Here is a 57,671-nt window from a genome sequence, read left to right on the forward strand (position 1 = left end):
GCTGCTTTCGCTGTTGCGGGTGTTGCCGGGGCAGCGTTACGTCGGTGCGGGCGTCTGGCGCGGCCGGCCGGTGCTGGCCAAGTTGTTGGTGGGCAGCAAGGCCGCCCGGCATTTTCAACGGGAACTGCAAGGCGTGCGCCTGCTGGCGGAGCAAGGGCTGACGACGCCGCTGTTGCTCGCCGATGGCCTGAAAGAGGGTGAAGGCGGCTGGTTGTTGTTCGAACTGCTCGAAGGCGCCGAGAGCCTGGGGGATGCCTGGAAACAGGTCGAGCACTTGCCATTGCTGGCTGACGAGCAAACGGCGGTATTGGCCGAAGCCCTGGGCGCCATTGCGCAACTGCACGGCAAAGGCTTGTGGCAAGAAGATTTGCACCTGGACAATTTGCTACGTCACGACGGCAAGCTCTATTTGATCGACGGTGCGGGCATTCGCGTCGAAACCCCAGGCCAACCGTTGTCGCGGCAGAAGGTGCTGGAGAATCTGGGGGTGTTTTTCGCCCAATTGCCCAAGTCCCTCGAACCGTTCAATGAAGAATTGTTGGTGCACTACTTGCTGGGCAACGCCGAGCACGCGCTGCCGATGGAAGCCCTGCAAAAACAGATCGACAAGGTCCATGCCTGGCGGCTGAAGGACTTTCTGGAAAAGGTTGGGCGCGAGTGCAGCCTGTTCAGCGTGCAGCGCGGGCCGTTCGGCCTGCGGGCGATCCGGCGCGATGAAGAAGCGGCCATGATACCGGTGCTGGAGCAGGCTGATGCCTTGCTCAGCCAGGGCCATCTGTACAAGACCGGTGGCGCGGCGAGCGTCGGCAAAGTCGATGTCAACGGTCGTCCCCTGGTGATCAAGCGCTACAACATCAAGAACTTCGCCCACTGGCTCAAGCGCTTCTGGCGCCCGAGCCGCGCCTGGCATGCCTGGCGCGAAGGCCATCGCCTGGCTTTCCTCGGCATCGCCACGCCCAAGCCGCTGGCCTTGCTGGAAAAGCGTTTCCTGTGGATGCGCCGTGGCGCTTACCTGGTGACTGAGCACCTGTCGGGCCCCGACATCATCGAGCGTTTCGCTCCCTACGTGGAAAGCGGCGAAGCCCCGGAATCCGAATTGCTGGCACTGGACCGGCTGTTTGCCGACCTGATACGCGAGCGCATCAGCCACGGTGACTTCAAGGGCCACAACCTGTTCTGGCAGGGGGATCGATGGGCATTGATCGACCTGGATTCCATGTGCCAACACCGCACCCACGCCAGCTTCGCCTCGGCCTACACCCGGGATCGCGCGCGGTTCATGCGCAATTGGCCGCAGGACAGTGCGTTGTATCGGGTGATTGATCAGCGGCTGCCTAAAACAGTCGATGGCGTCTTATCTACCTGATGCTGCTGTTCACTTAAGGTAGTCGCTGAACCGGTGACGAGGGAGCAAGCTCCCTCGCCATAGCTGCGGTTGCACCAGTCCCTCGATAACCCTTCACCACTAGCTTGCCGCTTGCCCCTAGAGGCTTAATGCCGCTTTTAAGCTATAATCCCGCCCTTTATGCCCCGCGCCCCGGCGAGCGGCACATCAATTTTTCGCGGCGCTTGTCGCCCGTATGCAGACATTAAGAGGCTAGACCCCTGTGGCATTGACGATTCTTGGCCTGTCCGGCGCCCTTAGCCATGATCCTTCCGCGGCGCTGTACATAGATGGCAAGCTGATCGCGGCGGCCGAGGAAGAGCGCTTCGTACGCGATAAACATGCAAAGAACCGCATGCCCTACGAATCGGCGAAGTTCTGCCTGGAACAGGCCGGCATCAAGCCGTCCGACGTCGACGTGGTGGCGATCCCGTTCGCCCCGATCAGCCTGTTCGGTGAAGCTCGCTGGCACTACGCCAAGCGTTACTGGTACGCCCCGGACCGCGCGCTCGATGCGATCCTGATGGGCAACCGCCGCTACAAGCGCTATCGCCGCAAGATTGTCTGGTGCCTGGAGCAATTGGGCTTCGATCCGAAAAAAATCAAGATCGAGCCGGTCGAGCATCACCTGGCCCACGCCTCCAGTGCCTACCACTGTTCGGGCTTCCAGGAGAAAACCGCGATCCTGGGCATCGACGGCAAGGGCGAATACGCCACGACCTTCTTTGGCTATGGCGAAAACGGCAAGATCCACAAGATCAAGGAGTTCTTCGACCCGGACTCCCTCGGCGGCCTGTACGGCGCGATCACCGAGTTCCTGGGCTTTGAAATGCTCGACGGTGAGTTCAAGGTCATGGGCATGGCGCCCTACGGCGATGCCAGCAAGTACGACTTCTCGCGCCTGGCTTCGTTCGAAAACGGCGAGTTGGTGATCAACACCGACTACGCCAACGTGATCGGCCTGCGACGCTATAAAGAGAAGGGCAAAGGCTTCTACTTCTCGCCGAAGCTGATCGAATGGCTCGGTCCGAAACGCGAAGGCGACATCGCCGACGAGCCGTACATTCACTACGCGGCCAGCATGCAGGCGCTGTTCGAGAAGCTTGCGCTGCAAATGATCGATCATTACCTGGGCGACGTGCTCAAGGAAACCGGCAAGCTGGCTTTCGCCGGTGGCTGTGCGTTGAACGTCAAGCTGAACCAGAAAATCATCGCCCGTGATGACGTCAAGGAGCTGTTCGTGCAACCGGCCTCCGGTGACGCCGGTACCGCGGTGGGGGCGGCAGCTTATGTGTCCCACGCCCGTGGCGTGCCGGTGGAGAAGATGGAGCATGTCTATCTCGGCCCGGCCTACAGCAACGAAGACGTGATCGCCGCCTGTGCCCGCCATCCGAGCAAGCCCGCGTGGCGCAAGATCGACAACACCCCTGAGCGCATCGCCAAGATCATGGTCGACGGCAACCCGGTGGCCTGGTTCCAGGGGCGCATGGAGTTTGGCCCGCGTGCCTTGGGCGGTCGCTCGATCATCGGTTGCCCAAGCGCCAGCGGCGTGGCCGATCGCATCAACGAGCAGATCAAGTTCCGCGAGCGCTGGAGGCCTTTCTGCCCGTCGATGCTCGACACCGTGGCGCCACAGATGATCAAGGTCGATCACCCGGCGCCGTTCATGACCTTCACCTTCGAAGTGGCTGAGGAGTGGAAGACCCGCGTACCGGAAGTCGTCCATGAAGACGGCACGTCCCGGGCCCAGGTGCTCAAGCGCGAGTACAACCCACGCTACTACGACATGATGAAGGCGCTGGAAGTCCTGACCGGCAACGGCGTCTCCCTGAACACCTCGCTCAACCGTCGTGGCGAACCGATGATCTGCTCGCCGACCGATGCGTTGAACATGTTTTTTGGTTCCGACCTGCAGTACTTGATCATGGAAGATATCCTGGTGGTCAAAGACGGCGTGGATGCTTATGACTGAAGTGTTGATCAGCGTCGTCATTCCTGCCTACAACTATGCCAAGACGTTGCCCCGCGCGGTGAACTCGGTGGTGGCGCAGTTGAGAGATGCCCAGGCTGAACTGCTGGTGATAGACGACGGTTCCACTGATGCGACGCCACAGGTTTTGGAGCAGTTGCTGGTTGAACATGCCGGTTGCTTTCGAGTCCTGCGCAAGCCCAATGGTGGTCTGTCTTCGGTACGAAATCGCGGGATCGAGGAGGCTCGGGGGCAATACTTGATCTTCCTGGATGCCGATGATGAGATGGCTCCAGGCGCGCTGGCTGCGGTGGCCCAACATATCGCCAGTCATCCCGAGAGCCGTTTTATCATTGGTGGGCACTGGTCGGTGTTTTCCGATGGGCGTCGGGTCCAGCACCGCGTAAAACCCTTGCCTGCCACACCGCGTGAACGTGTGCGTGGCTACTTGCTGGACAAGACGGTGACGCTGTCCAACGGTGCCTGTGTGATGCATCGCGATGTGTTTGCGCCGGGCAATTACCCCGAGCACTTGCGTAACGTCGAAGATATCCCGGTGTTTGCCCAGGTGTTGGCGCGTTTCCCGTGCAGCGTTCTCGATCAGCCGCTGGCGCTGATCTATAAGCATGACGACAGCATGCGGCACGACCTCAAGCAAAGCCTGGCGGCGGGCGTGGGGGTGGTTGACGAGGTGTTTTCCCCTGCGCGCTTGCCTGAGCTGCAGGACTTGCGCCAGGCTTTCATGGCTCAGCGCTGCCTGTCGTTGTTCCGGGATTGCTACACCGCTGGCGACTATGTCAACGCCAGGGCTTTTTATGCACAAGCTGTGCGCACCGATATTCGTTCGCTCACGCGTTGGACCTACACTCGCAAGGCCATTCGGTTATTGTTCAAATGAGTGCGCTATCGCCTGACGACAGTGGGGTCCAGGCGGTTGGATGCTGGGCGCAAAAAGCGCGTGAGTTGGATCGCTATCGCTGGAAACTGCTGCGCGAGCGTCATGGTCGCTGTGGCAGTTTATTGCGCCTGGTTCGCGATGTGCTGGTGGACGTCGTGGTCGGAATACGCACCAAGGCGTGCTTGAGTGGCTCGGTAGTCACCACGCCCTGTGAAGTGCTGTTGCTTCACTCGGCACCCAAGTCCATGGCGCTGCAGCGTAAAAATATTCTGATCGACTCCCTGCGCAAGCGCGGACACCATCTGGCTGAAGCGGCGTTACGCTCCCCCTCGGACGCCTGTGCCCTGCGTATGCTTTTGGCGCCGCCGCAGTCTGTACCGCTGCGATATCTGGTATATGCCGCCCATGCACAGTGGCTGGTGATGACGTACCAGCCCAAGGTGCTGATCAACGAGCGCAACGGTAGTCTCCATGCGCCGTTTCTGCGTCTGGCATTGGCTGCGCGTGGCGCTCGGCTGCTGCATCTGGCCCATGCCGCGACGCTGGAGTCTTCTCGACGACTGGCGATGAACGACTTTGATTACTACGGCGTCTTTGGGCGCAGTTCACTGGTGGCCTTGCAGGAACGAACGTTGCGGTTCGGAGAGTCGACGGTGGTGCTGGTCGGTTCCTACCTTGCCGATGAAACCTATGATTTACCCCCCGCCGATCCGGCTCTCCAGACGTTGTTGATTCTGGGGGTTGGCCCTGACCGGGAGAAAGAGCCGGGTTACCAGCGCACTTATCAGTTGCTGTGCAACTGGGCCGGGCAACATCCGCACTATCGCGTTCTGTTTAAGCGTCATCCGCGCAGCAAGGCGCAGTTCTGGAGCGATGCGGCCCTTCAGTTCACCAACATTGAGTTGCTGGACATCAAGTGCTCATTGGCTCAGGCGCTCGCGCAGTCCAGTGTTGTCGTCAACATCATGTCCAATGCCGGTATCGAGGCGGGGCTGGCGGGGCGGCCGGTGATTCATGTGAACGCGGGCAGCGACGTGGATGTTTTCTCTCATTCGTTGTTTTTCGGGCCTCAAGTTCGCAATGAGCAGGCGCTTTCCCGTCAGCTGCAAATGCTTGAGCAAGATTATCAAGGGCAGGTGGCTCAGGCCCGACGGTTTGCTGACTATCACCTGGTGCACGGTTCCCAGGGGTTGGCGAAGACCACTCAACTGGTCGAAAACCTGCTTCGCGGTGAGGACCCAAGGCGCGACTTCGAGACCATCAGGTTGCCTGCCGTCGGTTGAAGGAGGCTCAGGCGCCTAGGGCCTGGCTCAGTTCACGTTCGTTGCACACGCTTTGCTGGTTGAGGTAATACTCAAGAAACTGATTGTCCTCAAGCAGCCACTGGCGATCCTGTCGATAACGCAGGATATGTTTGAAGTTGCGCAGGCGCAGGCTCTTGCGCAGCGGCTTGCGATAGGTGCGCAGATCGGCGATATCGATCAGTCCCAGCTTGTTTTCAGGCGTCAGTACGACGTTGCCCAGGTGCGCAGAGCGAAAGTAGATACCCTTCTGATGCAGTTGCGCAATGAACTCACCCAAACGTGCCCGAAGCTCTCCATTGCCGTCCACGTTCAGCAGTTGACGCAGGGTTTGGCCGGGGAGTGGGTCGTAATGGACGGCATCGCGTTCAATGCTGGGGATGCGATAAATCTGACGAATTTGCGGGCACTCGATGCCACGTTCACAGAGCATTCGGCAGTTGTCGGCGAAGCGCTTTGCGTAAGGTGCCCAGAGTGCGGAGGTCAGCAGGCGTTTACGACGAAACAGCTTGAGTATCGAGCCATCAGTCAGGAGCAGGACTTTATCCCCTTTACCATCGGCTTCGAGAACGTCGGCACCTTCGCGCAGGCTGAGATAAAAAGCATGGTCGAGCGTTTGCATCTGTGCTCCAGGATTTGGCCCGATGGATGGGCCGCCGGCTATGTTACCGCAGTGTGCATGCTGCAAAAAACAGCTGTGATATAGTCGCGCCAATTTTCAAGGGACCCCGGCCCTGTCCATGGGGTCGCCTGGACTCTGTCACAGAGTGTTGTTTCTGATCTATGTTGCTATTCGCCATGCGTCGGCTGGCGTGTAGATGCCGCTTATCTTTTGGACACTCCATGACGACAATGCTGTTCATTTCTTTGGCCGCTCATCAGGGCCTTTACTTCAATCGGTTGCTCAACGAGACGGAACTGCAAGGCAAGGTCGTTACCCCTTCACAGATGCCTTGGCTTGGGTCACTGCAGATATCCAGAATTCTTTCTCGCGTCGACTGGTCAAGCCTGATCGAAGAGAAATGCGAGGAACGTCGCGTCAAGAACAAGAACAATGGCTGGCTGTACCGCCTGTTGTTGCGTCTTGAACTCTTTGGGATGGCACTGCGGGCCCAGGCTTTGCTTAACCGTGAGCGTCCTGATGCATTGGTATTCTGGAATGGTTCCCATCGCTATTGCCGATTGCTGACGGCGCTGGCCCCGTCGAGTTGCAAGACGTTCTTTTTCGAGAATGGCCTGTTGCCCGATACTACGACTGTGGACCCCAAGGGCGTGAACTACCTGAATGCGGTTCCGCGTGAGGCCGATTTTTACCTCAACTATCCTTACTTCGTGCCTGAAAACCAGGCGGCGCCAGTGCTGATCCCCCGTCCGCCTCGTACCACGGGCCCGGCACCCATTACGCTGCCGCAGCAGTTTGTCTTCGTTCCGTTTCAGGATGACCGAGATAGCCAGGTTCGGCTGTTTTCTCCCTGGATCAGCAACATGCGCGAGATGTTTGCCTTAGGCGAACGCCTGGCTAAAGAAACGGGGCTGACTGTGGTGTTCAAGGAGCACCCGTCCAGTCGCGAGACGTACCCGGAGCTGCATGAACGTACTCATGAGCGCGTGCTGTTCGCCAACGGTAATTCTACCCAGCAATTGATCGAGTCCAGTCTGTTTGTGGTCACGATCAATTCGACGGTTGGCCTGGAAAGCCTGCTCCTGGGCAAGCCCGTGCTCACCTTGGGCCAGGCCTTCTTCAACATCGAGGGGTTGGTGATGCATGCCGACACTGCTGGGCAGGTGGTGGAATTGGCGCGTGCATTCCCGCGATGGCCGCTCAACGAGCAATTAAGGCGTAACTTCCTGCACTACCTTTGCGAGCACTACTGCATTAAGGGTAGCTGGAAGACGGCCGATAAAGCTCAGTTACAACGAGTTGCTGATCGAATGCTGGGGAAAGTTGAGTGCTGACAGAAATGAAAAAAATGATCAACAAGGATGTCCTGGCGGTGTGGGCATCCATCGGTTTCCTCGTTTTATTGTGTGGGGCGTGGGTACTACCGAACAACAAACTGTATCACCAGATGTTGATTTTCCTGCTATGGCTCCCCGCCTTGCTGGCACTGTTTCATCGGGATTTTCGCCTGTTACTCAAGCAGCCTGAGTGCATTCTTCTCGTCTTGTTCGTGGCCTGGACGTTTCTGGTATTGGCGGTTGAGGGGGGGGATAACGTCTTCGGCAAGGTCAAGGTGACATTCTATGTAGCCCTGACCTTGGCAGGCGTGTTGCTGGCGGCACAGAACCGCCAGTGGCGGGTAGAGTCCATGTTGTTGTACGCATCGATTATTGGCGGTGTTTTTGCGGCCGCTTCCTGGGCATATTTTTATGGTCTGTCCGCTCGGCCTTTGCAAAGTCGGTTGATTGCCATCGGCTTGTGGGACACCCCGATCATGGCCGCGCACGCGGTGGGCGCCTTGGCGGTTATTGGCGTGTTCACGCTGCGAACCAGGCGCTTCACTCCTGCTGTGATGGCGTTGCTGCTGATCCCTGCGATCGGATACGCGCTGTTTCTGGGCTTCAGCCAAACGCGCGGTGTTTGGATCGGCTTGGTAGTCTGTCTATTCGTAATGGGGATAGCGCGACCGTCACGCCTGGGAAGTGGACTGATTCTTCTGGGGGTTCTGGGAGTGGCGTCCATTGCTGTGTTCAAATCGGAAGTTTTATTGCAGCGTGGCGTTTCTTTCCGGCCCGAGCTATGGCGAGGTGGTGTTCAGTTGATTCTGGACCACTGGGCGACGGGGTTGGGATTCAAAGAGTACCTGATTCCGGTCCCTGAGCTAGGACAGTCATTCAAACATCCCCATAACCTCTTTCTGGATACCGGTGTGCGTCTCGGGGTGCCCGGCCTGCTGTTGTTCGGCTGGCTGTGGCTGGCGGCTGGCTGGCGCGGCTGGATTTCGCGAGCTCAGCCGCTGGGTCAAGTGTTGCTGGCACTCTGGGTTTTTTCCGGGACGTCGTTGCTCACCGATGGCATCGGTCTCTGGCTCAAACCGAACGCCGACTGGTTGATCACCTGGCTGCCGATTGCTTTGAGTATTGTGTTGGCCGCTCGGGGGGACGCTGAAACCAGAAACTCCACCCAGAGCGTTTCTGCTGCTTGATGTCGGTGACGCGAAGGCGAATGGCTGCCTCTGCGCTGTCCGGTCGTTCAGTCCTGGCTGAGCCGGTGCTGTAATTCGTTCGCTGTTACAATCTACATCTTGTCTCTTTTTTCAAACGTCCGAGGCGCACCGAATGGCCAATTCCGACCAGCAATCGAGCATGACGATTTACCTGCGGTTGCTGAAATACGTGCTCCCGTACTGGGGCGCCTTCGCCATCAGTATTATCGGTTTCGTACTGTTCGCATCCAGCCAGCCGATGCTGGCAGACATGCTCAAGCATTTTCTCGACGCTTTGCAGAAGCCCAATGACACTCAGTTCATGGGCGTTTCGCTGGTGCTCGGCGTGCCGTTGCTGATCGTGCTCATTGCGGTCTACCAAGGTATAGGCTCATTCCTGGGTAACTACTACCTCGCCAAAGTTGCTCGTGGTGTTGTCCACGACCTGCGCTGCGCCCTGTTCGATAACCTGCTGACCCTGCCTAACCGCTACTTTGACAACCATAACTCCGGCCACCTGATTTCCCGTATTACCTATAACGTGACCATGGTCACCGGTGCCGCCACTGATGCGATCAAAGTGGTCATTCGTGAAGGGCTGACGGTGGTGTTCCTGTTCGGATATTTGCTGTACAGCAACTGGAAAATGACGCTGGTATTGCTGGCGATCCTGCCGGTTATTGCCGTTCTGGTGAGTAGCGCCAGCAAGAAATTTCGCAAGCAGAGCAAGAAAATCCAGGTGGCGATGGGGGATGTGACCCATGTGGCTTCGGAGACGATCCAGGGCTACCGTGTGGTTCGCAGTTTTGGCGGTGAAAACTACGAAATCGAACGGTTTCACAAGGCCAGTGCCGACAACATGAACCGCAGCCTGGGCATGACCCGGACCCAGTCGATCTATACGCCTATGCTGCAGTTGGTGATCTACATCGGCATGGCCGTGTTGATGTACCTGGTGCTTTACCTTCGCGGTGATGCTTCCGCCGGCGAGCTGGTTGCCTATATCACTGCCGCCGGTTTGTTGCCCAAGCCCATCCGTCAATTGTCGGAGGTCAGCGCCACGATCCAGAAGGGTCTGGCCGCTGCGGACAGCATCTTCGAGCAACTGGACGAAGAACCGGAAGTGGACAAGGGAACCAAGGAGATGGCGCGTGTCGGTGGTCGCCTGGAAGTGCGCAACCTGAGTTTCCAGTATCCAGATACCGAGAAAGTCGTGCTCGACGATATTTCCTTTACCGCCGAAGAGGGGCAGATGATCGCCCTGGTAGGACGCTCGGGCAGCGGCAAGTCGACCTTGGCCAACCTGATTCCGCGTTTCTATCATCATGACAAGGGACAGATTCTGCTCGACGGCGTGGACGTCGAGGAATACAAGCTCACCAACCTGCGGCGCCACATTGCCTTGGTGACCCAGCAGGTCACGTTGTTCAACGACAGCGTTACCAACAACATCGCCTACGGCGACCTCGCTGACGCGCCCTTCGAGGACGTGCGCAGGGCTGCCGAAGATGCGTACGCCGCCGAGTTCATTGAGCAGATGCCTCAGGGGTACGACACCCTGGTGGGCGAAAACGGTGTCCTGCTTTCCGGCGGTCAGCGCCAGCGCCTGGCGATCGCCCGAGCCCTGCTCAAGAATGCACCACTGTTGATTCTGGATGAGGCGACCTCGGCTCTCGACACTGAGTCCGAGCGTCACATCCAGGCGGCCCTGGACCAAGTGATGAAAGGCCGCACCACGCTGGTGATTGCTCATCGACTGTCGACCATCGAGAAGGCTGACCTGATCTTGTTGATGGACAAAGGGCGTATTGTCGAGCGCGGCACTCATGCCGAGTTGCTGGCACTCAATGGTTTCTACGCTCGGTTGCACGAGAAAGACTTCGTCGAAGGTGCCGAAGAGGCAGCGAAGGAGTCCTTCGTTTGATTTTGAGTTACTGGCGGGCCTGGCGAGAAAGCGGTTGGACCCCTATTGATGCTGCGGCTTACGCTCTTGCCTGGCAACAGTTTGGCGGCAGTGTGGCGACTCACCCTGATGTGGTCGAGCGGCTGGCCGGATTTGTAGGCATTCCTGTACGTTATCTGGGCTGGTTCGTCGACGGTCAATTGTGTGCTGCGATCCCGACCTGGGGCCGTCATGTGGCCTTATCCAAGGATGTGCTCAAGCGTGAAGGCAAGCGCGGCATGCTCGATCTCGGCAATGCCGAGGTCATCCTGCCGGTTGCCGAAGACACTCGGATTCGCGTACGGCATCGCATGCGCTATGTGTCTGCACTCAATGCCCAAAGCATAACGGGCCTTGCTGAGCAGCCTGAAGGCTTGGCGCTGGCCCGTGAGCCCGAGGATTACAGTAAGAAATTTCGGTACAACCAGCGTCGCGAGCAGCGTTTGCTGGAGGATGCGGGCGGCAGCATCCGGCCTATGCTGGAGCTCAGCGCCGGCGAGCAGGCGGTCATCTATGCCGACCTGTTCCAACGCCGCTGGAACTTCGAAGCTCCAGGCAAAAAGCATCTGGCTGAGGTGTTCGGCCTGATGCGTGAGTTCATGACCGGGTCCTTGATCTACTTGAACGATGAGCCGGTGGCGATTCAGATCCTGTACCGGGTCGAGGCCCCCAAGTGGACCAGCCTTGAATACATCAACGGCGGCGTCGACCCGCAGAGTCGCGAGTTCAGTCCTGGCAGCGTGCTCAGTTTCGTCAATACCCAAACCGCTTGGGAGCAGGCTCGCGCCCTGGGCAAGCCGCTGCGTTATTCGTTCGGCCGTGCCGACCGCGAATACAAGGATCGCTGGTGTCACCGGGTTCCGGTCTATCAGGTTTGAGCGAGGGTAAACAGCCATGAGCGGACGCAAGCAGCAATTGCTTAAACGCCATCGTCAACGCAAACGTCTGATCCTGATTGGCATGTTGCTGGTGGCGTCCGCACTGGGCTTTTTTGTGTCGTGGTGGTCGTTGCCGCTTTTCCTGTTGCTGGGCTGGATCGCCCACGAGGCCTGGTTTTGCGATCATCTGTTCTATGCTCCGAACGACGATTATCGTTATGACTTCCCGCCAGGCACGCCGCAGTTTCCCGCCATTTTGAACGATGGCCTGTTGCAGGTGGCGGGCGCGTTCAGTGCGGGGCAGACGCTGATTCTGCAGGTGCGGGTCAAAAGCCACTGGTTGGGACGTTTTTTCGATCCTCAGGTATGGATCGGTGACGACCGCCAGGATCTGGAGCGCGGTGTCGCGGGTGAGCGTTTCCTCAATCTGTCCGGGCAGGATTCGGCGCTGACGAGCGGGCTCCTGAGAGTGCACGGCCGTTTTTGCAGCCTGGCGTCACAGGCGACTCTTCATGTGCTGAGCACTCCGGATTTTGGCCAGCAACGTTTGCTCGTCATCGCTCCTCATGCCGACGATGCCGAGCTTGCGGCTTTTGGTCTCTATAGCCGGGCCAGCGATGTGGCTATCGTCACGCTGACCCAAGGGGAAATCGAAGCCGAGCACTATCGCGATATGGGCCTGGACGCCGCTCAGGCTGCTCGCCTCAAGGGTCGCCTGCGTAGCTGGGACAGTCTGGCGGTGCCGTTGTGGGGTGGGGTGGCGCAGCAGCAATGTGTGCAATTGGGCTACTACTGCCTGCAGTTGGGGGCTATGGCGCAACAACCGGAGCGAAGCTTTGGCTCTCTGGAATCGGGCGATAGTGATATTCGGGACGTGCGCCGGTTCAACGCCCTGAGTCTGCCGGGTGACGTCGACGGCCAGCCGAATTGGCGCAACCTGGTGGCTGATCTGGTACGGATGCTTGAGCATCACCGGCCCGACGCGGTAGTGACACCTCATCCCGAACTGGATCCTCACAGCGACCATGTTGCCAGTACTCGCGCCTTGATGGAGGCCATTGAACTCAGTACCTGGCGCCCGCGTACCCTGCTGCTGTATGCCAACCACCTGCACGACAACGACCGTTGGCCAATGGGCCCGGCAGGCTATGGTATCGCCTTGCCTCCAGCCATCGAGCCGTTGCCGGTCGATGGCCTATGGAGTCCGCTGCTGGATGCGCCGACCCGCATGGACAAGGCCATGGCGTTGGGCATGCAGCACGACTTACAAGGCCGCCCCCCCTTCAAAAGGCAATTGCGCCGAATGATTCAACGGTTGTTGGCCGGACGTCGCTGGCCTCGCACCGGGGAGGATGAGTTTTTCCGCAAGGCGGTGCGTCGACATGAGCTTTTCTGGGTGCGTCCGCTGGCTGCCCCGCAGCAGGATGATCACTGAAGTATTTGTTGGCGAGCCGGCACAATGTGGTGTTCGGCCTATGCTTTGCTTTGGGCAATAAGTCGGGAATACGCGCCCATGCCGCGCACAGGCCGGTAAACCCTAATGCAATTCGATATCCGGGAGAGGCTCGGTTATGGACAGGACGACAAAGGTATCGACACAACGGCCGGCGATTCGGCCCCAGGCGCTGACGGTATCCCCGCAGGCGCGGGCGGCGATCAAATCCCAGCGCCCGCGATGTATCTGGCTGACCGGGCTGTCCGGGGCGGGAAAATCAACCTTGGCCAATGCGTTGGAAGTTCGCCTGCACGAACAAGGTTTCCACACCTGTCTGCTTGACGGGGACAACCTGCGTCAGGGGCTATGCGGTGATCTGGGCATGAGTCCGGAGGCGCGCAAGGAGAATATCCGACGAATCGGCGAGGTGGCGCGGTTGATGGTCGATGCTGGGCTGATTGTCATTGTCGCGGCTATTTCCCCGTTTCGAGCTGACCGTGAGGCCGCACGGCAATTGTTTCCCCAGAATACTTTTCTCGAAGTCTATATGAGCACGCCTTTCGACGTTTGCGTCCAGCGGGACCCCAAGGGGCTTTATCGGGAAGCGCTCGCTGGAAGGATCAAGAACTTCACCGGGCTCGACAGCCCGTACGAGGCGCCGCTGGCAGCCGATTGCGAGATCGACACGGGTGAACTGGAGTTGAGCCAGGCCTGCGACCGGCTGTGGGCGCTGTTGCACCGCTGAGCAAAAGACGTGAGCGCATCCGGTCAAAGCCATGAACAAGCCTTGCGCCAACCCTGTGCTAATATCCCGCCCTTGTTCATTTTGTATGTGGGATGCTCCATGAAGTTGTCCATGCCGCGATTCGATCAAGCCCCTGTATTGGTGGTCGGCGATGTCATGCTCGACCGCTATTGGCATGGCGGAACCTCACGGATTTCCCCTGAGGCGCCGGTACCGGTGGTCAAGGTCGAGCACATCGAGGATCGCCCCGGTGGTGCCGCCAACGTTGCCCTGAACATCGCTGCTCTCGGCGCGCCGGCCTCCCTGGTGGGTGTGACCGGTGACGACGAAGCCGCCGACAGCCTGACCAACAGCCTCAAGGGCGCCGGGGTTCGGGCAATATTCCAGCGCATCGCGCACCAGCCGACCATCGTCAAGCTACGGGTCATGAGCCGTCACCAGCAACTGCTGCGGATCGATTTCGAAGAACCGTTCGCCACCGACCCCCTGGCCCTCGGTGCCGAAGTCGATCGCCTGCTCGAAGGCATCAAGGTGCTGGTATTGTCGGACTATGGCAAAGGTGCGTTGAAAAACCATCAGGTGCTGATCCAGGCCGCTCGTGCCCGGGGTATCCCGGTAGTGGCCGACCCCAAGGGCAAGGATTTTTCCATCTACCGTGGCGCGAGCCTGATCACGCCGAACCTCAGCGAGTTCGAAACCATCGTCGGTGGTTGTGTCGATGAGCACGACTTGGTGAGCAAAGGCGCGCAGTTGATGCAGGACCTCGACCTCGGCGCCTTGCTGGTGACCCGTGGCGAGCATGGCATGACCCTGCTGCGTCCCGATCACCCCGCGTTGCACTTGCCGGCTCGTGCCCGTGAAGTGTTCGACGTGACGGGGGCTGGCGACACCGTGATTTCCACCCTGGCCGCCGCGCTCGCCGCTGGCGAGGAATTGCCCCATGCGGTGGCCCTGGCGAACCTGGCGGCAGGCATCGTCGTCGGCAAGCTCGGTACGGCCGCTATCAGCGCCCCGGAACTGCGGCGCGCCATCCAGCGTGAAGAGGGTTCCGAGCGCGGTGTCCTGGGCCTGGAGCAATTGCTGCTGGCTGTTGACGATGCCCGTGCGCACAACGAGAGAATCGTCTTTACCAACGGTTGCTTCGACATTCTGCATGCCGGTCATGTGACGTACCTCGAGCAGGCCAGGGCCCAGGGCGATCGTCTGATCGTTGCGGTCAATGACGATGCGTCCGTGAGCCGTCTTAAAGGGCCTGGGCGCCCGATCAACAGTGTCGACCGGCGCATGGCGGTCCTCGCCGGTCTTGGCGCGGTGGACTGGGTGATCAGTTTCAGCGAAGGCACGCCGGAAAACCTGCTGCGCCAGGTCAAGCCGGATGTGCTGGTCAAGGGCGGCGACTATGGGATCGATCAGGTCGTGGGGGCAGACATCGTCGCGGCCTACGGCGGCACCGTGAAGGTGTTGGGACTGGTGGAAAATAGCTCGACGACGGCTATTGTGGAAAAGATCCGCAATAACTGACGTGTCAGGCAAAGCGCAGAACTTGTGGGAGCGAGCAAGCTCGCTCCCACAAGGGCTCATCGTCCAGCTAGATGATGAGCATCAGGCTCAACGAGCCGCCTTGCGCGGCACGATCTTCTTGAGCAATTGCCGGGCCTTGCCCTTCAGTCGGGCCAGGCCCGACTCCTTGCCCGGTGGCGTCAGCCCCTGCTGGCGCAGCCAGTCCTTCCAGCGAATCCGCTCGTCTCGCACCAGCCAACCGTCCTGCCGGGCGAAGCTCTCCGCCAGGTACAGCCCGCGGGTGCTGGCCGGGTACAGCTGATCCTTTTTCAAGGTATACAGCTCGGGCATGGGTTGGCCGTCCTGCAGCGGCATCAGGTACAAATCCGGTCGTTTGCGATCCAGGCGCGCCACCAGTTGATCGCCCTCAAGTCGCTCATCGACGTGAAACAGGCTCAGGGACTTGGCTTCCTTGGGCACATCCAGGCGCAAATCGTAAATCAGTTGCAAAGACGCCGTCGGCAGATGCACGTAAGCCCGCGGCCGCTCGATCAACTGCAGGTTGGCGCTGCGCACCGGGCGGGCCGAGCCCGACAGCGGGGTCAGGCGAAACGGCAGGGCTTCGCGGTAGTGCAGGGCGGTGGCATAGGGGGCGGGTAGCCAGGTGTCGTTGAACCGTCCGCCGAGCCAGCCCTCAGGGGTTTCCAGCAGGCACTCTTCGGCAATTTCACTGATGGCGGTGAGCAGTGGCAGATTCAGCTCATGGGCCGGGACGTAGCCGGAAATCAGCTTGAGCACCACATCGCCACGATCCTGCCGCCGCTGGCGTACCAGCACCCAGTAGTCGCGGTTCTGCCAATGCAGGGTCAGGCGTACCGAGACGCCGAGGTTTGCCAGCTCCAGGGAAAAGCGTTCGGCGTCGGCCACGGTGACGGGACGGCGGCGCTGCAGGGTCTGGGAGAAGTTCAACGGCATCCCGACACTCTGGTAAGTCAGGCCTTCGGGTGTCGCTTCGACGAACAGGGGCAGGGTCTTGAAGTTGCTTGGGTTCTTTCTGATAAGCGTACGCGGCATGTCGGCTCCTGCTTAATGCCGCGCAGGGCGGCGTCAATTTTTACGTAGGACCTTGGCTACGGTCGCGACGTTATGGGCGAGGTGCAGCGGATTGATGGTGCCGACAATAGCACTGGCGACTCCGGGATGCTCAAACAACAGTTCGAAGCTGGCACGGACAGGGTCTGTTCCGGGGCTCAGGCAGACGTGACCGCTGGCCAGGGCTTTCTTCACCAGGATCGCTTTGCCGTGCTCGGCCGCGTAGTCAATGACAGCCTTCTCGTTTCGTTCGTTCAAATTGTAGGTGACCATTGCGCAATCGCCTTGCTCCAGAGCTTTCAAACCGCCGTCGACGGTTTTGCCGGAAAAACCGAAGCCACCGATCTTGCCCTCGCGCTTGAGCGCCGCCAGGGTCGGGTAGACCTCGCTGTCGTTGAGGATCGCCAGGTCATTGCCGTCGGAGTGCACCAGCACCAGGTCGATATAGTCCGTTTCCAGGCGCTGGAGGCTGCGCTCCACCGAGAAGCGGGTATGGGCGGCACTGAAGTCGTGGCGCGACTGGCCGTCGCTAAACTCTTCACCGACCTTGCTGACAATCACCCAGTCGTGGCGCTGGCCGCGCAACAGCGGGCCGAGGCGCTCTTCGCTGCGGCCATAGGCCGGCGCGGTGTCGATCAGGTTGATGCCCAGTTCGCGGGCCAGTTTGAGCAGCATGCGTGCTTCGTCATCATCGGGGATGCGAAAGCCGTTGGGGTACTTGACGCCCTGGTCGCGGCCGAGCTTGACGGTGCCCAGACCCAGGGGGGAGACCCTGGGGCCGTTATGGCCCAGCGGACGATAGAAGTCGTGCAGGGTCGGTTGGCTCATGGCAGCAGTTGCTCCCAGGCTGGTACGCCCATGGGCGGTTTCGGCAGGTCCGGCAGTGGCGCCGGGTGACTGGGTTGAATGCCGTCACGTTGCAGGGCACTGATCACCCGATCAGCGAAATCCGGCGCCAGGGCCAGTTTGGTCGGCCAGCCCACCAGCAAACGATTCTGCTCGGCGAGGAAGGCGTTGTCCGGGCGGGTCAGGCCCGATTGCAGAGGTTCGGCGCGGTCCACTCGCAGCGTGGCCCATTGCGCGTTGCTGAGATCGACCCAGGGCAGCAACTGACCGAGCTCTTTCTGGGCGGCTGTAATCTGCGCGGCGGGCTCGCGGGCCACGCCCTCGCCTTCGGCGAGGTCGCCGCCCAGGTACCAGACCCATTGGCCGTCGGCGGCCGGATGGGTGGTCACGGTGACGCGTGGCTTTGGTCCGCCGCCCAGGCAATGGGCGTAGAGCGGCTTGAGGCTCGGGCCCTTGACCAGGACCATGTGCAGCGGCCGGCGTTGCATGGCCGGTTGGTCCAGACCCAGGGCACTGAGCAGGTCGGCGGTGCCGGCCCCGGCGCTGAGGACAATGCGCTGGGCGCGGATCTCGCGGCCATCCACCTTCAGTCCCACCAGTGCGTCACCTTCGCGCAGCGGTTCGATGTGTTGCCCGGCCAGCAAGCCGTCGCCGGCCAGTTCCGCCAGGCGAGCGATCAGGCTGGGCACATCCACCACCAGCTCGGCCAGGCGATAGACCTTGCCCTTGAAGCGCTTGTCTTGCAGGGCTGGCGGCAGTTGCTCGCCCTTGACCTGATCGACCCGCCCGCGCACGGCCTTGCTGGCGAAGAAACTGGTGAGGTTGCCGGCCAGGGTGCCGGGTGACCAGAGGTAATGGGCGTCGGACAGCAGGCGCACGCCGGACAGGTCCAACTCGCCCTCACCCTTCAAGGCTTCACGCCAGCGCCGCGGCATGTCGGCGATGGCTTCCGAGGCGCCGGTCAAGGCGCCGTGCAAGGCGTACTTGGCGCCACCATGAATAATGCCCTGGGATTTGACGCTCTGCCCGCCGCCGAGGCTGGCGCTTTCCACCAGCACGGTCGAAAAGCCCTGGCGGCGCAGGCGCGCATTCAGCCAGAGGCCGGCGACTCCGGCGCCGACAATCAGAACGTCGGTGGAAATAACGGATGGCATGCAGCGACCTCAGTGTTCAAGACGAGGGCGCAGTATACAGACTCGGTGCAGAGGGAATTTGTTGACGATCAACATCGGCAACTTGCAAGGAAAGCTTTTGTGGCGAGGGCGCTTCGCACCCAAGCGGGAGCAAGCTCCCTCGCCACAGAGGTGTTCCAGCTCAAATGATCAGTGTGTTTTCAGTGCCCGGCAGTCTTGGAAAACAGCTGGATCACCACCACCCCCAACACAATCAACGCCATCCCCAGCATCGCCGGCACGTCCAGCTTCTGCCCGTAGATGAACAGGGCCGCCACGCTGACCATGACGATCCCCAACCCGGCCCAGACTGCATACGCCACGCCCACCGGGACAGTGCGCACCACCAGGGTGAGCATCCAGAACGCAGTGGCGTAACCGACGATGACCAGCAACAGGGGCAAAGGTGTGCTCAAGCCTTTGATCGCTTTCATCGAAACGGTGGCGATCACTTCGGCGCAGATGGCGATAGCCAGGTAGTAGTAAGCGTTCATGGGTGATTCCTCTTTGAATGTCGCGTCTTTCGATGGCGCCATTTTAGAGATGGCTCAGATGCGGTAAAGTCATTACCTATCTGTATATGAGATAGGTTGAACCATGAACGTGCAGTGGAATCTGGAACAGTTGCGGCTGTTTGTGGGCGTCGCCGAGAAGCGTTCGTTTTCCGCCGTGGCCCGGGACCAGCGCAAGGCCCAATCGGCTATTAGCAGTGCGATAGCGTTGCTGGAGGCTGACCTGGGGGTGAACCTGTTTGAACGCAGCAGTGGCCGTCAGCCCAAGCTCACCGAAGCCGGCAAGGCGCTGCTGGAAGAAGCGCGGGAAGTGCTGCGCCAGTGTGAGCGCCTCAATGGTCGGGCCCTGGCCTTGATGCGAGGGCAGGAAGCACTGTTGCGCCTGGCCCAGGATGAGGCGATGCCGTATCAGCCGGTCATCGACAGCCTGGTGGCCCTGGCCGAGCAATTCCCGACCCTCGAAGTGCAACTGGCCTGTGCCGCCCAGGGTGATGTGGCGCGCAAACTGGTGGAGCGCCGCGCCGACCTGGGGCTGTTGTTCTATCACGACCAGATCCCCGAGGCGTTGGAGCGCCGGGTCTTGGGCAGTGTCGAGATGGTCACGGTCTGCGGCAAGGGGCATCCAATGGCGAGCCATGAATATGTGACCTGCCTGGAGATGGCCCGACACCGGCAGTTGTTGATGGCGACCCAGTCCAGCGTCTACCCCGGCAGTGAGCAGGCCAGCCCGCAAGTCTGGCGCGCCGACAGCTTCTACGTTTTGGCTGAATGGCTCAGGAGCGGCCTGGGCTGGGCCTGGTTGCCACGGCATGTGGTGCAATACCCGGCGTACCTGGGGGACATGGTCGAACTCAACAGCGAATGGACCCCGCCGGCCCTGGTGGTGGAACTGGTCTGGCGTCGCGACGAACCCCTGGGCCCGGCCGCGCGTTGGCTGGCGGAACGTTTTGCCGTGCAGTTGCAGGCGATTGGCTGAAAAACCGATAAACTCCGCCGCCATGAACAGAACTCTCTATAGCGCGTTGTTTTATCTGGGGCTGCCACTGGTAGCGATTCGGCTGTGGCTGCGGGCGCGCAAGGCGCCGGCGTATGCCCGGCGCATCGGTGAGCGGTTTTCCCGGAGCCTGCCGGTGATGGTGCCGGGAGGCATCTGGGTCCATGCGGTGTCGGTGGGCGAGAGCATTGCCGCCGCGCCGATGATCCGCGCCTTGCTGCAACGTTATCCACAGCTGCCGATCACCGTCACCTGCATGACGCCCACCGGTTCGGAGCGGATCCAGGCCTTGTTCGCCAACGAACCGCGGATCCAGCATTGCTATTTGCCTTACGACTTACCCTGCGCCGCGAAACGCTTCCTTGATCAGGTTCGGCCCTCTCTGGCGGTGATCATGGAGACCGAGCTGTGGCCCAACCATATTCACCAATGCGCCAAGCGCGGCATTCCTGTCGCCCTGGCCAATGCTCGGTTATCGGAACGCTCGGCACGCGGCTACGCGCGCTTCCCAAAACTCACCCGGCCTATGCTTGCCCAGATGAGTCTGTTCGCTGTCCAGACCGAAGCTGAGGCCGAGCGTTTTCGCCAGCTAGGTGCCCGGGCTGAAACCGTCGAGGTCACCGGCTCAATCAAGTACGACCTGACCATTGACCCGCAACTGCTCGAGAATGCCAGCGCCTTGCGCCGCCAGTGGCAGGCGACGGAGCGTCCGGTGTGGATCGCCGCCAGCACCCATGAAGGTGAAGACGAAGTGGTGCTGGCCGCTCACCGTCGGCTGCTCGACAGTTATCCCGATGCGTTGCTGATCCTGGTCCCGCGTCATCCCGAGCGTTTCGACTCGGTGTACCAGTTGTGCCAAAGCGAGGGTTTCGCCACGGTCCGGCGCTCCAGCGCACAACCCGTCACCGCCCAGGCGTCGGTGTTGCTGGGTGACACCATGGGCGAACTGCTGTTTCTCTACGCCTTGGCCGACAGTGCTTTTGTCGGTGGCAGCCTGGTGCCCAATGGCGGGCACAACCTGCTGGAGCCGGCGGCGCTGGCGAAACCGGTGCTCAGCGGGCCGCACCTGTTCAACTTCCTCGAAATCGCCACGCAACTGCGTGCCGCCGGGGCGTTGGTGGAAGTGGACGATGCCCAGAGTCTGGCCCTGGCGGTACAGCGCCTGTTCGAACTGCCCCGCGATGCCCAGCGCATGGCCGAGGCCGGTTTGAAGGTGATGCGCACCAATCAGGGCGCGTTGCAGCGGTTGCTGGAGGGGTTGGGGCGGTTGATTGATTGAGCGACTGAATATCTGTGGGAGCAAAGCTTGCTCGCGATGCAAACGCCCCGGCTCCAGAGAGACTGAGTTGTATTCATCGCGGGCAAGCCTTGCTCCCACAGGATGTTGCTGGCAGGGCTTCCCTCCGAGGGGTTACTGCGCCGGCCGCGAGCGCAACTGCTCCGCTGCCGCCTGGGCCAAGTCCGGCGGCAGGAAGTCCCTGTCCGGGTTGTAGTCGGGCTTGAGATAGCGTGACAGATCCTGCAGGTCCGCCGGGCTCAAGGTGCCGGCGGCCTGCTTGAGACGCAGGTTGTCGAGGATGTAGTCGTACCGGGCATTGTTGTAGTTGCGCACCGAGGTGTACAGCTGACGCTGGGCATCGAGCACATCGACGATATTGCGGGTGCCGACCTGATAGCCGATTTCCGTGGCTTCCACCGCGCTCTGGTTGGAGATGATCGACTGGCGCCGGGCCTGGACCTGTTCCACGTCGGTGTTCACCGCGCGGTGCAGGTTGCGGGTGTTTTCCACCACCTGCCGACGCAGGCCTTCGCGTTGCTGTTCGGTCTGGGTGAGCTGCGAGTAGGACTCGCGCACCTGAGAACTGGTTAGCCCGCCGCTGTAGAGCGGGATACTCAGTTGCAGGCCAATGGTGCGTTGCTCGGCATCACCGCCGTAGCGTTGGCCGGTAGGGTTCGGGTTGGTGAAGCCGAGGCCATCGTTATCACCTTTTTTGTATTGGGCGATTGCATCGAGGGTCGGCGCATGGCCGGCCTTGCGCTGGCGCAGCGTATCCTCGGCGGCGGTCACGGCGTAGTTGCTGGCCAGTAAATTCAGGTTCTGCTTGGCTGCCGTATCCACCCAGGCCTTGGCATCGTTTGGTGCCGGCGGCAGGATCGGCAAGGTATGGACGATACCCTGGAGCGAGTTGTACTGGCGGTTGGTCAACGTGATCAAGGCTTCAAAGGCGTCGTCGACCTGGCGCTGGGCGAGGATTCGATTGGCCCGGGCGGTGTCGTAGCTGGCCTGGGATTGCAGCACGTCGGTCTTGTCCGACAGGCCCACGTCGAAGCGCTCGTTGGACTGGTCGAGTTGGCGCTTGAACGCCGCTTCCTCGGCCTTGGTCGAGGCCAGGTTGTCCTGGCTGCGCAGCACGTTGAAATAGCTCTCGGCGCTCTGCAGGATCATGTTCTGTTCAGTGGCCGACAGTTGCAGCGACGCTTGCTCGTCGACTGACTTGGCAGCCTGTAACTGGAACCAGCGATCGGCACGGAAAATTGGCTGGGACAGCGTGGCCTGGTAAACCGTGGAACTGCGGGTGGCGGTCATCGCCGGCTGGTCGAGCTCGGTACGGGTGTTGTTCAGGTCGGCACCGGCCGAGAGGTTCGGCAGCAACCCGGCACGCGCCTGGGGCACCACTTCCTTCTGGACGCCGTACTGGGCACGGGCCGCGGCCAGATCGGCGTTGTTGTCCACCGCTTCCTGATACACGCTCACCAGATCGGTTTTGGTGGTCAAGGGCGCTTCGGCAGCCCAGGCCATTCCATTGGACGCACAAGACACGGCAAGGGCCAGTGAGAGTTTGCGCAGCATGAGGCGTTCCCTACTTCTCAAATGATTGCGCACAAGAGGCGCGGCGTAGCGAGTGTAGTTGCGCGGGCGCACGGCAACAATCCTGTATTTGCGCCATTCATCACGCCTTTTGCCCTGGCGATGGCGTTCTCTGATAGTTGTGTCTAGACTGGCCGGGTTCTTGTCGGGGTGCCTTGCTATGAGGCTGAGATCGAATAATTTCGGATCCCGTTGAACCTGATCAGGTTAGCGCCTGCGTAGGGAACAAGATTTCTCGTCACCCGGCGAGTCCTCTTGTGCTTCGTCCGGGATGTTGTTCGACCATCGACTTTCGATTTTCGAACATGCTCGAGCAGCAAGCACAGCATCCGCACTGTCGTGCTGGGGTGCGTCCATTCGTTACAGGTTCGCTCCGACAAAAATCCACTGCCTGGATGTGTGTCTGGAGAGCCCGTGATGACGACAAAATCAAAAAACGCGATCAACCTCAGTGATTCGGCCCAGGTCGATGAGCAATCGGTTCAACCCTTTACCCGCTCGCAAAAAATCTATGTCCAGGGCAGCCGCCCGGATATCCGCGTGCCCATGCGCGAAGTCAGCCTCGACGTGACCCCCACCGACTTCGGCGGCGAAATCAACGCGCCGGTGGTGGTATATGACACTTCGGGCCCCTACACCGACCCGAACGTGATCATCGACGTGCGCAAAGGCCTGGCCGACGTGCGCTCTTCGTGGATCGAAGCCCGTGGCGACACCGAGCGCCTGGCCGGCCTGAGTTCCAACTTCGGTCAGGAACGCCTGGCCGACCCAGAGCTGACCAAACTGCGCTTCGCCCACGTGAACAACCCACGTCGCGCCAAGTCGGGCGCCAACGTCAGCCAGATGCACTACGCGCGCAAAGGCATCATCACCGCCGAGATGGAATACGTCGCCATCCGCGAAAACATGAAGCTGGAAGTGGCCCGCGCCGCCGGCCTGCTGGAGCAGCAACACGCCGGCCACAGCTTCGGCGCCAGCGTGCCGAAAGTCATCACCCCGGAATTCGTACGCGACGAAATCGCCCGTGGTCGCGCGATCATCCCGGCCAACATCAACCACACCGAACTGGAACCGATGATCATCGGCCGTAACTTCCTGGTGAAGATCAACGGCAACATCGGCAACAGCGCGCTGGGTTCGTCCATCGAAGAAGAAGTGGCGAAACTGACCTGGGGCATTCGCTGGGGTTCGGACACGGTCATGGATCTGTCCACCGGCAAGCACATCCATGAAACCCGCGAGTGGATCATCCGCAACTCGCCGGTGCCGATCGGCACCGTGCCGATCTACCAGGCCCTGGAAAAAGTCGGTGGCGTGGCCGAAGACCTGACCTGGGAGCTGTTCCGCGACACGTTGATCGAACAGGCCGAGCAGGGCGTCGACTACTTCACCATCCACGCCGGTGTGTTGTTGCGCTACGTACCGATGACCGCCAAGCGCGTCACCGGCATCGTCAGCCGTGGCGGTTCGATCATGGCCAAGTGGTGCCTGGCGCACCACAAAGAGAACTTCCTCTACACCCACTTCGAAGACATCTGCGAAATCATGAAGGCCTACGACGTCAGCTTCTCGCTGGGCGATGGTCTGCGTCCGGGCTCGATTGCCGACGCCAACGACGAAGCGCAGTTCGGTGAGCTGGAAACCTTGGGCGAGCTGACCAAGATCGCCTGGAAGCATGATGTGCAGTGCATGATCGAAGGCCCGGGCCATGTGCCGATGCAGTTGATCAAGGAAAACATGGACAAGCAGCTCGAGTGCTGCGACGAGGCGCCGTTCTACACCCTCGGCCCGCTGACCACCGACATCGCCCCGGGCTACGACCACATCACCTCCGGTATCGGTGCGGCGATGATCGGCTGGTTCGGTTGCGCGATGCTCTGCTACGTGACTCCGAAAGAACACTTGGGGCTGCCGAACAAGGATGACGTGAAGACCGGGATCATCACCTACAAGATCGCCGCTCACGCTGCCGACCTTGCCAAGGGCCACCCGGGCGCGCAGATCCGCGACAACGCCTTGAGCAAGGCGCGTTTCGAGTTCCGCTGGGAAGACCAGTTCAACCTCGGCCTGGATCCGGACACCGCCCGCTCGTACCACGACGAAACCCTGCCGAAGGATTCGGCCAAGGTCGCGCATTTCTGCTCGATGTGCGGGCCGAAGTTCTGCTCGATGAAAATCACCCAGGAAGTGCGCGAGTACGCGGCCAACCAGCGCATTGAAGCGGTGGATGTCGATGTCGCCCAGGGCTTGGCGGAACAGGCTGAGCGGTTCAAGAAGGAAGGTAGTCAGCTTTACAAGAAAGTGTGATGTGAGCCGAAGGCGGCGGTGATCTCACTGCCGCCATCGCGAGCAAGCCCGCTCCCACAGTAGATCGTTGGTGTACGCAGCTGTTGTGTTCACAGCAGGTCCATTGTGGGAGCGGGCTTGCTCGCGAAGGCGATCATCGGAACAACAAGTATCCCTCTGAGATAACAACCCTTGAACATCCAACCCAGCACCTATTCCCCCGACACCGCTGTCCCCCTGGACAAACGCGTCTTCGGCGCCCGCGACCTGTTTTCCCTGTGGTTCTCCCTCGGCATCGGCCTGATGGTCTTGCAGGTCGGCGCCTTGCTGGCGCCGGGCCTGGGCCTGAGTGGTTCGCTGCTGGCGATTTTCCTCGGCACGTTGGTGGGCGTCCTGCTGTTGGCGGCCGTCGGGGTGATCGGCAGCGACACCGGCCTGTCGGCCATGGCCGCCCTCAAGCTCAGCCTCGGCGGCAAGGGCGCGAGCGTGCCGGCGGTATTGAACCTGCTGCAACTGATCGGTTGGGGCTCGTTCGAAATCATCGTCATGCGTGATGCCGCCAGCCTGCTCGGCGCCCGAGCCTTCAGTGAAGGCAGCCTGGGCTCCAACCCGCTGCTGTGGACGCTGTTCTTCGGCGCCTTGGCGACCCTGCTCGCAGTGAGCGGGCCGCTGACGTTCGTGCGCAAGGTCCTGCGTAAGTGGGGCATCTGGCTGTTGCTGGCGGCGTGCATCTGGCTGACCTGGAACCTGTTCGCCAAGGCCGACCTGGCCGCGCTGTGGGACCAGCCGGGGGACGGCTCGATGCCGCTGGCAGTGGGTTTCGATATCGCCATTGCCATGCCGCTGTCCTGGCTGCCGCTGATCGCCGACTATTCACGCTTCGGCAAGCGCGCCAAAAATGTGTTTGGCGGTACTGCGCTGGGCTTCTTTATCGGTAACTTCTGGTTGATGAGCCTGGGCGTTGCCTACACCCTGGCGTTTGCGCCAAGCGGTGAAGTCAACGCGCTGCTGCTGGCCCTGGCTGGCGCCGGCTTGGGAATTCCGCTGCTGCTGATTCTGCTGGACGAGTCGGAAAACGCCTTCGCTGACATTCACTCTGCGGCGGTCTCCAGTGGCCTGTTGTCGGGGCTGAAAGTCGAGCACCTGGCCTTGGCAATTGGCGTCATCTGTACGTTGATCGCCTGCTTCGCGCCGTTGGCGCAATACCAGAACTTCCTGTTGCTGATCGGCTCGGTGTTCGCGCCGCTGTTCGGCGTGGTGCTGGTGGACCACTTCATCCTGCGCAAACGCAGCCGCCAGGTGTTGTCAGCCGCGTTCCGCTGGCCGGCACTGCTGGCCTGGCTGGGTGGGGTGAGCACTTATCATCTGCTGGCCAATTTCTACCCGGACATCGGCGCAACCCTGCCGTCGTTGATCCTGGCAGGGTTGCTGCAACTGTTGCTGGGCCGGGCCTTCAGCTACGGCCGGGAAACAGCTCGGGCCTGAGAATGCCATTGAGGCGCGGGTAAGCGATCTTCAGTTCGATGTGGCCCAGGGCGTACGGCGCGATGGTGCTCACTTCGTACTTGAGGATCACCCCGCCGTAGGTCAGCGCCACGTTCGGGGTTTTCTGGAACGCCCACTGCTTCATGAAGTCAGGTTCCTGATCCAGCTTGGTGCTGATCAGCCAGCTGTTGTGGGCGACCTGGGCGGCTTTCCAGAACGCTTCTTCCTGGCCCGGCAGCAGCATGTCCGACAAGCTCAACACCTTGTGTTGTGGGCGCGAATAGTTGATGAAACCGCGCCCCGGCGTACCGTGGGCGCCGCCGGTGTCCAGGTAGCTGGACAATTCGATGATCACCAAGCCGTCATGCTGCTCACGTACCTTGGCTTGCAAGTAACTGCTGTTACGCGGGGCGGCGCTGCGCAGAAACTGCTCGCGGTAGGCGGCCAGCGTCGGTGCCACCGGGGCACCCGGGGTGGAGCGGGTCAGCTCCAGCAGGCGTTTTTCAACAATGCCGTCCAGGCTCGGTTCGGCGGGGAAGCGCAGGGTGTCAATGTTCACCAATGGGCAGTCGGCGCTGGCGCAGCCGGGCTGCAGTTGCTCCGAGGCGTCGCGGGTGGTTTCCAGCGGCGCGCGGTAGTTGGGTTGGAAAAGGCTTTGGCAAGCGCCCAGGGTCAGGGCAATGGCGGCCACGGAGGCAGTTTTGAAAAGCGACATGGGCGTCCTTCATGAAACAGGGAAAGGCAAAAAGTTACCCGCTTCGACTGTCAGCAGGGCAATCAGTTCGCCACTAAGCTCATTAGAGTTCTTTACACCTTCTGCCGTCTATCCCGATGAGTGGAAAGGGGCTGCATCAAAGGGTACGGGCGCGTTAGGATGGCGCGAAGCCGAGGTTGGAACCTCGTATTGATCTACTGCACACGAGGATTGTCATGACCGACTTCACCAACGCCACGCCGAACACCGTGGACATCGTCAAGCGCGAGAGCTGCTTCCAGGGGTTCTACAAACTCGACCGCCTCGTCCTGCGCCACGAATTATTTGCCGGTGGCATGAGCCGTGAGATCAGTCGTGAACTGTTCGTACGTCATGACGCGGTGTGCGTGCTGCCCTACGACCCGCAGCGTGATGAGGTGGTGTTGATCGAGCAGTTTCGCGTGGGCGCCATAGGCAAGACGACCAACCCTTGGCTGGTGGAATTGGTGGCCGGCCTGATCGACAAGGACGAGCAACCGGAAGAAGTTGCTCATCGCGAAGCGCAGGAGGAAGCTGGGCTTGTCTTCGCCGCGCTCTGGCCGATGACCAAGTATTTTCCATCGCCGGGCGGCAGTGATGAATTCGTCCATTTGTACCTGGGGCGTTGCGACAGCACGGGGGCGGGCGGGCTGCATGGCCTGGCGGAAGAAGCCGAGGATATCCGCGTCAAGGTCTGGTCCTTCGAGGATGCCCTGCAAGCTGTGCGCGACGGACAAATCTGCAATGCACCGAGCATCATCGCCCTGCAATGGCTGGCCTTGAACCGCGAGGAAGTGAGGGGGCTATGGTCCTGAACAAGCTGCGCGATCGCTATCGCGTCGATCTGGTGGGGTTGCAGGCGGCCTGTGAGGCCAACTACGCCCGCCTGATGCGCTTGTTGCCGGACATGCGCAACGATCCGGCGCCACGGCGCATCGCGGTGACCCACGGTGACCAGATGCTTGGCGTGCTGGCCCTCGAGGTGCTGCAAACCTGCCCATACACCACCACCTTGCAAGTGCGCCAGGAACACAGCCTGCCCTGGCTGCCGGTGCCGCAACTGGAGGTCCAGGTCTATCACGATGCGCGCATGGCCGAAGTCGTGAGCGCCGAACATGCACGACGCTTTCGCGGCATCTATCCTTATCCCAATGCGTCAATGCACCAGCCGGACGAAAAGGCCCAGTTGAATCTGTTTTTGGGTGAATGGCTGAGTCATTGCCTGGCGTTGGGTCACGAGTTCGAAGTCGTTCGGTAGTTGTCTTTCAAATACTGGACACTGGTTGTGAACCGGTTCCGGTTCGCGGGTTTCCCCTTTCGATCTTCCCCAGCATAATTGCGGCTTCATCCAATGGCGCGAGTGCGCCTGGGAGAGAGCGATTTGCCGAGCGTATCCACTTTGACCACCGCCGATGCGGCGTTGCTGGTCCAACTGTCCGACAGTCATCTGTTCGCCGAGGCCGACGCTTCGTTGTTGGGTATGAACACCCGTGACAGCCTGGGGGCGGTCATTGACCTGGTGCTCAAGCAGCAACCCAACATCGACTTGATGCTTGCCACTGGGGATTTGTCCCAGGACGGGACGCTGGAATCCTATGAAGCGTTTCGGCAGTTGAGTGGGCGAATCGATGCTCCGGCGCGCTGGATTCCGGGTAACCATGACGAGCCGCAGGTGATGCTCAAGGCTGCGGTCAAGAGTACGTTGCTCGATCCGGTGGTGGACATTGGCAATTGGCGGGTGACGATGCTCGACTCCGCCGTGCCCGGATCGGTGCCGGGTTTTTTGGCCGAGGAGCAGTTGATTCTGTTGGCCAATGCCTTGAGTGAGGCGCCGCAGCGGCATCATTTGGTGTGCCTGCATCATCATCCTGTTTCGATTGGGTGTGCGTGGATGGAGCCGATTGGGTTGCGTAATCCTGAGGCACTGTTTGCGGTGTTGGATCGGTTTCCTCAGGTGCGTGCTGTGCTGTGGGGGCATGTGCATCAGGAGGTTGATCGGGTGCGGGAGGGGGTTCGTTTGTTGGCTTCGCCTTCGACCTGTATTCAGTTTGAGCCTGGGAGTGAGGATTTTGCGGTGGGCTCGCAGGCGCCGGGGTATCGGTGGTTGCGGCTTTGGCCGGATGGGCGGTTGGAGACGGGGGTTGAGCGGGTGGTTGGGTTTGCGTTTACCCCGGACTATGAGTCCAACGGTTACTGAGGACGAGGCGGCCTTACAGCCGGCCTGCTTCTCCCGGTTGTATTGCGATCAAACTGTGGGAGCGAGCTTGCTCGCGATGGCGGCTTGACTGAGTACATATCCATTTCTGCGGTAACGGCCGCTTATGGTTCCGCCCTTACGGCCATCCCTTTCAAGGTCTTTTCGTTTTGGCGGCCTTGATTACCCGGTCCGTTGAAACATGTGCATGCACCGCAGTGCCTTGCACCCATGTTTTGGGTTTAGGCACCTTGGGGCCCCGGGGATTTTTCGCAACTTGTTTTGGTTGGATGTTTCTGGCCAGTTCCAACAAGCGCTGGGCCAGTTTTTCCAGAGGTATGACGGGAAAACATTCCGAGGGCAGCGCAATTTGCAGGCCTTCATAACCACTCCGGACCTGAACCGCCAAGTGATAGGTTGAGGCTTCCCAGCCGGCAGGCTGGGAAGCCTGATGAGCTTGCTCGACGCTTCGTTTGAGTACGGCCAGGACGTTGTAGGCCAACACCGCAGTAGTGAACCCGAGCAATGCAGCCTTTGGGCTACCAAGGGTTTCGATTTCACTTTCCAGGATTGTTTCCAGTCGCTGGAACATGCCTTCAATGCTCCAGCGGCGGCGATAGAGTTCCGCGATCTGCTGCGCGCTGACGCTTTCAGGCAGGTTGCTCCAGAACATCAAGCTGCTGTCACCCGAGTCTGTTGGCGAATGAAGCGTCAGTTCGACACGCCGACACTGATAACCGCCTCTGACCTGAATGATCTGCTCACGCACAGTGCCCGCGCCCACAGGCACGGGTTCTTGCCAATGACCCTCTTGAATCAAGCGCGGATGCTTGGCTTGTTGACGAATGACAAAGGAGGTTTTGACCTGTTCGCAAGCCTCCATGACCGGGAGCGTGCAATAGAGTCGATCAGCCAGCCACACCTGGCCCGGCTCGGCATCGGCCAAGAGAGGCAGCACACAAACACGCTCGCTTGCGTAGGCATCTTCACATGCCTGCAGGTCGATGACTTGATCCAGGTCGGGGTCGTAGACAACCACCGAAAACCCGGGCCGAGCGGCGCCGCGCTCGTGGCGTAAAGCCCCCAGTCGTTTCTCAGTGGATGCCAAGTGATTACCGTCCACCACCCGAACCTGCCAACCCGGCAACATCGTCGTGCAACCCAACTCCTTGATGGTTGGAGCCAGGCGCTGCGCACAGCCCGTGACCAGGGCGCGCAACAAAGCTGGCTCGGTACGACTGATCTTGTCGTAGAGGGCCGCCAGGCTGACAGGAAGATCTTCCAGTTGCCGCGCCGCGGCGTGCAGGGATGGCTTCAAACCCAATGAAACAAGGGACATCAGCTTGATGATGGTCGAGAACAGTAGCTCACGAGAATACTGCCGTTGCCGATGTTCTTCGAAGACCTGATCGACCCACTCAGGGGCAATAGCGTGCTCCAGCGCCAATTTGGCCATAACGCTGGCAGGTGCTTTTTTCTCGAAACGCGCTAGAACATCGGCCCACATCGTTCTGGTATCCCTGATAGAAACTTCAGGGGATTTTACCTAAGACCTTGAAAGGGGTGGCCCTTACGGCGGGTCACTTTCGAAAAGCGCGAAAGTAACCAAAGCGCTCCTGCCCCACCACTCGGTGCCTCGCCTAGGCTCGGCATGCCCTCACTCCGGCATTGTTCCGTGGGCCCGCCGCGAAGGGCCATCCATGGCCCAGCGCGGCTATCCCGGCATCCATGCCGGGATGCCTACTCCACAATGCCTGCGTTCGGCCATCGTGGTTAACGGGGCGCTGAGATCAACGTCCACCCCACCACGAGGCGGCCTGACAGCCGACCAGGGTTTGTGGGAATGGTCGGACACCCCTCCGGGCTGCATTAGATTTTTCCGACGAGCTCTGGCGGTTGCCGGGTGGGAAGGGCTGTCGCTAACCTTTTTCCGTCGCTGAAAACTCAGCGGCCGGGTCTGGAAACCCGAAAGTAGGGGGCGTTATTTCAATCCTAATGGAGCGCTCAACATGTCTGAAAGTAACTCTGGGCCAACAAAAAAAGATTCCATTTCTCCCGAAGCCAGCCAGATTCCCCCAATGCTTGATGAAGCCGCCAAGCGTGCCATCGACCATTATCTCGACCCCAAGCCCCAACCCAAGAAGAAACAACCCTCAAGCCAATTGTTCTCCGTCGCGGAGAGCGCAGACACCGAAACCCTCCTAGCCAACCTCAGCGAAACCCTGGCCTCCGCCAACGCTATGCTCGGCGACCTGACCTTCGACCTGGAAGGCTTGCGTCGGCATTTCGCCCTGGGAGTCCAGCAGATGATCGAGCTCAGTGAGTTGTTGGCGAATCGGGCGTTGGATATCGTCGATCCGCGCTAACGGCGAGCGGGAGCATTATGGTGAGAGCACTTATCTCCGGCTGTACTTCAATCCAACTGTGGGGGCTTGCTCGCGAAGACAGCGCAAGCTGGTCCACCGCCATCGCGAGCAAGCCCGCTCCCACAGGATAAACGCGATCCCAATAAAATCAGGTCGGCTTTAAGGCCGCCTCGCGGTGGACGTTGATCTCGGCGCCCCGTTAACCACGCTGGCCGAACGCAGGTATTGCGTAGTGGGCATCCCGGCATGGATGCCGGGATAGCCGCGCTGGGCCATGGATGGCCCTTCGCGGCGGGCCCACGGAGCAATGCCGGAGTGAGGGCATGCCGAGCCTAAGCGAGGCACCGAGTGGTGGGGCAGAAGCGCTTTGGTTACTTTCGCGCTTTTCGAAAGTGACCCGCCGTAAGGGCGGAACCATAAGTAGCCGTTACCGCAGAAATGGATATGTACTCAATCAACAAAATCCCGGTCGGCTATAAGGCCGCCTCGCGAGCAAGCTTTGCTCCCACAGGCACCGTGATCAGCTGATTATCGGCGACAACAAGACGGTCAAATCCCCCAAACCCCCACAAACTCCCTGTAAACTCCGGCCTTTGCCCAACACCCAGGGAGTCGGCAATGTCGGGTTCTATCCTTTATATCCATGGCTTCAACAGCGCCCCTGCATCGACCAAAGCCTGCCAGTTGACCGAGGTGATGGCACGCCTGGGCCTGAGCGACCAATTGCAGGTACCCGCCTTGCACCACCACCCCCGCGAGGCCATCGGTCAGCTGGAGCAGGCGATTGCACAACTGGGGCGGCCGCTGCTGGTCGGCAGCTCGCTCGGCGGCTACTATGCGACTCACTTGGCCGAGCGCCACGGCCTCAAGGCCTTGCTAGTCAACCCTGCCGTCAGCCCCCATCGGATGTTTGACGGTTACCTGGGCACGCAGAAGAATTTGTATACCGACGAAACCTGGGAGTTGACCCACGACCACGTCACGGCCCTGGCCGAACTGGAAGTGCCGGCGCCCCGGGATCCGCAGCGGTTTCAGGTATGGTTGCAAACCGGTGACGAAACGCTGGATTATCGCCACGCCCAGCAGTATTACCGCGCCTGTGCCTTGCGTATCCAGGCCGGCGGCGACCACAGTTTTCAAGGGTTTGCCCAGCAGTTGCCGGCGCTGTTGAGTTTTGCCGGCATTGGCGCCGATTTGTACCAGGCGATCGACTTCACGTCGCTGTGAGCCCATCGCCCCTTTTTCATTGAACACTGACGACGAGACCCCATGGCCACTCCCAGCGCTAGCTCTTATAACGCAGACGCCATCGAAGTCCTCTCGGGCCTCGACCCGGTGCGCAAGCGTCCCGGCATGTACACCGACACCAGTCGGCCGAACCACCTCGCCCAGGAAGTTATCGACAACAGCGTCGACGAAGCCTTGGCCGGGCATGCGAAGTCGGTGCAGGTCATCCTGCACGCCGACCATTCGCTGGAAGTCAGCGACGACGGTCGCGGCATGCCGGTGGACATTCACCCTGAAGAGGGCGTGTCCGGTGTCGAGCTGATCCTCACCAAGCTCCACGCGGGCGGCAAGTTTTCCAACAAGAACTACCAGTTCTCCGGCGGTTTGCACGGGGTGGGTATTTCCGTGGTCAACGCCTTGTCGACTCAGGTCCGAGTACGGGTCAAGCGTGACGGCAACGAATACCAGATGACGTTCGCCGATGGCTACAAGGCCACTGAGCTGGAAGTGATCGGCACCGTCGGCAAGCGCAACACCGGGACCAGCGTGTATTTCGCCCCGGACCCGAAATATTTCGATTCGCCGAAGTTTTCCGTCAGCCGCCTCAAGCATGTGCTCAAGGCCAAGGCCGTGCTGTGCCCGGGGCTGCTGGTCAGTTTCGAGGACAAGGCCACCGGCGAGAAAGTCGAGTGGCATTACGAAGATGGCCTGCGTTCGTATCTGGTGGACGCGGTCAACGGTTTCGAACGTCTGCCCGACGAGCCGTTCTGCGGCAGCCTGGCCGGTAATAAAGAAGCGGTGGACTGGGCGCTGTTGTGGCTGCCCGAAGGCGGCGAAAGCGTCCAGGAAAGCTACGTCAACTTGATCCCTACGGCCCAGGGCGGCACTCACGTCAACGGGTTGCGCCAGGGTTTGCTCGATGCCATGCGCGAGTTCTGCGAGTTCCGCAACCTGCTGCCCCGTGGCGTGAAGCTGGCGCCGGAAGACGTCTGGGAACGCATCGCCTTTGTCCTGTCGATGAAGATGCAGGAACCGCAGTTCTCCGGCCAGACCAAGGAGCGCCTGTCGTCCCGTGAAGCGGCGGCGTTTGTTTCCGGTGTGGTCAAGGATGCGTTCAGCCTGTGGCTCAATGCCAACCCGGAAACCGGTTTGGCCCTGGCGGAGCTGGCGATCAATAACGCCGGGCGCCGCCTTAAGGCCAGTAAAAAGGTCGAGCGCAAGCGCATCACCCAAGGGCCGGCATTGCCGGGCAAGCTCGCCGATTGCGCCGGGCAGGACCCGATGCGTTCCGAGCTGTTTTTGGTGGAAGGTGACTCCGCCGGTGGTTCGGCCAAGCAGGCGCGGGATAAAGAGTTCCAGGCGATCCTGCCGCTGCGGGGCAAGATCCTCAACACCTGGGAAGTGGACGGCAGCGAAGTGCTGGCCAGCCAGGAAGTGCACAACATTGCGGTGGCCATCGGCGTCGATCCGGGCGCCGAGGACATGAGCCAGTTGCGCTACGGCAAGATCTGCATCCTCGCCGACGCCGACTCCGACGGCCTGCACATCGCCACGTTGCTCTGCGCGTTGTTCGTCCAGCATTTCCGCCCGTTGGTGGACGCCGGTCACGTCTACGTCGCGATGCCGCCGCTGTACCGTATCGACTTGGGCAAGGAGATTTACTATGCCTTGGACGAGGCCGAGCGTGACGGCATTCTCGACCGCCTGGTGGCCGAGAAGAAACGCGGCAAGCCCCAGGTCACCCGATTCAAGGGTCTGGGCGAGATGAACCCGCCGCAACTGCGCGAAACCACCATGGATCCGAACACCCGCCGCCTGGTGCAGTTGACCCTGGATGATTTCGAAGCCACGTCGGAAATGATGGACATGCTGCTGGCGAAAAAACGCGCCGGCGATCGTAAGACCTGGCTGGAATCCAAAGGCGACCTGGCTGAGGTGCTGGCCTGATGCGCAACGGTTTCGCCCTGGCGTTACTGTTGTGGGTAGGGGGTGTGGCAGCAGGTCCTGCACCGGAGCTGAAGTTGCTGTCCGAGCATGCCGTCGATGGCCTGCGTGGCGGCAACCTGTCCGGGCTGGCTCTGTGTGGCGGCGAAATGTGGACGGTGTCTGATCGCGACGATGATCGGATCTACCGTCTCGCGCCGTCCGAGGCTCCGGTCTGGCAGGCTGAGGTGGTGGATATCGAGGTGCCTGCGGTGCCGGACAGTGGTTTCCCCTGGGGCTTGAAGTCTCGAACCTGGGCGGCGTCGTTCTTGCGCGGTGGTGAGCTGGATTTCGAAGGCATCAGCTGTGACAGTGCCGGCAACCGCTATGTGGTCAGCGAGTCCCATGCCGCGGTGTTGCAGGTACCGCCGTCGGGGCCTGCGTCCTGGTTGAAAATCGCCCCAACATTGATCCGTCAGGCCCGGGGCAGCGGCATGTTGCTGCATTTCAATGCCTTGTTCGAAGGCCTGGCGGTCAACCCGGCTGGTGATCAGTTGTGGCTGGCGGCGGAGCGCGAACGCCGTGGCCTGTTGCTGATCAAGCGTCAGCAAACGGTGTGGGACTGCGATGGCAATTGCGTGCTGCTCAGTGAAGCGGGGAAGGAAATGCAGCCGGTGCAGTTCCCTGATCCCAAGGCGGTTTCACGGGATTTCGCCGATCTGTCATTGTTCAACGGCAAGCTGTTTACCCTGGAGCGCAACGCCTTTCAGGTCTGTCGCCGTGACCCGCAGACCGCCAAGGTGGAGCGCTGCTGGTCGTTCGCCGCCGAAGCGTTGCAGGACAACCGTCGTTATCCCCAGGCCTACGGGCTGGCCGAAGCGCTGGTGGTGGACGCCGAGGGTGCCTGGATCGGCCTGGACAACAACGATGGCGCCCGCGCCGACGGCGAAACGCGGCCGATCATCTGGCGCTTCGCCGCGCCGGACGATGGCTGGAGCGCCTCGCCATGAGCCAGCAACCGCCGGGCAAGCGCGCCGGCCGGGTGTTGATGATATTGGCCTGGTGCGCGGCGCTGTTTCTGGCGACGCGGTTTTTTGCCCAGTGGGAGCAGCGCCAGCAAAACCCCAATACCCAGGTGTATTCGCAACGGGGCGAAGGGTTTATCGAGGTGAAGTTGGTCGGCAATGTGCAGGGGCATTTCGTCGCCAGCGGCCAGATCAACGGCCAGCCGGTGGATTTCATGCTCGACACGGGCGCCACCGACGTGGCGATTCCGGTGGAGCTGGCCGAGCGCCTCAAGTTGGAAAAAGGTTTCGGCGTGACGTTGAGTACCGCCAACGGTTTGAGCGAGGGCTATCGCACCCGCATCGACCGGCTGCAATTGGGTGACATCGTCTTGCGCGATGTCCGTGCCCTGGTGGCGCCAGGCCTGGGTGGCACGCAAGTGCTGCTGGGCATGAGCGCCCTGAACAAACTTGAATTCACCCAGCGCGACGGCACCATGCTGCTGCGCCAGACAACGAACTGATGAGGCCCGCATGAGCGACATTCTTGCAGACAGCTTAGACGGCGTAGAGCGCCGATCGCTGGCTGACTTCACCGAAAGTGCCTACCTCAATTACTCCATGTACGTGATCATGGACCGCGCCCTGCCGCACATCGGCGACGGATTGAAGCCGGTCCAGCGGCGGATCATCTATGCCATGAGTGAGTTGGGGCTGGACGCCGACTCCAAGCACAAGAAGTCGGCACGGACCGTCGGTGATGTGCTCGGTAAGTTCCATCCCCATGGCGACTCGGCCTGCTATGAAGCCATGGTGCTGATGGCCCAGCCGTTCAGCTATCGCTACACCCTGGTGGACGGGCAGGGCAACTGGGGTGCGCCGGACGATCCCAAGTCGTTCGCGGCCATGCGTTACACCGAGGCGCGGCTGTCGCGTTATTCCGAAGTGCTGCTCAGCGAATTGGGCCAAGGCACGGCGGACTGGGGGCCGAACTTTGACGGCACCCTCGATGAACCCCTGGTGTTGCCGGCACGTTTGCCGAATATCCTGCTCAATGGTACCACCGGCATCGCCGTGGGCATGGCCACTGACGTACCGCCCCACAACCTGCGGGAAGTGGCCGCGGCGTGCGTGCGGCTGCTGGACGAGCCGAAAGCCACGGTCGAGCAACTCTGCGAGCATATCCAGGGACCGGACTACCCGACCGAAGCGGAAATCATCACGCCGCGCGCCGATCTGCTGAAAATCTACGAGACCGGCCGCGGTTCGGTGCGCATGCGCGCCGTGTACCACATCGAAGACGGCGACATCATCGTCACATCGTTGCCGCATCAAGTCTCCGGGGCCAAGGTGCTGGAACAAATTGCCGCGATGATGCAGGCAAAACCGTCGAAAGCGCCGCAAGTGGCCGATCTTCGTGACGAATCCGACCACGAAAACCCGTGCCGCATCGTGATCATCCCAGTCAACAGCCGGGTCGATCACGACGCGCTGATGCAACACCTCTTCGCCAGTACCGACCTGGAGTCCAGCTATCGGGTCAACATCAACATCATTGGCCTGGACGGCAAGCCGCAGTTGAAAAACCTGCGGGCGTTGCTGGTGGAGTGGCTGGAGTTCCGGGTGAAGACCGTGCGCCGGCGCCTGCAATTCCGTCTGGACAAGGTCGAGCGCCGCTTGCACCTGTTGGACGGTTTGCTGATTGCCTACCTCAACCTCGATGAAGTGATCCACATCATCCGCACCGAGGAGCACCCCAAGACCAGCCTGATCGCGCGCTTTGCCCTGAGCGAAATCCAGGCCGACTACATCCTCGACACTCGCCTGCGGCAATTGGCGCGGTTGGAAGAGATGAAGTTGCGCGCCGAACAGGATGAACTGCTCAAGGAGCAAGCCAAGCTGCAAGCCTTGCTGGGCAGTGAAGCCAAGCTCAAGAAGCTGGTACGCACCGAGCTGATCAAGGACGCCGAAACCTATGGCGATGACCGTCGCTCGCCCATCGTCGAGCGTGCCGAAGCCAAGGCGCTGACCGAGCACGATCTGCTGCCGAACGAGAAAGTCACCGTCGTGCTGTCGGAAAAAGGCTGGGTGCGTTCCGCCAAGGGCCACGACATCGACGCTACGGGGCTTTCCTACAAGGCCGGGGACGGTTTCAAGGCCTTGGCGGCCGGGCGTTCCAACCAGTTTGCGGTGTTTGTCGACTCCACCGGCCGCAGTTATTCGGTGCCGGCGCACACCCTGCCATCGGCTCGCGGTCAGGGCGAACCATTGACGGGTCGATTAACTCCGCCACCGGGTGCAACTTTTGAATGCGTGCTGATGCCTGATGATGATGGGCTGTACGTTATTGCATCGGACGCGGGTTACGGCTTCGTGGTCAAGGGCGAGGATCTGCAAGCCAAGAACAAGGCGGGCAAGGCGTTGTTGAGCCTGCCGAACAACGCCAAGGTGATTGCGCCGCGGCCTGTTGCGGATCGGGAAAGCAACTGGCTGGCTTCGGTGACGACGGAGGGCAGGCTGCTGGTCTTCAAAATCAGCGACTTGCCACAGTTGGGTAAAGGCAAAGGCAACAAGATTATCGGGATTTCCGGCGAACGGGTGGCAAGCCGCGAGGAATATGTCACGGATATTGCAGTGTTACCGGAAGGTGCCACGCTTGTGCTACAGGCTGGCAAGCGTACGCTTTCATTGAAGGCAGACGATCTTGAACATTACAAAGGTGAACGCGGTCGGCGGGGCAACAAGCTTCCAAGAGGGTTTCAGCGGGTCGATGCACTGCTCGTCGAAAACCTGAATTAAGCGTCCTAGAGCGCTCGGTCTGCGATTAAAAGCCGCAGGCCGATGCTTTCGCGCTGGAGTCGGGAAGCATATTCACGGATGATAGGCCCTTTCAAGCGCCGGCGTGGCCGAGCGTTCTTCATAATGACCGAGTATTTTTCACTGTGGTAAGCCTTGTGGCCGCCACCTGGACGGGACGATGACTGCTCTGCGCCTTCCTATTTTGTGGCTCGCTGGCCTGCTTGGCCTGGCGGGTTGCAGCGTTAATCAACCGGTGTCGCTGTATCAACTCGACAGCGGAACTCCGGCCCAGCCTGCGCAAAGTGCAGGCATGGCGGTATTGCTGGGGCCGGTGCTGATCGCCGACTACCTGCAACGCGAAACCTTATTGCAGCGTCAATCGGATGGCAGCCTGCAGGCCGCCACTGATGGCCGCTGGGCCGGTAGTCTGTCCTCGGACATCGACCAGTTGCTGTTGCGTCAGGTCGCCGGGCATCTGGACAGCCAGCGCGTCGTATTGGCGCCGGCCACCCAAGGCTTCACACCGGATGTCCAGGTGTTGCTGTCGATTACCCGTCTGGACTCGGGCAAATCGCAACCGGCGGTGCTCGATGCGCAATGGCGGTTGATCGACCGTCGCGGCAAGGTTCGCGAGAACCGCATCATTCATCTGCAAGAGCAACATGCTGGCACGACCGCGGCGCAGGTCCAGGCTCAAGGTGTGCTTCTGCAGCGCCTGGCTGAGCAGTTGTCCGTATCGCTCAAGCCGTTGGCCAACCAGCCTCCTATCGCAGAAGTTCCACGCAAGCCCGCTCCTGCCCCGGCCAAGCCGGTAGAAAAGGAAAAGGATAAGATTCCCATGGCCTTGCCTATTCGCACGGACATGGAAGTGTTCAGGTTCTGACGCCAGGACTGGATGCAAAACAAAGCCCGCGTTGACGCGGGCTTTGTTGTTTCTGGGGTGCAAGGGCTCTTATTCCTGGTGGACGTCAGGCAAGATGAGTGCCCGGCGAATCGGGCCTCCCACAGAACGACAAGGAAGAGTTAAACCCCTATGAAAACGACCGTCAGTTGCACCTTTCAGATAACCGGTTGGGATGAGAAGCCGTCGCAAATTCTTGAGGACGCTCCAAAACTTTCCCATGCCAACATCACGCAGTCCTATTCCGGTGCCATCGAGGGAACCAGTAGCGTCGAATACCTGATGTCCTATAGCGCTGACGGCACCGCGTGCTTCGTGGGTTTTGAGCGCATTTGTGCGGTGGTGGCCGGTAAGCGCGGAACATTTGTGGCCCGGCATTCGGGATCATTTTCCGAAGGCAAGGCGCGCAGTACCTGGAGTGTCGTGGAAGGCGCCGGCAGCGGGGAGTTGGTCAATCTGAGTGGTAATGGCAGCTACGTGGCTGGCCATGGCGAGCCGGCACAGGTGTCATTTGAGTATTCGTTTGAGTCTGATCGCTAGGATGTGTTGGATGGGCGCGAATCTGTAGTCTGGATTTGTGCTGTCTGTCCTGACGCCTTTGCGAGCAAGCCCGTTCCCACAAGTGATCTGTGCACGTCACTGATCCAATGTGTGCGGGCTTGCTCGCGAAGAGGCCAATGACAGCAACAAAAAAGCCCGCAGACAATCACTCATCTGCGGGCTTCGTCATTTCAAGTGCTGAGGCTCAGGCCTGGCGTTCATGCATCCGTGCCAGTTGCCGTTCCAGCATCGATGGGTAAGGCTCCATCAGGCGCTCCACGCAGCACGCGCCTTCCGGGCTGGCGATGGGGCGAATGCGTGCGCGTTGGCGGATCAGCGCATTGTCATTGATCTTGCGCTCCACCAGCAGCAGGTTGCGACTGTGTTGCGACAGGGCCAGGGCGTCCTGGGCGGTTTCGGTCAGCAACAGGTCGATCTGGCTCAGGCCGAACAGCCCATCACCCAGGGTCAGGCCCAGTTGCAATTGCAGGGTGATTCCGCTGTCGGCGACCTCGATCTGCAATTGGTGACCCAGGGCCCGCAGTAACTCACCGCAGCAAATGGCGTTGGTCAGGTAGTCGTCACCGCTGTCCTCGGTGTGGAACAGCATCAGCGTGCTGCCGTCGTTCAAGGTGTGCACTTCGCCCTGATAAAGCGACGCAGCCTGGTCGAGGCAGTCACGGTAGCGTTCGAGTAGCTCCTTCAGGCGTGCCTGGGGCAGGCGGCGCAGTTGTTCCTGGGCGCCCAATTGCACGGCCAGCACGGCACTGTGCTGTGGCTGGTTCGAGGCGACAGGCCGGGCGACGGGTTGCGGCGTGCCAGCGACCGATTCGTCCCGCAGGTCGGCAAAGGCGTCGTCGTCTTCATCGTCTTCAACGGTGCGTACCACGTGGCGTGGAGCCGCCTTGGCGGCTGGCATCGGCTGGCTTTCGTCGAAGCCCGGGTCGCGCAGGTTGCGCACTTCGAAACCTGGCTCGGCATCGTCGTCAACGTAATCGATGTCCTCAGGCTCCGGCACGGGTTCAGGCTCCGGCGCGAAACTGGCGTGCAGTTGCCGGGCCAGGTCGCCGATTTCGTCCTGGCGCTGGGTGGCCGGGGTGTGTTCGTCGATGTCCCGCAGCCAGACGCGCAATTGCAGCAGCGGCGTGGAGATGTGTCGGCCCAGGCGCAGGCTCAAGGCCAAGGCCAGCGCCAGCAGTATCGCGCTGAGGATGCCCATGCTTTGCAGGCTGATGGTCATCGGTTGCTGGAACTGATCCATGTCCAGGCTGATGCGCAGTTGCCCGGCGGTCACGTCCTGGAAGGTGATCTTGCTCTGGTACATGCCGCCGGATTCGCCCAGCAGGCCAGGCTTGGGACGCTGGCCGGCCTCGGCGAGGATGCGGTTGTCCACGCTGTAGATGGCAGCATGGGCCACCAGTTTGTTCTTGGTCAGGTTGTTGAGCAGCACGTTGAGACTGAGGATGTCGTTGGACACCAGCAGCTCGGTGGCAGAGGTTGCGGTCTGGGTGGTCAGGCTCTCACCCAGCGCATCGGCCTGCTCATGCATGGCCTGCTTGAACTGCAGACCCATCACGCAGGCATAGATGACCAGGGCCAGGGCGACCAGAATCACGTTATGGCTGGCAATGCGCAATGCAATCGGCACGCGACGGTGGCGCAGTGCGCGGAAGATCAGCAGGAAGAAATTGTCGGTTTTGACTGGCGTGGGCCGGTTCACTGAGCTCGGCTCTTTGTCCGTGAAATTGACGCGCAGTATAGCGACAGCCCCATGACCGGCAAAGCACTGGCGGTGCCCGATGGTCACTGAATGTGGGTAGAATGCGGTTTTTTTCCACCTGCGGGGGTGCGCCTTGCGCGAAATCGTCCTGATAAACATCACTGGCAGCGACCGTCCGGGTCTGACTGCGGCCATTACCGGCGTTCTGGCCCAGGGTGGTGTGAACATTCTCGACATCGGTCAGGCGGTGATTCATGACACGCTGTCGTTCGGCATCCTGGTTGAAATCCCGGACGCCGAACAGAGCAAGTCGGTGCTTAAAGACATCCTGTTCACCGCGTACAAACTCGACCAGCAGGTGCGTTTCACCCCGGTCTCCGAAGCCGACTACCAGCAATGGGTGGCCGGTCAGGGCAAGAAGCGCCACATCGTTACCCTGTTGACTCGCAAGGTCACCGCCGAGCAGTTGCAGCGCGTCAGTTCGATCACCGCCAAATATGACCTGAACATCGATCACATCGACCGTTTGTCCGGGCGCATGCCGCTGGATACCCCGGACGACAAGGGCAAGGGCTGCATCGAGTTCTCTGTGCGCGGTGAACCGGCCGATCCCCAGGCGTTGCGTGCCGAGTTCCTGAGCGTGGCCCAGGAGCTGAATGTCGACATCGCATTCCAGGAAGACTCGCTGTTCCGTCGTAACCGCCGCCTGGCGGTATTCGACATGGATTCGACGCTGATCGAAGCCGAAGTCATCGACGAGTTGGCCAAGGCGGCCGGCGTCGGTGACCAGGTGTCGGCCATTACCGAGCGTGCCATGGCCGGCGAGCTGGATTTTCGCGCCAGCTTCAAGGAGCGCCTGGCGCTGCTCAAAGGTCTGGACGTCAACGTGCTGGACGCCATCGGCGCCTCCCTGCGCCTGACCGAAGGTGCCGAGACTCTGTTCGCGGAACTCAAGCGCCTGGGCTACAAGACGGCGATCCTGTCTGGCGGCTTCACCTACTTCGCCAAGCAGCTGCAGGCCAAGCTCGGCATCGACTACGTATTCGCCAACGAACTGGAAGTGGTGGATGGCAAGGTGACCGGCGTGGCCGTCGAGCCCATCGTCGATGCCCAGCGCAAGGCGGACCTGCTGCGTGAGCTGGCCGAGAAGGAAGGCCTGCGCCTGGAGCAGACCATCGCTGTGGGCGACGGCGCCAACGACCTGCCAATGCTGGCGATCGCCGGCTTGGGCGTGGCGTTCCGGGCCAAGCCGCTGGTAAAACAGTCGGCCAGGCAGGCGATTTCAACCCTGGGGTTGGATGGGGTGTTGTATCTGCTGGGCTTCAGGGATCGGGATGGGCAGCTTTAAGCCCGACGCTTACCTGTGTAGGAGTTGCCGAAGGCTGCGATTTTTTGATCTTTCGCTTGAGACTCAATTGTTCTTGGAAAGATCGCAGCCTCGCTTCGCTCGGCAGCTCCTACAGCGACTTCCACAACGAATCAAAATCTCCCTCAGCGTCGTTGCCATCACCGGTCTCGCCTGAATCCTCCTGGTGATAAGCAAACTGGTTGAAGCTGTGGGTGCTGGTGACCCGTCGGTCCAGCCCCGCCCGGCGTTCCTGGCCATTGGTATTGATCAGCACGTGCTGGCCCTCCTGAAAAGGCAGGCGCGGGGCGATCATGGTGGCAGGCAGGTCAATGGCGCTGATCTCGGGAAGCAACAGCCCTCGCAGGTAGTGGCCGTGCTCATTTTCTTCGCGCACCAGTTGCAGTCCGCAAGGCTGGGCATGGGGCGCGACCAGTTCGATGCCCATTTGCATGGCGCCGTTGCGCACCTGGCGGATCCAGCGCACCACCGCGATGCTCCAGGCTTGATCGCTGGTGTCCCGAATGCCGACCATTTCCCCGGCCTGTAGCTGCTCCGGCACCTCTTTTGGCCAGCCAAGGCAGTAACCGCCGGGGCTGTGGTTGATGATCGGCAGGTCGTAGGTGGGGAAGTGGTGCTGGTTGTCGGAACTGGTGCCATCGTCATCGGCCGGGTTGACCGGATACTCGATTTCTTCATAGGGCAGCAGGTCGCTGTCGCCGGCCGGGGCGGCGTCGAAGGCTTGTTTCCAGGTGTCGTTGGCCTTGGTTGGCGAGGCCTCGAAGCGCGCCTTGCGCGTGCTGGGGTTTTTCAGGATCTCGCTGAAAGAGCGCTCGCCGCCGAGGTAGTAGTGCAGCGCACTCATGCCCACGCACAACGTGAGCGTGCCATTGCCCTCGGTACGCTGAAAGCTGCGTTCAGCGGCTTCGCCCCAGGCGGCTTGCAGGTGATGCAAAGTGTCGGCGCTCATGCCGCCCGGGACTGGCAGGGTGTGGTCGGCGGGTTGTTCCAGATGGCCGGCAATCGCGCGTACCAGTGGTTGTGGATCAAACCCCTGCAAAGTCGGCTGCTGCTCGGCCCTGAACTTGGAGCGATAGCGCGGCCCGACATCCAGTTCCGGCGCGACGGCGAACAGGCTGGCGGTGACGGCGGTCGGATCGAGCTTGACCCACTGGCTCCAGGACTCCAGTACCTCGGCCAGCCGTGCGATCTGGCCCTGGCGCAGTTGATTGCTGCGTGAGGCGTCCAGCAGCAGGGCGACCACATAGGTTTGCTCGGCATTCAACTGTTGCACCTGGCTAGCCAGTTCATCGCTTACGTTGAGGTGCTGCAACCGGTGCTGGCAGGCGATCCGGTACAACTGATGCAAATCGAGCCACAGTCCTTCGGGCACAGGACTGTACAACTGGGTAACACGCAGCAGCGTGCCGTCGAGGGCATGCATCGCCCGTTGCAGCGCGGTGCTCAGCAGGCGGGCCTGGTCCTTGGTGTACTTCGGGGCGATGCGCGCCACGATCTGTTTGTAGCCCATTGCCAGTTGGGTTTGCAGGGCCTGGCACAGGTTGACGATCTTGCGTGAGCGATCATCCAGCATGATGGCCTGTTGCAGGAAGTGCCGCTCCAGGTGCTTGCAGACGTAATACACCTCGGGTCGCAGCAATTCGAGCAACTGCAGGCGATTATCGCTGGGCGTGAGCAACTGGTTGAGTTCGCCGAGGGCCTGATACAGCAAGCGGGCGGTTTCGCCGATGTTGGCCTTGGGCAGGTTGGCGATCCAGCGCTTGAGGTCGCGTGGCGTGGCGTCGCAGAACGACAGGCGTGATTGCGTCGGGGCCAGGACGCGCAATAACTGGAGAGGGCTGGTCTCATTCATGCCGTGGACGGGCTCCGGCGGGAAATGAAAGGGATGTTTCCAACTCTAGCAGTTGTAGTCAAAAGAAGTGCGCTATCTATGCTGGATACCCTGTGGGAGCGAGCTTGCTCGCGATGGCGTCGGACCAGTCGATATCAAGGTGACTGAAGAATCGCTATCGCGAGCAAGCTCGCTCCCACATTTGATCTTTTATTCAGACTTTGGCAGCGCCAGCCCCTGGCCCATCTGCACGGGTGAACCGGCCACCAGTTCTTCGGCCCATTTCACCTGGTCCGGCCCGAACAGCACGATGGCGGTGGAGCCCAGTTTGAAGCGGCCCAGTTCGGCGCCTTTTTCCAGATGGATCGGCGCGCGGGCGGCTTCGTCATAGCGGAAAGTCTTGAGTTCACGCTTGGGTGGAGTCACCAGGCCGGCCCAGACGGTCTCGATGGACGCCACGATCATGGCGCCCACCAGCACCACGGCCATCGGCCCGCGCTCGGTGTCGAAAATGCACGCCACGCGCTCGTTGCGAGCGAACAACTCCGGAACGTTTTCAGCGGTGGTCTGGTTGACCGAGAAGATCCGTCCGGGGATGTAGACCATTTCCCGCAGGGTGCCGGCCAACGGCATGTGCACGCGGTGGTAGTCCTTGGGCGAGAGGTAAATGGTGGCGAAGTCGCCGCCCATGAACGGCGCTGCGTTGGTCGAGTCACCGCCCAGCAGTTCCAGCACGCTGAAGCTGTGGCCCTTGGCCTGGAATACCCGGCCGTGCTCGATCGGGCCGAGCTGGCTGACGGCGCCGTCGGCGGGGCTGAGGATCGCGCCCGGGGTTGGGTCCAGTGGGCGTGCGCCGTCTTTCAAGGCGCGGGTGAAGAATGCGTTGAAATGCTCATAGGCGGTCAGGTCTTCCACCAGGGCCTGGGACATGTCCACTTGATAGCGCTTGGCGAACCACGCGGTGAAGGCATTCTTGAACCAGCGCACGCGGCATTCGGCAATGCAGCCGGCCAACCGCGACAGCAGATGGTGGGGCAACAGGTATTGAGAGAGGATGAACAAACGGTTTTTCATTAACTGTCCTTAAGAACCTTCAGAGCTCGATAGGGGTGTCGGGGTGGTTGCCCCATTCGCCCCAGGATCCGGCGTAGCCTTTGACTCGCGGATAACCGAGCGCCTTGGCCACCAGATAGGTGAAGCCAGAGCGATGGTGAGTCTGGCAGTGGGTGATGATTTCTTTGTCCGGCGTGATGCCCAATTGCTCGAGGATCTGCGGCATATCCTTGCGAATGCGCAGGTTGCGCGCCTGATCCATGCCGGCGGTCCATTCGAAATTGACCGCGCCGGGAATGTGTCCACCCCTGGCGGCGACGACTTTCTCGCCGGAGTATTCCAGCGGGCCGCGTGCGTCCCAGATTGCCAGGTCGGCGGCGCCGAGACGGCTTTGCAGGTACTCACGAGTGGCCGTGGGTTCGTCGTGCAGCGTCAGGTTCACCGCGCCGGCGACGGGTGCGGGCACTTCAGTGGAGACGGGCAGGCCCTCGTTCAGCCACGACAGCAGGCCGCCGTCGAGGTAGTGGTAGTGCGAGTGGCCGATCACGTCCAGTAGCCAGATAAAGCGCCCGGCCCAGCCACCGCCTTCATCGTCATAGACCACGTAGACCGCATCCGGGTGATGCCCGAGCTCACCGAACAGCGCTTGCAGATCGGCTTTGGCCGGCAACAGGCCTGGCGCTGGGGGCAGGCCCAGTTGCGTGCGCTTGGGGTCGACGAAACGTGCGCCGGGAATGTGTCCGGTGCTGTAGCGGGCGGCGCTGGTCAGGTCCACCAGGATCAGTTCGCGGGCGTCGAGGCGCGGCAGCAGCTCGCTCGGCTCGATCACCAGCGGCAAGCCAGAGAAGTCAGGCATGTGAGGTCTCCAGGGGCGCAAAGGGAAACGATTGTAGCAAGTTCAGCGACTGCGGTTGGTAAAGGTATGCAGGGCTCTTTCGATGCATTGCACGGTTTTGCCGAAGGCCTGCACGGTCACGTCCGAGAACGGTCCGCCGCCCTGGTCCACGACCACCAGCATGATCACCCGACCGTTGCAGGTCAGGGAACGCAACAGCAGATGCTCACCCCGGAATAGGCCGCGCAGGCCCGGCGGCAGCAGCGCGGAAAACTGCGCATTGTTCTCGGGGTTAAGGCGCACCTGGGCCTGCTGGGCCAGCAAGCGCTGCAAGACCTTGCTCTGGTTGATGGAGAAACTCATGGCCGCTGCATCCTGGGGCAAGCCGGCGGTTTGATGTACGCGCACGCTGGTCTGGCTGCGGTCGGCCATCAGAATCATCACCCGGCGCATACCGCACGCCACCAGCGCATCCCGAGCCGAGGTGGTCAGGTGGATAGCGTTGCTGAAGGGGCTGGGTTCCACCAGCAATTCGGCACATCGTTTGCGCCATTGACCCAGGTCCTCGGCGCTGGGCGGGGCGGCTGGCAGCAAACCGGGGTGAATGCGACGACTGCCCCAGGGCCAGATCAGCGCCACGGCCGGGTGCCAGAGGTCTGGCATGCTGTGATGGCGGGCACTGTTGACGGCCTGTTGGTGCAGTTGCTGCTGGATTTCATCCATGGACATTTGCAGATACAAACTAGTGAGGTATTGCCAGCGGGCACTGTGAGGACCGTCCCAGGCCTGTTGCGCTGAAAGGGCCAGGCCGTTGGCCAGCAACACGGTGTTGGCCGGCTGATTGAGCCAGCGTCGCAGGATCGGGTCGTCGTCCAGGCGATTCTGCTGGCGCAGCGGGTGTTCGCTGTCCCTGGCGATGCGCAGCACTTTCACCAACTCGCGGCGTTCATTGAGTAACAGGCGGTAGCCCTGTATGACCCAGACGGGCAGCCGCCAGGTCTCCACCAGCGCCAAACAGATTTTCAGCAGGCCGACGCCGAACAGCTCGCGCTCCACCTTGCTGGCCGGCTCGCCTTTATGGATGACCCGCAATTCCCATTCTTCCAGCAATCGCGGGTGAGTCAGGGCCAGAGGCCAGAGTGGTGACAGAAACAACAGGCTGCCCCAGTGGATGTCTTGCCACAGCCGCGCCAGGCGGCTGGCAAAAAAACCATTGGCCTGTTGTGTCGCGTGTTGGCTGATCAATTGCAGCTGGCGCAGGGCAACGGGTATCAGTTGCTCCGGCAACGAGGGCAGGCGGGCAAGCAGTTCTTCGGTGCGCTTGAGACCGAGGCGGTTGATGGCCACTTCGAGATTTTCCGCAGGTTCTGCAAGGCTGCCATGGGTGTGATGGTTGGCTTCGCGGATGACGCTCAGTGCCAGGGCAGGGCTGTCCTGGATGAGCTCGGCGATGTCACGCAATGACCGACGACTGTCGGCAATGGCCTTGCAGACCAGGTCATGACTGGCCTGGGGCACCGGCAGGTGCACGCCCTCGAGCAGCTTTACCCAGCCTTCGAGCGTGGTCGGTCGCGCAGTTGATGTCTTCGTTTCGTGAGTCATGGTTGGACGTGATCATCGGATGAAGTATCTACGCCCGGAACGGGGCAAATTGGCTTTTCGCCAGAACTGGCTATAGTCTGGCGCAGTTTTGCCGATAAGTAGAAGAAGAGATTTTCCAGCTTCCGAATATGACCTTGAACCCGACTTAAATAAGTACTTTCTACCTATGGCTAAAATTATCGGCATCATTGTCGTGTTCGCGAGCGTGCTCGGCGGATACGTACTCTCCCATGGCAAGATTGCCGCCCTGATCCAACCTTTCGAGGTGCTGATCATCGGTGGCGCGGCCCTCGGCGCATTCTTGCAGGCCAACCCTGGCTATATGACGATGCATGTGCTCAAAAAATCCCTGAGCATGTTCGGTTCGCGCTTCAGTCACACCTTCTATCTTGAAGTGCTGGGGCTGATCTATGAAATCCTCAACAAGAGCCGCCGCGAAGGCATGATGGCGATCGAGGGGGATATTGAAGATGCCTCCGCCAGCCCGATCTTCGCCAAGTACCCCTCGGTGCTCAAGGACGCCCGCATGACGGCGTTCATCTGTGATTACCTGCGCATCATGTCGTCCGGCAACATGGCGCCCCATGAACTCGAAGGTCTGTTCGACATGGAGCTGTACAGCCTCAAGGAAGACTTGGAGCACCCGTCCCACGCGGTCAATGGCATCGCTGACGGCATGCCCGGCTTCGGTATCGTCGCGGCGGTATTGGGCATCGTGGTGACCATGGCTTCCCTGGGCGACGGCGACCAGAAATCCATCGGCCTGCACGTGGGTGCGGCACTGGTGGGTACCTTCTTCGGTATTTTGGCCGCGTATGGTTTCTTCGGCCCGCTGGCCCACTCCCTGGCCCACGACGCCAAGGAAGAACTCAACGTCTACGAAGCCATCAAGGCTTCCCTGGTGGCCTCGGCCTCGGGCATGCCGCCATCGCTGGCAGTGGAATTCGGCCGCAAGGTCCTGTACCCGGCGCACCGTCCAAGTTTCGCCGAGCTGGAACAAGCGGTTCGCGGTCGTTAAGTCATGGAAAATAATCAGCCGATTATCGTCAAGCGCGTCAAGCGCATTGCCGCCGGGCATCACGGGGGCGCCTGGAAAATCGCCTTCGCCGACTTCGCGACGGCGATGATGGCGTTCTTCCTGGTGCTGTGGCTGCTGTCCACCGCAACCCCGGAACAGAAGATCGCCATCGCCGGTTACTTCAAGGACCCGGTGGGTTTTACTGAAAGCGGCACGCCGTACATCATCGATCTGGGCGGCTCACCAACCCTGGCGCCGGACACGACCCTCAACCCTGAAGTCAAATCCGAGCCCCAGCCCGACAAGGTGACGGTGGATTCCGAGCAGGTCGAAGGCATGGCCGAGCAGGTCGAGCGTGAACGCCTGGAGTTGCTGCTGCAGGAGCTGCAGAACAAGGTCGAAGAGAACCCGCAGTTGCAGAAATTCAAGGACCAGATCCTCTTCGAAATCACGCCGAACGGCTTGCGCATCCAGATCATGGACGCCGAGAACCGGCCGATGTTCGATTCTGGCAGCGCGCGGCTGAAACCATATTTCGAGGACATTCTGCTGGCCATGGCCGACACCATCAAGGCGGTGCCGAACAAGATCAGTATCAGCGGCCATACCGATGCCAAGCCTTACATAGGTAAGGGCGATTTCGGTAACTGGGAATTGTCTGCCAACCGCGCCAACGCGGCCCGTCGCGCCTTGGTGGCCGGCAGTTATCCCGACGAGCAGGTGGCGCGGGTGGTCGGTTATGCGTCCTCGGCGTTGTTCGATCGCAAGGATCCATTCAACCCGGTCAACCGGCGTATCGATATCGTGGTGTTGACCAAGAAGGCCCAGCAAGCCATCGAAGGTTCGCAAACCGATGATCCGGCGCCGGATCCTGCCCAGGGCGCGCCGGGCGAGGTGCCGCAGACGCCGGGTGCAGCGGCTGATCCGAACGCCTTGCCGGCGGACCAGCAGCCCGTGCCGGCCCATGAGCTGCGCGAACGTCTGAACCTGTTCGACGACGCCGCGCCGAAACCGGCCGAGCCGCCTGCGCAGTAACCCACAAAAAAGCCGACATCATTGTCGGCTTTTTTGTGGATCACTGTTCGCATTAGGCTTGCTCCCGCTGGGCTGCGAAGCAGCCCCATCCAAGGTGAGTGCTTCGCACTCAAGCGGGAGCAAGCTCCCTCGCCACAAGAGTGATTGGTTCCATATTGCGTGCAGGTCAGTAACTACTTTCCGGCAAGCTGGCGATGATCGAGCGGTAGCTGTTCATCCGTTGCTGATGCACGCGGCCTTCTTCCAGGGCCTTGAGCAGGGCGCAACCGGGTTCGCGGTCGTGCTTGCAGTCGCGGAAGCGGCAGGTGCCGATCAGGTCGTTGAACTCGATGAACCCGGCTTCGACATCGGCCCGGCTGACGTGGCCCAGGCCGAATTCGCGGATGCCTGGCGAGTCGATCAATTCACCGCCGCCAGGGAAGTGGAACAACCGCGCGGTGGTGGTGGTGTGGGTGCCTTGGCCAGACAGTTCGGACAACGGCCCGACGCGGGTTTCGACTTCCGGCAGCAGGCTGTTGACCAGCGATGACTTGCCGACGCCGGATTGGCCGACGAACACGCTGATGCGTCCGTCCAGTTGCTGTTGCAACTGCTCCATGCCGTTGCCGTGATGAGCCGAGACTTCCAGCACCGGGTAACCCAAATCCCGATAAACCGACAGCAAGGCATTCAGCGCCGGGGCGTTGTGCTCGTCGATCAGGTCGAATTTGTTGAGCAGTAACAGTGGGCGGATGCCGGCGTGTTCGGCCGCCACCAGGTAGCGGTCGATCAGGTTGGCGTGGGGTTCGGGCAGCGGGGCGAACACGATGACGATCATGTCGACGTTGGCGGCCACCGGCTTGAGCTGGCCGCGGCTGTCCGGACGGCACAGCTCGGTGTGGCGCGGCAATTGCGCGACGATCACGCCGATACCCTGGTTGCCGGCACGCCAGACCACCTTGTCGCCGGTGACCAGCGCTGGCAGGTTGGCCCGCAAGTGGCAGCGGAACACCTGGCCGGCCAGTTCGCCTTCGCAGGCTTCGACCTCGACCTGCACACCGAAGTGTGCGATCACCAGGCCGGTCTGTTCAGGGCCCAGGTCGCCGCCCTCCAGGGCCTCGACCGCACTGGACTCGCGTTTGGCGGCGCGGGCGGCGCGCTCGCCCTGGATCTTTTCGATGCGCCAGTTCTGACGACGATTGAGTTGGCGTTTGGCCATGGGTGTTCCGTATGAAGAAATGCAGCGAATAGGGTAAAACGGCCGCGAGTTTAGCACGCCCAAAGGCCGGCCTAGGCTAAACTGCGCAGCTACGCCGAGGAGCTCCCCTATGCAAAACCCGCAGAACCTGATCTGGATCGACCTGGAAATGACCGGTCTGAACCCTGATACCGACGTCATCATCGAAATGGCCACCATCGTCACCGACAGTGACCTCAACACGTTGGCCGAAGGCCCGGTGATCGCGATCCACCACAGCGACGAAATCCTGGCTGGCATGGACGAATGGAACACTCGCCAGCATGGCGGCTCGGGCCTGACCCAGCGGGTACGTGAGAGCAAAATCAGCATGGCCGAGGCCGAAGCCCAGACCATCGCCTTCCTGGAACAGTGGGTGCCAAAGGGCAAGTCACCGATCTGCGGCAACAGCATCTGCCAGGATCGTCGTTTCCTGTATACCCACATGAAATCCCTGGAAAGCTACTTCCACTACCGCAACCTGGACGTCTCCACCCTCAAGGAACTGGCCGCCCGCTGGGCTCCAGAAGTGCGTGACAGCTTCCAGAAGGGCGGCAGCCACCTGGCCTTGGACGACATTCGCGAGTCCATTGCCGAGTTGCAGCATTACCGTAAGCACTTCATCAAGTTCTGAGTCGGCTCGCAGGCTACTGCGGCGAGGTGGCAGGCGAGAACGCTTTTGTGGCGAGGGAGCTTGCTCCCGCTGGCCTGCGAAGCAGGCCCTCAAAGTTTTTCAGGTCAAACGCACTGCCCGGTTTGCGACTGCTTCGCCGCCGAGCGGGAGCAGGCTCCCTCGCCACGGGGATCAGTTTGGACGGGTGGACAGGGTGTTTAGGCTGGAGTCGTTGCCTTGCCCTCTTTTGGTGCCTGCCCGAAATGGCTAGACTGCGCGCCTTCCTGTAAGGACCGCCCCCATGTTGCTGATGCTCTATCTGATCGCCATCACCGCCGAAGCCATGACCGGCGCCTTGTCCGCCGGGCGCCGTGGCATGGACTGGTTCGGCGTGGTGCTGATCGCCTGCGTCACGGCGTTGGGTGGCGGTTCGGTGCGCGACGTACTGCTCGGTCATTACCCGCTCACCTGGGTCAAGCACCCGGAATACCTGGTGCTGACCACCGCGGCGGCGATGCTCACAGTGTTCCTGGCGCGCTGGATGCGTCATCTGCGTTCATTGTTCCTGGTGCTCGACGCCGTGGGCCTGGTGGCGTTCACCCTGATCGGCTGCATGACTGCCCTGGAAATGGGCCACGGCATGCTGGTGGCGTCGGTCAGCGGTGTCATCACCGGTGTGTTCGGTGGCATCCTGCGGGACATTTTCTGCAACGACATCCCGCTGATCTTCCGCCGCGAACTCTACGCCAGCGTCTCGTTTGCCGCGGCCTGGTGCTATTTGCTGTGTGTCTACCTGCAATTGCCGAATGAGCAGGCGATTCTTATCACCTTGTTTGGTGGTTTTTTGCTGCGGCTCCTGGCGATCCGCTTCCACTGGGAAATGCCGAAGTTCGTCTATAACGACGAGGTTTGACGTCCGGTGTGCTGGCGCAACGCCCATTCCACATGCTCACGCACCAGCTCCGACGGATAGTCGCGCCGGGCCTCCAGCGCTTGTAGCACCGGAATCGTTGACGGGGCATTTCCAAGGCCCACCGCCAGGTTGCGCAACCAACGCTCGTAACCGGCGCGGCGCAGAGGGGAGCCTTCAGTGCTGCTGAGGAATTTCTCCTCGTCCCACATGAACAACTCGGCCAGCCCGGCATTGTCCAGGTTGTGGCGAGGCTTGAAGTCGCTTTCCCCGGACGGTCGGGCGAAGCGATTCCATGGGCAGACGATCTGACAGTCATCACACCCGAACACCCGGTTGCCGATCAACGGTCGCAGTTCCTCGGGGATGGCGCTTTTCAGCTCGATGGTCAGGTAGGAAATGCAGCGGCGGGCATCCAGCACGTAGGGGCCGACGAAGGCATTCGTAGGACAGATGTCCAGGCACGCGGTGCATTTGCCGCAATGTTCGCTGGCATGGGGTGGATCCACCGGCAGGGGCAAGTCGACAAACAGCTCGCTCAAGAAGAAGTAGCTGCCGGCCTTGCGGTTCAGCACCAGGGTGTTTTTACCGATCCAGCCCAGGCCGGCCTGTTCGGCGATGGCTTTTTCCAGCACCGGTGCGCTGTCGACGAAGGCGCGATAGCCAAAGGGGCCGATGACCGCCTGAATTTTTTCTGCCAGTTGCTGCACACGTTTACGGATCAATTTGTGGTAATCGCGGCCCAATGCATAACGCGAGACGTAGGCCTTTTCCGGTTGGCCGAGCATCTGCGCCATTTGTGTGTCGCCCGACAGGTAGTCCATGCGCAGGGAAACCACCCGCAATGTGCCCGGCACCAGTTCCTCGGGGTGCGAGCGTTTGCTGCCGTGGGCGCCCATGTAGTCCATCTCGCCGTGATAGCCCGCGTCGAGCCAGCGCTGCAAATGTTGCTCATGCTCGGCAAGGTCCAGGCCGCTGATGCCGACTTGCTGGAAACCCAGCTCGCGGCCCCAGTCCTTGATGGATTGGGCGAGGGCGGGGAGGTCTGTGGGAATGGCAGGCATGAGGCGAGAGAAACCGGAGCTGAGATGCGTATAATTCTGCCAGACATCGGAGCCTGAAGACGCATGCCGCACACTAAAGATGATTTTCCCGACGCGCTGTACAGTGCCGCGCAGGTCCGGGCCCTTGACGCGCAACTGATCGCGGCAGGTACCAGCGGCTTCGAATTGATGCAGCGCGCGGCCCGTGCCACTTGGCGAGCGATTGTCCGGCACTGGCCTGACGCCAGCGAGCTGACCGTGCTGGCCGGGCACGGCAACAACGCTGGCGATGGCTATCTGGTAGCAACTCTGGCTCGGCGCGCCGGCTGGTCGGTGCGGGTGCTGACGGTGGGCGAACCTCGGCGTTTGCAGGGCGATGCCGCCAACGCCCACGCCGAGGCTGTCGCGGTGGGTGTGCCGGTGGAGCCTTGGTCTGACGAGTCCGAATTGCGTGGCGTGCTGCTGGACGCGTTGCTCGGTACCGGGTTGAGTGGCGATGTACGCGAGCCCTATGTGCGAGCCATCGATACGATCAATGTCAGTGGCCTGCCGGTCGCGGCGGTGGATATTCCCTCGGGACTGTGCGCTGACACCGGGCGGGTGCTGGGCACGGCGGTGGCGGCCGATCTTACCGTGACCTTCATTGGCCTGAAGCTGGGGTTGTTCACGGGGGATGCGGCGGATCGGGTTGGCGAACTGGTGTTCAACGATCTGCACGCCGATCCCGATATCGTTGAGTCGGCAGCGGCCAGCGCCCGACTGCTCTCACCGCACAATCTGCCGTGTCTGACGCCTCGCATGCCGAGCTCCCACAAAGGCAAGTTCGGACATGTGCTGTTGATTGGCGGCGACCGGGGTTTTGGCGGCGCGATCCAGATGAGTGCCGAAAGCGCCCTGCGTTGCGGCGCGGGCATGGTTTCGATGGCGACCCGTAGCGAGCATGTCTCGGCTGCGCTGACGCGTTTGCCCGAGGTCATGGTGCAGGGCACCCATTCGGCCAATCAATTGATGGGCCTGCTCAAGCAGGCCAGTGTACTGGTGGTCGGGCCGGGGCTGGGCCAGGCCGCGTGGGGTCGCAGTCTGCTGTCGGCGGCGGCCAATGCGCTGCTGCCGCAAGTCTGGGATGCCGATGCGCTGAACCTGCTGAGCAGCGGCGTTGTCAGTCTGCCCGAACACTGTGTCATCACCCCGCATCCAGGCGAGGCGGCGCGGCTTCTGGATGTATCCACGGCCCAGGTGCAGGCCGATCGTCCGGCGGCGGCCCGCGCGTTGAGCCAGAAGTACACCGCCACGGTGATTCTCAAGGGCGCCGGAAGCCTCATCTCCAGCCCGGATGGTCGCCTGGCGGTTTGCAGCCAGGGCCATCCGGCCATGGCCACAGCTGGGCTGGGGGATGTGTTGGCCGGCGTGGTCGGTGCCTTGCTCGCCCAGGGCATGGACAGTTTTGAGGCCGCGTGCCTGGCGGTGTGGCTGCACGCCAATGCCGGTGCGCAAACAGGTCGGTCGGGCCGGGGACTGGCGGCGACCGATCTGATCCCGGTCATTCGTCAGTTGTTGGAGGAGCATTCACCGTGCCTGAAGTAACCCTGTACGTGGCGGACGAACAAGCCATGACGGCATTCGGGGCGCGTATTGCGCGCACCACTGGGGGCCATGGCCTGATTTTTCTCGAAGGCGACCTTGGCGCGGGAAAAACCACGTTGTCCCGTGGCATTATTCGCGGCCTCGGACACGTCGGCGCGGTAAAAAGCCCCACGTTCACCTTGGTCGAGCCCTACGAGATCGGCGACATTCGCGCCTTTCATTTCGACCTGTATCGACTGGTGGATCCTGAAGAGCTGGAATTCCTCGGTATTCGCGATTATTTCGAAGATGATGCCTTGTGCCTGATCGAATGGCCCCAGAAGGGTGCAGGCTTTTTGCCAAAGCCCGACCTGACCATTACCATTGGCGCGCAGAACGGCGGGCGTTCGCTGAAACTGACGCCGCAAGGCTCGCGTGGCGAGTCGTGGTGTGCCGCTTTGGCATTGGAAACTAATTGATGATGGGGTTTGGTATGCGCTTTCGCGCGGTGGTTGCTGTCGTAGGACTGTTGCTTACGGCACTGGCCGTCGATGCTGTGGCCGAGACAAAGGTCAACAGCGTTCGCCTCTGGCGGGCGCCGGACAACACACGGCTGGTCTTCGATCTGACGGGGCCGGTGCAGCACAGCGTATTCACCCTGACCGCCCCGGATCGCCTGGTGATTGACATCAATGGCGCGTCCCTGGGGGCGCCACTGAACGTGGCCACCGCCAATACACCGATTACCGCGATGCGCTCGGCCCAACGGACGCCGACCGACCTGCGAGTGGTCATCGACCTGAAAAAAGCCGTGACCCCGAAAAGCTTCACCCTGGCCCCGAATGCCCAATACGGCAACCGATTGGTGGTGGACCTGTTCGACAACCCGGCCGACGCCGCGCCGCCACCGCCGCCGCCAACCAACGTGGCTACCCTACCGGCGGTGCCGGTGACGCCGACTGAACCGGCGATCAAGTTGCCACCGGCCCCGGCCGGCAAACGCGACATCATCGTGGTGATCGACGCCGGTCACGGTGGCGAAGACCCAGGGGCTTCGGGCTCGCGTGGGCAACGTGAAAAAGACGTGGTGCTGTCCATCGCCCGTGAGCTGCAGCGCCAGGTCAACGGCATGAAAGGCTTCCGTGCCGAGCTGACCCGTACCGGCGACTACTTCATCCCCTTGCGCGGCCGTACCGAAATCGCCCGCAAGAAAGGCGCCGACCTGTTCGTTTCCATCCATGCCGACGCTGCACCTTCGGCGGCGGCATTCGGCGCTTCGGTATTTGCCCTGTCCGACCGTGGTGCCACTTCGGAGACTGCCCGCTGGCTGGCCGACAGCGAAAACCGTTCCGACCTGATCGGTGGTGCGGGCAACGTCAGCCTCGACGACAAGGACCGGATGCTTGCCGGTGTGTTGCTCGATTTGTCGATGACCGCGTCGCTGACCTCCAGCCTGAACGTCGGCCAGAAAGTCTTGAGCAACATCGGTCGCGTCACGCCGCTGCACAAGCAGCGTGTCGAGCAGGCCGGGTTCATGGTGCTGAAGTCGCCGGACATCCCGTCGATCCTGGTGGAAACCGGCTTCATCTCCAACGCCAACGAAGCGTCCAAGCTGTCGTCCGCCAATCACCAGCAGGCCCTGGCCCGCTCCATCAGCAGTGGCGTGCGGCAGTTCTTCCAGCAGAACCCGCCACCGGGCACCTACATTGCCTGGCTGCGCGACTC

General features: G+C 61.1%; 49 protein-coding genes and 1 riboswitch (2 of these 50 cut by a window edge). Of the genes, 34 read left to right on the forward strand and 15 right to left on the reverse strand.

Annotated elements, in window-relative coordinates; genetic code table 11:
• The 4 genes from EPZ47_RS02440 to EPZ47_RS02455 form a co-directional block, all read left to right on the forward strand.
• Positions 1-1,366, forward strand: the 3' portion of a protein-coding gene (locus tag EPZ47_RS02440; protein WP_135843380.1) for a lipopolysaccharide kinase InaA family protein. Its footprint begins 92 nt before the window's first position; 1,366 of the gene's 1,458 nt are visible here — the last part of the coding sequence; its start codon lies beyond the left edge, outside the window; the stop codon is at positions 1,364-1,366.
• A gap of 241 nt (positions 1,367-1,607) precedes the next feature.
• Positions 1,608-3,356: a carbamoyltransferase family protein gene (locus tag EPZ47_RS02445; protein ID WP_092222386.1), complete on the forward strand. Its 1,749-nt coding sequence runs from the start codon at positions 1,608-1,610 to the stop codon at positions 3,354-3,356.
• The gene (locus tag EPZ47_RS02450; protein ID WP_135843381.1) at positions 3,349-4,251 is read left to right on the forward strand and encodes a glycosyltransferase family 2 protein; all 903 of its coding nucleotides are present in this window, start codon (positions 3,349-3,351) and stop codon (positions 4,249-4,251) included. Before EPZ47_RS02445 ends, EPZ47_RS02450 begins: the two co-directional genes overlap by 8 nt.
• A 65-nt stretch (positions 4,252-4,316) precedes the next feature.
• Positions 4,317-5,534 carry a capsule biosynthesis protein gene (locus tag EPZ47_RS02455; RefSeq protein WP_238346701.1) on the forward strand — a complete coding sequence of 406 codons (1,218 nt, stop codon included), beginning with the start codon at positions 4,317-4,319 and terminating at the stop codon, positions 5,532-5,534.
• Positions 5,535-5,541: 7 nt separating this feature from the next.
• Here the strand turns inward: EPZ47_RS02455 and EPZ47_RS02460 are convergent, their stop codons facing one another.
• Entirely contained in the window at positions 5,542-6,174 is a 633-nt protein-coding gene (locus EPZ47_RS02460; RefSeq protein ID WP_135843383.1) for a BUD32 family EKC/KEOPS complex subunit, read from the reverse strand.
• A gap of 221 nt (positions 6,175-6,395) precedes the next feature.
• On the opposite strand from EPZ47_RS02460, the gene EPZ47_RS02465 reads away from it, so the two are divergent.
• The 7 genes from EPZ47_RS02465 to hldE all read left to right on the forward strand — a co-directional run bounded on the left by EPZ47_RS02465 (position 6,396) and on the right by hldE (position 15,219).
• Entirely contained in the window at positions 6,396-7,508 is a 1,113-nt protein-coding gene (locus EPZ47_RS02465) for a capsular polysaccharide export protein, LipB/KpsS family (RefSeq protein ID WP_135843384.1), read from the forward strand.
• Positions 7,502-8,698: an O-antigen ligase family protein gene (locus EPZ47_RS02470; RefSeq protein WP_135843385.1), complete on the forward strand. Its 1,197-nt coding sequence runs from the start codon at positions 7,502-7,504 to the stop codon at positions 8,696-8,698. The genes EPZ47_RS02465 and EPZ47_RS02470 overlap by 7 nt, the downstream gene beginning before the upstream one ends.
• A 133-nt stretch (positions 8,699-8,831) precedes the next feature.
• Positions 8,832-10,622, forward strand: a complete 1,791-nt coding sequence (gene msbA, locus EPZ47_RS02475) for a lipid A export permease/ATP-binding protein MsbA (RefSeq protein WP_135843386.1) — start codon at positions 8,832-8,834, stop codon at positions 10,620-10,622.
• Entirely contained in the window at positions 10,622-11,518 is an 897-nt protein-coding gene (locus EPZ47_RS02480; protein ID WP_135847937.1) for a GNAT family N-acetyltransferase, read from the forward strand. Before msbA ends, EPZ47_RS02480 begins: the two co-directional genes overlap by 1 nt.
• Before the next feature lie 16 nt (positions 11,519-11,534).
• On the forward strand, positions 11,535-12,953 hold the full coding sequence (locus EPZ47_RS02485; protein WP_135843387.1) for a PIG-L deacetylase family protein: 1,419 nt from the start codon (positions 11,535-11,537) through the stop codon (positions 12,951-12,953).
• Between the two features lie 136 nt (positions 12,954-13,089).
• Positions 13,090-13,698, forward strand: a complete 609-nt coding sequence (gene cysC / locus EPZ47_RS02490; protein WP_135843388.1) for an adenylyl-sulfate kinase — start codon at positions 13,090-13,092, stop codon at positions 13,696-13,698.
• A 99-nt stretch (positions 13,699-13,797) separates the two neighbouring features.
• Positions 13,798-15,219: a bifunctional D-glycero-beta-D-manno-heptose-7-phosphate kinase/D-glycero-beta-D-manno-heptose 1-phosphate adenylyltransferase HldE gene (gene hldE / locus EPZ47_RS02495; RefSeq protein ID WP_135843389.1), complete on the forward strand. Its 1,422-nt coding sequence runs from the start codon at positions 13,798-13,800 to the stop codon at positions 15,217-15,219.
• Between the two features lie 87 nt (positions 15,220-15,306).
• Here the strand turns inward: hldE and EPZ47_RS02500 are convergent, their stop codons facing one another.
• From EPZ47_RS02500 to EPZ47_RS02515, 4 genes are all read right to left on the reverse strand, one after another.
• On the reverse strand, positions 15,307-16,272 hold the full coding sequence (locus EPZ47_RS02500) for a metal ABC transporter ATPase (protein WP_135843390.1): 966 nt from the start codon (positions 16,270-16,272) through the stop codon (positions 15,307-15,309).
• A gap of 33 nt (positions 16,273-16,305) precedes the next feature.
• On the reverse strand, positions 16,306-17,118 hold the full coding sequence (locus EPZ47_RS02505; RefSeq protein WP_135843391.1) for an aldo/keto reductase: 813 nt from the start codon (positions 17,116-17,118) through the stop codon (positions 16,306-16,308).
• On the reverse strand, positions 17,115-18,290 hold the full coding sequence (locus EPZ47_RS02510) for an NAD(P)/FAD-dependent oxidoreductase (RefSeq protein ID WP_135843392.1): 1,176 nt from the start codon (positions 18,288-18,290) through the stop codon (positions 17,115-17,117). Before EPZ47_RS02510 ends, EPZ47_RS02505 begins: the two co-directional genes overlap by 4 nt.
• 179 nt (positions 18,291-18,469) lie before the next feature.
• Positions 18,470-18,802, reverse strand: coding sequence for a DMT family transporter (locus EPZ47_RS02515; RefSeq protein ID WP_046065574.1), 333 nt, complete (start codon positions 18,800-18,802; stop codon positions 18,470-18,472).
• 103 nt (positions 18,803-18,905) lie between these two features.
• On the opposite strand from EPZ47_RS02515, the gene EPZ47_RS02520 reads away from it, so the two are divergent.
• Together EPZ47_RS02520 and waaA are read left to right on the forward strand one after the other, a co-directional pair.
• A complete protein-coding gene (locus tag EPZ47_RS02520; protein WP_135843393.1) occupies positions 18,906-19,796 on the forward strand; it encodes a LysR family transcriptional regulator in 891 nt (296 codons plus the stop codon).
• A gap of 22 nt (positions 19,797-19,818) precedes the next feature.
• The gene (waaA, locus tag EPZ47_RS02525) at positions 19,819-21,093 is read left to right on the forward strand and encodes a lipid IV(A) 3-deoxy-D-manno-octulosonic acid transferase (protein WP_135843394.1); all 1,275 of its coding nucleotides are present in this window, start codon (positions 19,819-19,821) and stop codon (positions 21,091-21,093) included.
• 132 nt (positions 21,094-21,225) lie between these two features.
• On the opposite strand, the gene EPZ47_RS02530 is transcribed toward waaA, so the two are convergent.
• Entirely contained in the window at positions 21,226-22,665 is a 1,440-nt protein-coding gene (locus EPZ47_RS02530; RefSeq protein ID WP_135843395.1) for a TolC family outer membrane protein, read from the reverse strand.
• 154 nt (positions 22,666-22,819) lie between these two features.
• Positions 22,820-22,925: riboswitch (TPP riboswitch) on the forward strand.
• A gap of 175 nt (positions 22,926-23,100) precedes the next feature.
• Between EPZ47_RS02530 and thiC the strand changes: the two genes are divergently transcribed.
• Both thiC and cytX read left to right on the forward strand, forming a co-directional pair.
• Positions 23,101-24,990, forward strand: coding sequence for a phosphomethylpyrimidine synthase ThiC (thiC, locus tag EPZ47_RS02535; RefSeq protein ID WP_135843396.1), 1,890 nt, complete (start codon positions 23,101-23,103; stop codon positions 24,988-24,990).
• Positions 24,991-25,161: 171 nt separating this feature from the next.
• Positions 25,162-26,454, forward strand: coding sequence for a putative hydroxymethylpyrimidine transporter CytX (gene cytX, locus EPZ47_RS02540; RefSeq protein WP_135843397.1), 1,293 nt, complete (start codon positions 25,162-25,164; stop codon positions 26,452-26,454).
• Here cytX and EPZ47_RS02545 read toward each other — a convergent pair.
• Positions 26,423-27,169 (reverse strand): DUF3298 domain-containing protein, encoded by a 747-nt coding sequence (locus EPZ47_RS02545; RefSeq protein WP_135843398.1) that lies wholly within the window; start codon positions 27,167-27,169, stop codon positions 26,423-26,425. The two genes, cytX and EPZ47_RS02545, sit on opposite strands and share 32 nt — an antisense overlap.
• A 215-nt stretch (positions 27,170-27,384) precedes the next feature.
• On the opposite strand from EPZ47_RS02545, the gene EPZ47_RS02550 reads away from it, so the two are divergent.
• The 3 genes from EPZ47_RS02550 (at position 27,385) to cpdA (ending at position 29,384) form a co-directional block, all read left to right on the forward strand.
• Positions 27,385-28,002 (forward strand): NUDIX domain-containing protein, encoded by a 618-nt coding sequence (locus EPZ47_RS02550; protein WP_134922612.1) that lies wholly within the window; start codon positions 27,385-27,387, stop codon positions 28,000-28,002.
• A complete protein-coding gene (locus tag EPZ47_RS02555; RefSeq protein WP_003186471.1) occupies positions 27,993-28,445 on the forward strand; it encodes a DUF1249 domain-containing protein in 453 nt (150 codons plus the stop codon). Before EPZ47_RS02550 ends, EPZ47_RS02555 begins: the two co-directional genes overlap by 10 nt.
• A 123-nt stretch (positions 28,446-28,568) precedes the next feature.
• Positions 28,569-29,384: a 3',5'-cyclic-AMP phosphodiesterase gene (gene cpdA / locus EPZ47_RS02560; protein ID WP_135843399.1), complete on the forward strand. Its 816-nt coding sequence runs from the start codon at positions 28,569-28,571 to the stop codon at positions 29,382-29,384.
• A 151-nt stretch (positions 29,385-29,535) separates the two neighbouring features.
• Here the strand turns inward: cpdA and EPZ47_RS02570 are convergent, their stop codons facing one another.
• Positions 29,536-30,837, reverse strand: coding sequence for an IS4 family transposase (locus tag EPZ47_RS02570; RefSeq protein ID WP_135847938.1), 1,302 nt, complete (start codon positions 30,835-30,837; stop codon positions 29,536-29,538).
• Positions 30,838-31,390: 553 nt separating this feature from the next.
• Between EPZ47_RS02570 and EPZ47_RS02580 the strand changes: the two genes are divergently transcribed.
• The 8 genes from EPZ47_RS02580 to EPZ47_RS02615 all read left to right on the forward strand — a co-directional run bounded on the left by EPZ47_RS02580 (position 31,391) and on the right by EPZ47_RS02615 (position 40,141).
• Positions 31,391-31,747: a DUF6124 family protein gene (locus EPZ47_RS02580; RefSeq protein WP_135843401.1), complete on the forward strand. Its 357-nt coding sequence runs from the start codon at positions 31,391-31,393 to the stop codon at positions 31,745-31,747.
• 618 nt (positions 31,748-32,365) lie between these two features.
• Positions 32,366-32,974, forward strand: coding sequence for a YqiA/YcfP family alpha/beta fold hydrolase (locus tag EPZ47_RS02585; RefSeq protein WP_135843402.1), 609 nt, complete (start codon positions 32,366-32,368; stop codon positions 32,972-32,974).
• A 42-nt stretch (positions 32,975-33,016) separates the two neighbouring features.
• Positions 33,017-34,921, forward strand: coding sequence for a DNA topoisomerase IV subunit B (gene parE / locus EPZ47_RS02590; protein WP_135843403.1), 1,905 nt, complete (start codon positions 33,017-33,019; stop codon positions 34,919-34,921).
• On the forward strand, positions 34,921-35,907 hold the full coding sequence (locus EPZ47_RS02595) for an esterase-like activity of phytase family protein (RefSeq protein WP_135843404.1): 987 nt from the start codon (positions 34,921-34,923) through the stop codon (positions 35,905-35,907). The genes parE and EPZ47_RS02595 overlap by 1 nt, the downstream gene beginning before the upstream one ends.
• A complete protein-coding gene (locus EPZ47_RS02600; RefSeq protein ID WP_135843405.1) occupies positions 35,904-36,425 on the forward strand; it encodes a retropepsin-like aspartic protease family protein in 522 nt (173 codons plus the stop codon). The genes EPZ47_RS02595 and EPZ47_RS02600 overlap by 4 nt, the downstream gene beginning before the upstream one ends.
• 10 nt (positions 36,426-36,435) lie before the next feature.
• Positions 36,436-38,700: a DNA topoisomerase IV subunit A gene (gene parC / locus EPZ47_RS02605; protein ID WP_135843406.1), complete on the forward strand. Its 2,265-nt coding sequence runs from the start codon at positions 36,436-36,438 to the stop codon at positions 38,698-38,700.
• 178 nt (positions 38,701-38,878) lie between these two features.
• Positions 38,879-39,583, forward strand: a complete 705-nt coding sequence (locus tag EPZ47_RS02610) for a PqiC family protein (RefSeq protein ID WP_135843407.1) — start codon at positions 38,879-38,881, stop codon at positions 39,581-39,583.
• 150 nt (positions 39,584-39,733) lie between these two features.
• Entirely contained in the window at positions 39,734-40,141 is a 408-nt protein-coding gene (locus EPZ47_RS02615) for a DUF3224 domain-containing protein (protein WP_135843408.1), read from the forward strand.
• Positions 40,142-40,346: 205 nt separating this feature from the next.
• Here the strand turns inward: EPZ47_RS02615 and EPZ47_RS02620 are convergent, their stop codons facing one another.
• Positions 40,347-41,861: an AhpA/YtjB family protein gene (locus tag EPZ47_RS02620; protein WP_135843409.1), complete on the reverse strand. Its 1,515-nt coding sequence runs from the start codon at positions 41,859-41,861 to the stop codon at positions 40,347-40,349.
• A gap of 133 nt (positions 41,862-41,994) precedes the next feature.
• On the opposite strand from EPZ47_RS02620, the gene serB reads away from it, so the two are divergent.
• Positions 41,995-43,209, forward strand: coding sequence for a phosphoserine phosphatase SerB (gene serB / locus EPZ47_RS02625; protein ID WP_135843410.1), 1,215 nt, complete (start codon positions 41,995-41,997; stop codon positions 43,207-43,209).
• 109 nt (positions 43,210-43,318) lie between these two features.
• On the opposite strand, the gene EPZ47_RS02630 is transcribed toward serB, so the two are convergent.
• The 4 genes from EPZ47_RS02630 to EPZ47_RS02645 all read right to left on the reverse strand — a co-directional run bounded on the left by EPZ47_RS02630 (position 43,319) and on the right by EPZ47_RS02645 (position 48,548).
• Positions 43,319-45,079 (reverse strand): molecular chaperone, encoded by a 1,761-nt coding sequence (locus tag EPZ47_RS02630; protein WP_135843411.1) that lies wholly within the window; start codon positions 45,077-45,079, stop codon positions 43,319-43,321.
• 189 nt (positions 45,080-45,268) lie between these two features.
• Positions 45,269-46,132 carry an archaetidylserine decarboxylase gene (asd, locus tag EPZ47_RS02635; protein ID WP_135843412.1) on the reverse strand — a complete coding sequence of 288 codons (864 nt, stop codon included), beginning with the start codon at positions 46,130-46,132 and terminating at the stop codon, positions 45,269-45,271.
• A gap of 19 nt (positions 46,133-46,151) precedes the next feature.
• A complete protein-coding gene (locus EPZ47_RS02640; RefSeq protein ID WP_135843413.1) occupies positions 46,152-46,967 on the reverse strand; it encodes a rhodanese-like domain-containing protein in 816 nt (271 codons plus the stop codon).
• Between the two features lie 42 nt (positions 46,968-47,009).
• A complete protein-coding gene (locus EPZ47_RS02645) occupies positions 47,010-48,548 on the reverse strand; it encodes an HDOD domain-containing protein (protein WP_135843414.1) in 1,539 nt (512 codons plus the stop codon).
• A gap of 166 nt (positions 48,549-48,714) precedes the next feature.
• Between EPZ47_RS02645 and motA the strand changes: the two genes are divergently transcribed.
• Both motA and motB read left to right on the forward strand, forming a co-directional pair.
• Positions 48,715-49,566 (forward strand): flagellar motor stator protein MotA, encoded by an 852-nt coding sequence (motA, locus tag EPZ47_RS02650; RefSeq protein WP_135843415.1) that lies wholly within the window; start codon positions 48,715-48,717, stop codon positions 49,564-49,566.
• A 3-nt stretch (positions 49,567-49,569) separates the two neighbouring features.
• Positions 49,570-50,601 carry a flagellar motor protein MotB gene (gene motB / locus EPZ47_RS02655; RefSeq protein WP_135843416.1) on the forward strand — a complete coding sequence of 344 codons (1,032 nt, stop codon included), beginning with the start codon at positions 49,570-49,572 and terminating at the stop codon, positions 50,599-50,601.
• A 166-nt stretch (positions 50,602-50,767) separates the two neighbouring features.
• Here motB and rsgA read toward each other — a convergent pair whose 3' ends face one another.
• Complete coding sequence (gene rsgA, locus EPZ47_RS02660; RefSeq protein ID WP_135843417.1) at positions 50,768-51,799, reverse strand: small ribosomal subunit biogenesis GTPase RsgA; 1,032 nt, start codon at positions 51,797-51,799, stop codon at positions 50,768-50,770.
• 109 nt (positions 51,800-51,908) lie between these two features.
• On the opposite strand from rsgA, the gene orn reads away from it, so the two are divergent.
• On the forward strand, positions 51,909-52,451 hold the full coding sequence (orn, locus tag EPZ47_RS02665) for an oligoribonuclease (RefSeq protein WP_024780809.1): 543 nt from the start codon (positions 51,909-51,911) through the stop codon (positions 52,449-52,451).
• A 280-nt stretch (positions 52,452-52,731) separates the two neighbouring features.
• Positions 52,732-53,343, forward strand: a complete 612-nt coding sequence (locus tag EPZ47_RS02670; RefSeq protein ID WP_046065556.1) for a trimeric intracellular cation channel family protein — start codon at positions 52,732-52,734, stop codon at positions 53,341-53,343.
• Here EPZ47_RS02670 and queG read toward each other — a convergent pair.
• Positions 53,325-54,404 carry a tRNA epoxyqueuosine(34) reductase QueG gene (queG, locus tag EPZ47_RS02675; protein WP_135843418.1) on the reverse strand — a complete coding sequence of 360 codons (1,080 nt, stop codon included), beginning with the start codon at positions 54,402-54,404 and terminating at the stop codon, positions 53,325-53,327. The two genes, EPZ47_RS02670 and queG, sit on opposite strands and share 19 nt — an antisense overlap.
• A 63-nt stretch (positions 54,405-54,467) precedes the next feature.
• Here queG and EPZ47_RS02680 point away from each other — a divergent pair, with 63 nt between their 5' ends.
• The 3 genes in view from EPZ47_RS02680 to EPZ47_RS02690 are tightly spaced (each overlapping or abutting the next) and all read left to right on the forward strand, a layout consistent with a single transcriptional unit that may run on beyond the window.
• Positions 54,468-55,967 carry an NAD(P)H-hydrate dehydratase gene (locus tag EPZ47_RS02680; RefSeq protein ID WP_135843419.1) on the forward strand — a complete coding sequence of 500 codons (1,500 nt, stop codon included), beginning with the start codon at positions 54,468-54,470 and terminating at the stop codon, positions 55,965-55,967.
• Complete coding sequence (gene tsaE / locus EPZ47_RS02685) at positions 55,955-56,425, forward strand: tRNA (adenosine(37)-N6)-threonylcarbamoyltransferase complex ATPase subunit type 1 TsaE (RefSeq protein WP_135843420.1); 471 nt, start codon at positions 55,955-55,957, stop codon at positions 56,423-56,425. The genes EPZ47_RS02680 and tsaE overlap by 13 nt, the downstream gene beginning before the upstream one ends.
• Positions 56,425-57,671, forward strand: the 5' portion of a protein-coding gene (locus tag EPZ47_RS02690) for an N-acetylmuramoyl-L-alanine amidase (RefSeq protein WP_135843421.1). 184 nt of this gene lie beyond the right edge of the window; 1,247 of the gene's 1,431 nt are visible here — the first part of the coding sequence; the start codon lies at positions 56,425-56,427; its stop codon lies off the right edge, out of view. The genes tsaE and EPZ47_RS02690 overlap by 1 nt, the downstream gene beginning before the upstream one ends.

This window comes from Pseudomonas viciae (assembly GCF_004786035.1).
Lineage (GTDB): Bacteria > Pseudomonadota > Gammaproteobacteria > Pseudomonadales > Pseudomonadaceae > Aquipseudomonas > Aquipseudomonas viciae.

Bases quoted from the DNA above. Each gene is read 5' to 3' on its own strand.
- EPZ47_RS02465 (WP_135843384.1), top strand. From the start codon at position 6,396: ATGACGACAATGCTGTTCATTTCTTTGGCCGCTCATCAGGGCCTTTAC.
- EPZ47_RS02670 (WP_046065556.1), top strand. From the start codon at position 52,732: ATGTTGCTGATGCTCTATCTGATCGCCATCACCGCCGAAGCCATGACC.
- cysC (WP_135843388.1), top strand. From the start codon at position 13,090: ATGGACAGGACGACAAAGGTATCGACACAACGGCCGGCGATTCGGCCC.
- EPZ47_RS02580 (WP_135843401.1), top strand. From the start codon at position 31,391: ATGTCTGAAAGTAACTCTGGGCCAACAAAAAAAGATTCCATTTCTCCC.
- queG (WP_135843418.1), bottom strand. From the start codon at position 54,404: ATGCCTGCCATTCCCACAGACCTCCCCGCCCTCGCCCAATCCATCAAG.
- asd (WP_135843412.1), bottom strand. From the start codon at position 46,132: ATGAAAAACCGTTTGTTCATCCTCTCTCAATACCTGTTGCCCCACCAT.
- EPZ47_RS02530 (WP_135843395.1), bottom strand. From the start codon at position 22,665: ATGCTGCGCAAACTCTCACTGGCCCTTGCCGTGTCTTGTGCGTCCAAT.
- EPZ47_RS02680 (WP_135843419.1), top strand. From the start codon at position 54,468: ATGCCGCACACTAAAGATGATTTTCCCGACGCGCTGTACAGTGCCGCG.
- EPZ47_RS02510 (WP_135843392.1), bottom strand. From the start codon at position 18,290: ATGCCATCCGTTATTTCCACCGACGTTCTGATTGTCGGCGCCGGAGTC.
- EPZ47_RS02595 (WP_135843404.1), top strand. From the start codon at position 34,921: ATGCGCAACGGTTTCGCCCTGGCGTTACTGTTGTGGGTAGGGGGTGTG.
- EPZ47_RS02545 (WP_135843398.1), bottom strand. From the start codon at position 27,169: ATGTCGCTTTTCAAAACTGCCTCCGTGGCCGCCATTGCCCTGACCCTG.
- EPZ47_RS02640 (WP_135843413.1), bottom strand. From the start codon at position 46,967: ATGCCTGACTTCTCTGGCTTGCCGCTGGTGATCGAGCCGAGCGAGCTG.
- EPZ47_RS02585 (WP_135843402.1), top strand. From the start codon at position 32,366: ATGTCGGGTTCTATCCTTTATATCCATGGCTTCAACAGCGCCCCTGCA.
- EPZ47_RS02615 (WP_135843408.1), top strand. From the start codon at position 39,734: ATGAAAACGACCGTCAGTTGCACCTTTCAGATAACCGGTTGGGATGAG.
- orn (WP_024780809.1), top strand. From the start codon at position 51,909: ATGCAAAACCCGCAGAACCTGATCTGGATCGACCTGGAAATGACCGGT.
- EPZ47_RS02555 (WP_003186471.1), top strand. From the start codon at position 27,993: ATGGTCCTGAACAAGCTGCGCGATCGCTATCGCGTCGATCTGGTGGGG.
- hldE (WP_135843389.1), top strand. From the start codon at position 13,798: ATGAAGTTGTCCATGCCGCGATTCGATCAAGCCCCTGTATTGGTGGTC.
- thiC (WP_135843396.1), top strand. From the start codon at position 23,101: ATGACGACAAAATCAAAAAACGCGATCAACCTCAGTGATTCGGCCCAG.
- EPZ47_RS02500 (WP_135843390.1), bottom strand. From the start codon at position 16,272: ATGCCGCGTACGCTTATCAGAAAGAACCCAAGCAACTTCAAGACCCTG.
- EPZ47_RS02645 (WP_135843414.1), bottom strand. From the start codon at position 48,548: ATGACTCACGAAACGAAGACATCAACTGCGCGACCGACCACGCTCGAA.
- msbA (WP_135843386.1), top strand. From the start codon at position 8,832: ATGGCCAATTCCGACCAGCAATCGAGCATGACGATTTACCTGCGGTTG.
- EPZ47_RS02450 (WP_135843381.1), top strand. From the start codon at position 3,349: ATGACTGAAGTGTTGATCAGCGTCGTCATTCCTGCCTACAACTATGCC.
- EPZ47_RS02505 (WP_135843391.1), bottom strand. From the start codon at position 17,118: ATGAGCCAACCGACCCTGCACGACTTCTATCGTCCGCTGGGCCATAAC.
- waaA (WP_135843394.1), top strand. From the start codon at position 19,819: ATGAACAGAACTCTCTATAGCGCGTTGTTTTATCTGGGGCTGCCACTG.
- motB (WP_135843416.1), top strand. From the start codon at position 49,570: ATGGAAAATAATCAGCCGATTATCGTCAAGCGCGTCAAGCGCATTGCC.
- EPZ47_RS02515 (WP_046065574.1), bottom strand. From the start codon at position 18,802: ATGAACGCTTACTACTACCTGGCTATCGCCATCTGCGCCGAAGTGATC.
- EPZ47_RS02460 (WP_135843383.1), bottom strand. From the start codon at position 6,174: ATGCAAACGCTCGACCATGCTTTTTATCTCAGCCTGCGCGAAGGTGCC.
- EPZ47_RS02550 (WP_134922612.1), top strand. From the start codon at position 27,385: ATGACCGACTTCACCAACGCCACGCCGAACACCGTGGACATCGTCAAG.
- EPZ47_RS02610 (WP_135843407.1), top strand. From the start codon at position 38,879: ATGACTGCTCTGCGCCTTCCTATTTTGTGGCTCGCTGGCCTGCTTGGC.
- EPZ47_RS02520 (WP_135843393.1), top strand. From the start codon at position 18,906: ATGAACGTGCAGTGGAATCTGGAACAGTTGCGGCTGTTTGTGGGCGTC.
- EPZ47_RS02630 (WP_135843411.1), bottom strand. From the start codon at position 45,079: ATGAATGAGACCAGCCCTCTCCAGTTATTGCGCGTCCTGGCCCCGACG.
- rsgA (WP_135843417.1), bottom strand. From the start codon at position 51,799: ATGGCCAAACGCCAACTCAATCGTCGTCAGAACTGGCGCATCGAAAAG.
- parC (WP_135843406.1), top strand. From the start codon at position 36,436: ATGAGCGACATTCTTGCAGACAGCTTAGACGGCGTAGAGCGCCGATCG.
- EPZ47_RS02600 (WP_135843405.1), top strand. From the start codon at position 35,904: ATGAGCCAGCAACCGCCGGGCAAGCGCGCCGGCCGGGTGTTGATGATA.
- EPZ47_RS02570 (WP_135847938.1), bottom strand. From the start codon at position 30,837: ATGGCCAAATTGGCGCTGGAGCACGCTATTGCCCCTGAGTGGGTCGAT.
- parE (WP_135843403.1), top strand. From the start codon at position 33,017: ATGGCCACTCCCAGCGCTAGCTCTTATAACGCAGACGCCATCGAAGTC.
- EPZ47_RS02485 (WP_135843387.1), top strand. From the start codon at position 11,535: ATGAGCGGACGCAAGCAGCAATTGCTTAAACGCCATCGTCAACGCAAA.
- motA (WP_135843415.1), top strand. From the start codon at position 48,715: ATGGCTAAAATTATCGGCATCATTGTCGTGTTCGCGAGCGTGCTCGGC.